Below are 57671 nucleotides of genomic sequence, written 5' to 3'. Positions count from 1 at the left end.
TCTCAGGTCTGCCCAGGAAATCGTAGACGAACTGCTCGACCCCCATATTCATCACTCGGCATGAAAAGACGAAATGGGCAAGCTGTGACCCCAGATAGTTCTTGCGCAGGAGATAGAACCCGACGATCCCGTAATCGCCGAAATCGTCTCGACACCGGATGCACGCCGCAGAGATGCCGAATTGCGCGAGAAGCCCCAAAAGCTGCAACCGCGCGCCCGAGCCCTCCAGACGAACCTTTGTGAAATTGAGTTGATTGGTTCGCTCAATCAACTCCAGAACACGATCCAGATTGGCCTCGATGTCATGATCGAAGGAGATCCGGATATTGCAGCTGCGCAGGAAATCCTCGTTCCCCGCCTCATGTCCGGCCCGGGCACCAATCTTTTTCTCGATCAGCTTGTAGTGGTTCAGTCGGCTCAGCGAAGTGTCGTCCTTCCCGACCAATCCCGGCAAGTTGAGCAGCCCCGGCAACACCTCCTGCGGAAGCCCGGTCTGCAAGCCTTCGTTAAAGAACTTCGCCTCCGCCAGATTGGCCGGATTATCGTCTATGAAGAGGCAGTTGACGGGCCTCAGCCCGAAATCCGCGATCAGCGCGGCGATGGTCTCGCCCTTCGGAGCCCAAGAAATCCGCGGCATGACGAAGTAGTCCCAAACGCCCAGATCGCGCAGCGCCTTCTCGGCCGTCGCATGGTCGTTCTTGGAGACGATGGTCGAGATGATGCCGCGCTGCGCAAGCGTCTCCACCATTGAAATATTGGCAACAATGGGCGCGATGCCTTCTTCGGACAACGTACCTTGCCAAAAGGTCTCGTCGAGATCCCATATGATCAGCTTCACAGGATCGGTGCTGTCGCTTGCCACTTTCATCCGCAGCTCACATAAGATCTTGATTACGGCATACTAAAAACGCACACCTGGATGCCGCTACGTTTTCCGCGACGTGTAGCTTCTTTCTTATAGCCACACGGATTCGCAATGGAAAGAGCACTCAAGGACGCTCGCGCGTTGGCATGCGCCACCCAGCGGACGGCAAAGCCCGGACGGTTTCCCGCCCGGGCTTCAACGGTTGGCCTGGCTCCCGCCAGAACGTTACGGCTTATTCCATGCCGAGTTCGGCACGCACGTTGTCAGCCGTTGCCTTCATCGTCTCCGCCGGGTCGGCGCCATCGCGCACTTCCACCAGAGCGGCGGCGATCTCGTCGGTCACGGCAACACCGTTCGGGCCCGGATAGGCGTACCAGGGACCTGCATAGTTCGCGATCTGGGTGTGGGCCACGCGCGAATTCGGGTTCTTCTTGTAGAACTCGCCAAGATAGCTGTCATCGCGCACGAGGATGGCATTGGCCGGAGCGTAGCCGGTGTTCTCCACGATGATCTTCTGCCCGACAGGGCCGGTCACGAAGGCGATATAGTCCCACGCGGCCTTCTGCTTGGCTTCGTCCTTGGTCAGCATGACGATGCCGGACCCGCCGGTCGGGAAATAGATGGAGGTCTTGTCCTCGGCCGAAAGCGGGACGCCCTTCACGACGACATTGAAACGATCACCCGCCGCCTTCTCGAAACGCGCCTGCAGGGAGGAGCTCTCCAGCATGATGCCGAGGGTGCCGGCCGGGAAAGCCTGACGGGCATCGTTGGCGCCATAGGGCTTCATGCCCGCTTCCTTGGCAAAGCGCTGGTAGAGACCCGCCGCCGCGATGCCCGCTTCGCTGTCGAAGGTGACGTTGCTTTCGTCTTCGTTCAGCGGACGCCCGCCATGGGAGCCCAACAGCGACTGGTACCGCCAGTCATGCGGCTCGATCCAGATCCCGTCGATGGTGCTGTCCAGCGCGTTGATCTTGGCGGCCAGCTCGATGATCCCGTCGAAATCGGTTGGGAAGTCGTCCATCGATCCCCCGGCCTTCTTCACCAGTTCCGGGTTCACATACATGACCAGCGTGGATGCGGAGGTCGCGAGGCCGTGCTGCTTGCCCTTGTAGGCGCCCAGCGACAGCAGCGCGGGCGTGTAGCCCTTCTCTTCCGGATTGTCACCGATGAAGGCGTCGAGCGGCTGCGTCATGCCGCGATCTTCAAGGATACGCAGGCGGTTCAGGCCAACATAGGCCACGTCCGGCATATCGTTCGCCACGTTCTGACGCAGCAGGCGCTGCACGCCTTCCGCATAGGTGTCGGCCGGACCGTCAAGCTTGATGGTCACGTCCGGATGGGACTTCATGAACTCCTCGGCGAGGATTTCCTGCGTCGCGGTCCAGATATTCGGATTGGCGTAGTCGACCCGGATGGTGGTCTGTGCCATGGCCGCAGTGGACGCCAGCGCAAAGGCTGCGGCAACGAATGCGGTTTTCATGTGAACGGCTCTCCTGTTTGAATCAGCAGGTCTGTGTGCCTGCAATCGAACCAATCGACACGGTTGGTTCCGTGTTCATTGCGCTTATCAGTCCATCAGCCCTTGAGACCGGCGGTCGCCAACCCCTGGGTGAATTTGCGTTGTGCGATCAGGAAGGCGACGACAAGCGGCGCCGTGATGATCACGGTTGCGGCCATCAGCGGTCCGACCTGATTGCCGGCCTCCTGATCGCGGAAGTAGAGAATGCCGCGCGGTGGCGTCGCCAGTTGCGGATCGCTGGTGGCGATCATCGGCCAGAACAGATCGTTCCAGTGCGCGGTGACGGAGAAGATCGCGAAGGCGGTGGCCGCGGGCAGAACCAGCGGAAAGGCGATCCGCCACACGATTTCCGTTTCCGACATCCCGTCCACCCGCGCCGCCGCGAACAGTTCGGACGGCAGTTGAGAAATGGCCTGACGGAAGAGGAACAGCCCGAAGGCCGTCGGCATGAAGGGCAGGATCAAAGACCAGTAGGTGTTGAGAAGCTGCACCTTCGCCAAACCCAGAAAGACCGGGATCGCGGTCACCTGGAACGGCACCAGCAAGCCACCCAGAACCATGGCGAAAAGCACCGGTTTTGCGCGGAAATTCCGCTGCGCCAGCGCATAGGAACACGGCACCGCGAAAGCGATCTGGAAGAACAGGATCCCGCCCACCACGATCAGCCCGTTGAGCAGGTAGCGCGGAACGTCCGTCTGCGTCATCGCGACAACGTAGTTCGACCACTCCGGCGTTGACGGCAACAGGTGGATGACGGGCGAGAAGATCTCGTCCTCGGGCTTCAACGACAGCGACACCATCCACACGAAGGGCAGGAGAATGAACGCCGCCCCCGCAAGCAACAACACGATCGGGATGGAGCGAAGAATGAGACGACGCAGGCGATACAGCGGCGACTTGGAGGAAAGGTGCTGGCTCATCGGTAGTGCACCTTTCTTTCGACGATCCGGAATTGGGCGAAGGTGAGTATCAGAAGGAAGACGAAGAGCACGACCGTGATCGCGCTGGCATAACCTGCCTTGAAGTAGACGAAGCCTTCCCGGTAGAGCGCGTAGACGAGCGTATCGGAGGCATAGGCCGGACCGCCCTTGGTCAGCGTTGCGACCGTCTCGTAAACCCTGAAGGCATTGGATGCGGTCACCACCATGACAAACAGCGTGGTTGGCCCGAGCATCGGCCAGGTCACCGTCCAGAAGCGGGACCACGCATCCCCCGCCCCATCCACTTCCGCGGCCTCATAAAGGTCGTTGGGAATGGCGACGAGACCGGCCAGGAACAGCACCATGTTGTAGCCGATCGTCTGCCAGATGCCGATCATGGCAAGCGTGTAGAGCACCAGGCCCCGATCACTCAGCCAGTTCTCCGGCGCCCCGCCCAACGCCGCCAGCATGTGGTTGACGATGCCCAGCGAGGGATGCAGCACCATCTGCCAGGCCACCGACATGGCGACCAGCGTCGCCGTGACGGGCAGGAAGTAAACCGTGCGCAACGCACTGGCGAAGCGCGGCGCCCAGTTCACCATGCGATGCAGGCCCATGGCGACGAGCAGACCGAAGCCGACGGAAAACGGAATGACGATCGACACGTAGATCAGCGTGTTGACCATCGCCCGACGCCCGATCCGGGAGCCGAACATCTTTGCGTAGTTGTCGAAGCCGATCCAGTTGAAGGACGAGGCGCCGAATTGATAGTCGGTGAAGGACAGGAACGTCACGACAGCGACCGGCACGAATATGAAGAGCACGAGCACGCCGATCCCGGGCCCTGTCAGCCACGCGGTCGTGAGCGCCTCGCGCCGTTCGATGGACATTCGCGGCAAGAGCGCCATCAGACCGCCCTCCCGGCCATCGGCACAGGCTCTTCGGCCGTTGCTGCGATGCGCTTGCCGCTTGCCGGATCGAAGGCATGGAGACGATGCGGCTCGTAGCCGATGCGGATACGGCTGCCCTGCGCGGGAATGGCGTATTCACCGTCGGCGATGGCACGAACCTCATCGCCATTGTCCAGCCGCAGCATCAGAAGGGTCTCTCCCCCCAGATACTCGACCGCCTCCAGCACACCCTCCATCTGCCCGTCCTCACACGGGTTCAGATGCTCCGGGCGGATGCCGTAAACGGCCTTTTCGGCAGGAAGGCCCGCGGGCAGATTGTCGGCCTCGAAGAAGTTGATGGCGTTGTTGCCGATAAAGGCTGCGACATCCCGCGAGGCGGGCCGCTCGTAAAGCTCACGCGGACTTCCCGCCTGCGCAACATTGCCCGCGATCATCACCACGATCTGGTCCGCCATGGCCATGGCTTCCGACTGGTCGTGCGTCACATAGACGAAGGCCTTACCGGTGCGCGCATGCAGCGCCACCAGCTCGGTGCGCATGCGCACACGCAGACGGGCATCCAGATTGGACAGCGGCTCGTCGAGCAGGAACACCTCCGGATCACGCACGAGCGCCCGCCCCAGCGCGACGCGCTGCTTCTGACCGCCGGAAAGCTGGCCGGGCTTTCGTTGCAGGAGCTCGCCGAGGCCCAGGGTCTCCGCGGTCTCCTTCACCTTGGCGTTGATCTCGCGACGCACGCGACGCACGCCGGGAGACAGAAGCCCGGCAAGCGGCAAGCGTCCCCACACGCTCAGGCGGCGCATGGCCAACGGAAGGGCCATGTTTTCCGCCACCGTCAGATGCGGATAGAGCGCGTAGGACTGAAACACCATCGCGATGTTGCGCTCATGGGCGGTCTGGCCGGAGACCTCTTCGCCGTTGAGGCGAACTTCGCCAGAGGTTGGCCGGTCGAGCCCCGCCATGATCCGCAGACTGGTGGACTTGCCACAGCCCGACGCACCCAGCAGCGCGGTGAAACTGCCCGGGGGCACGTTAATACAGATATCGTCCAGGACCCGATTGGTGCCGAAGCTGCGGCTTACATGGTCGAACGATAGGGCAGGCGTCTGTGTCAAAGTGGGGTCCGAATTGGAGGATTCCATGGAAATTTTCTAACACTCTGGCGAAGTTGAATGTAAGTTTTATGACAACTTGGCGGATTGCAGCATATGCTCCGCAACAAGTTCGACGGCCTCGTCCACGGACGCGGCATGTTGTACGCCGTCTACATTGGCCGCACCTTCGAGCCCGATCACGGGCTTGGAGAAATGCAGCCCGTAGGCGACCTCTGACAGAGTGCCGTAGGAGTTGCCGACGGCAACCAGCACCTGACAGGACTTGGCGATGATCATGTTCCGCGCCTCGCTAAGGCCCGTGGCAATGGGCAGGGCGATGTAGTCATTCGCATCGCGCCAGCTGTGATCGGGCACGAGCCCGATCGTCAGGCCGCCCGCTTTCAGGCATCCCTTGGAAACAGCTTCCATCACGCCGGTTTTTCCTCCACACATCACGGTCAGACCGAGCTCGCCAAGCGCCATTCCCAACGCTTCAGCCGCCTCAAGCTGCGCCGTGGTCGCCTCCCGCGGACCTATAACGCCGACCGGAATCCGGCGCGCCCTGCCACTTTCACCAATGCACTTCAATGCGGTCTTCGCATCGACCTCGCGCACCGATTCCGGCATGGCGACATCCGATTTCCAGCACCAGCCCCAAGGATCCAGCTCTCCCGAAGCACTGAAAATCCGGGCGCCATCAACCCCGTAGAGCCTTGTAGCCATCAGGTAACTCCATTATCGTTGTGTAAATTATCTTCCAACTCAACGGGCGTCTTAACACATCCTTATGACAGTCGTGCCCCTTTCCTCCCGCCAGGAGCAGATACTTGGCCTCACCGAGCGGCAAGGCTTTGTAACAATTGACAATTTGGCGCGTGCCTTTGGCGTTTCTGCCCAGACAATACGTCGCGACATAATCGCCTTGTCGGAAGCTGGACGGCTACAGAGGTTCCACGGCGGAGCCGGTCCCGTCGATGCGCAAGAAACCTTACGACTCGATCACCATCAAAAGACTCACATCTCGGTGGAGGCCAAACGCAGGGTCGCGAAGCAGACGGCAGCCGCCATTCCCGACGGCGCCAGCGTCTTCATCGACGTGGGCACGACGATGGAGTTCACCGCCGAGGCCCTCGATCAACGCTCCGGCCTCAGGGTCTTCACCAACAGCGTGCGCGCGGCCCTCGCCTTCGATCCCGCCCGCCACGACGTGAACGTGCTGGGCGGACGTATGAGCGGGCGCGACGGGTCGCTGACCGGCGAGGAAATCATCACCGCCCTGCACGGACTGCATTTCGATTACGCGCTGATCGCCTGTTCGGGCATTGAGGAAAATGGCCGCGTGATGGATTTCGACATGTCCAAGATCGCGGTGAAAAAGGTGGCCATGGCGGCCGCTCGTCAGCGCTTCCTGCTCGCCACGCCCAGCAAATTTGGCAGAAGCGCGCTGGCGATGATCGCGAAGCTGTCGGAGTTCGACCGCGTCATCGACGGCGAAGAATAAGGCCGCGAAGGCCCGGCCCTGAAAGGCCAGGCCTTTTCGATATCAGTGAACCTTGACCTTGGACGCAATTTCCGCCGCGCGCTTGCGCATGGCGTCCATCGTCTCTTCGCCGCTGCGGTCATAGGCGAGCACCACGCCCATCCGGCGATAAGGCCGCGTCGTCGGCTTGCCGAAGATCTTCACGTCGGACTGCGGATAGGCGCAGGCCTCCTCCAGACCGGAGAAATGCGGCACGCCTTCTTGTGACGCGAGGATCACCGCGCTGACGCCGGGATACCGCTGCTCGATCTCCGGGATCGGCAGGCCCAGAAGCGCGCGGGCGTGAAGCTCGAACTCGTTGAAATTCTGCGTGCCCGCCAGCGTCACCATGCCGGTGTCATGCGGACGCGGGCTGAGTTCGGAGAAATAGACCGCTCCCTCGGCCAGAAAGAACTCGATACCCCAGATACCCGCCCCGCCCAGCGCGGAGGTGACCTTGGCCGCCATGTCCTGACATTCCGCCAGCTGGTTCGGATCGATGGCGCAGGGCTGCCAGCTCTCCTGGTAATCGCCGCGCTCCTGCCTATGGCCGATGGGCGCGCAGAAGAGCGTCTCGCCGGTTTTCTGGGTGACCGTCAGAAGCGTGATCTCGGTGTGAAAGTCGATGAAACCTTCGACGATCATCTCCTTCAGGTCACCGCGCGAGCCTTCCAGCGCGTAGTCGAAGGCGGGACGCATGTCGGCGGGCGTCTTGACCACCGACTGCCCCTTGCCGGAGCTCGACATCAAGGGCTTCACCACGCAAGGCATGCCGACCTTCTCGACCGCCGCCTGAAATTCCTCATAGGTCGTCGCATACTCATAAGGCGCGGTGCGCAGCCCCAGATCCTTGGCCGCCAGATCGCGAATGAGCTTGCGGTTCATCGTGAAATTCGCGGCCTTGGCGCTGGGCGTCACCTGAATGCCCTGCTCCTCATAGGCATAGAAACGATCGGTGCGGATGCTCTCCACCTCCGGCACGATGATATCGGGCGCATGTTTGGCGACAGCCGCATCGAGCGCGTCGCCGTCGAGCATGGAGAACACCTCAAAGCCGTCGGCAACCTGCATGGCGGGTGCGCCTTCATAGGCGTCGCAGGCAATCACGGTGTGGCCAAGCCGCTTCAGCGCGATCACGACTTCTTTTCCCAGTTCGCCGGAGCCGAGCAGCATGATTTTGGTCATTCGTTTCTTCCCGATTTCTGGCCCATGTTCTGGCGCCCATCCCGTATCCCGACGGGATTCACCTCGATTCCCGCGCACAATAGGGCCAATCGGCCGTTTTCCGAATAGTGAAAAGAAGTGCCGTCACAGGATGCCCGCCGCGCGAATGTCCTGCGCCGCGAAGTCGATCAGTGCACGCACCTTGCGCGGCAGGGCGCGGCCTTCCAGATAGACCGCGCTCAGCGGGCTGCCCTCGCCCTCGTAATCTTCCATCAGCCGGACAAGGCCACCGGAAGCCAGCTGCTCCCGTACGGCGAAACGCGGGGCGTTGGCGATGCCAAGCCCGTCGGCTGCAAGACCAGCCGCGGCCCGAGCGGAATTGACGCGCAGCTTGCCGTCCACATTGACCGTGATCTCCTGCCCATCGCGCACAAACGCCCAGCGCCGGGGCACCCGTCGGTTCGTATCGACGATGCAATCGTGCTGCAGAAGCTCGTCAGGCGCGCGCGGAGTCCCGTTGGCTTCCAAATAGGCCGGACTTGCCACCACTACGGTCTGGAATGTGCCGAGCTTGAGGGCTTTGAGCGAGAGCATTTCGCTTGTGCCCAGCCGGAAGGCCACATCGATGCCCTCGCTCGCCAGATCGACATATCGATCGCTCAGCCTCAGATCGAGCTTGAGGTCCGGATTGAGGCGCGCAAAGCGGCCGAGCATTTCGGCCACATGGATCTCCCCGAATGTGAGGGGTGCGGATATGCGGATGACGCCCGAATAGCCTTGCGAGCTTTCGGCCACATCTGACAGAAGCGCGTCCAGATCGTCGAGCAGAACCGGCGCCCGCGCCAGCAGATCCTCCCCCGCAGGCGTCAGGCCAACACGCCGGGTCGTGCGCTGAAACAGCCGAACCCCAAGCCGTGCCTCCAGCCCCGCCACATATTTCGACGTCAGCCGGTTGGAAACCCCAAGCTGTTCCGCCGCCGCGGTGAAAGACCCGGTCTGGGCGGTGGCGACAAAGGCCTTGAGTTCATCGACAAGATCCATGGCGCGCCTATTGTGAACATAATGGAGATAGTCATTCTATACACTCGCCATTTCGTTGAAAAGCCTCAGCCCCTATTTTCTCATCACGACACCGAAGGTCGCCAGGGCGCGGTCTGAACGGGAAGCCTACACAAGCGGGGCCTATGGAAGCCTTGTGAAAGGAGAACGGCGTGAGCACTGCACAAGACCTTAAGACCCTTCATGACCGCCTGTCGCCGAGCGACAGGATGCCGCTTGTCTTTCTCGGTCACGGCAGCCCGATGAACGCTATCGAGGACACCGCCTTCAGCCGCGCCTGGTCGGAGCTAGGCCGCAGCCTCCCCCGTCCCAAGGCGATCCTCGTGGTCTCCGCCCATTGGATGACGCAGGGCACCACCCTTGTCGATGTGTCGGCCATGCCGCGCACCATCCACGATTTTTATGGCTTCCCGCCCGAACTTTACGCCCAAACCTATCCGGCCGCGGGCGATCCCGAGCTCGCGCGCGAAGTGGTGACCCTGCTGGCCAGTCATCACGCGGAGGAAGACGAGACATGGGGCCTCGATCACGGCGCATGGACCATTCTGCAATTCCTTTACCCGGAAGCCGATGTGCCGGTTTTTCAGGTCTCCATCGACATGAGCCGGGGGCTCGACCACCAGCTTGAGGTCGGCAAGACGCTCTCCGCGCTTCGCGATCGCGGCGTCCTCATCCTTGGCTCGGGCAACGTGGTGCACAATCTGCGCACCATGCGTCCGGGCGGAAAACCGCAGGATTTCGCGGTGGAGTTCGATACGCTCTTTACCGAGCGATTGACCGACCGCGACCTCGCCACGCTTTCGGATCCCGGCCAGCTGGGCAGCCTGTTGCACATGGCGCACCCGACGCTCGACCACTATCTCCCCGCCCTCACCATCGCAGGCGCGTCAGATACACGCGACGAGCTGACCTTCATGACCGACGCCATCGATCTGGGCTCGGTCTCCATGCGGTCCTTCGTGTTCCACGCGGCCTGAAAGAGCGGGCCACGCGTTTCGAAGACACGTGGACACAGATCTGGCCGCGAGGATCCGACCGGCGCGGCCAGGCTCAAGGCGAGCCCCGGCCGCCACCGGCACCGTGTCCCCTTGATCTGCCCCCGCGCGTCGCGCGTCCCTCATGGCTCGCGATCTCCGGTCAAGATCGAACCATATTTCAAAATCTGGAACGGCCCTGTCCAATTGTGATCCGACACGCATCTTGCCGGCGGGCATCACGAAAATCTTTTCAAATCCGCAGCCCCATACAAACATCTGATTTTCATAATGTTTGGTGAGATCCTTCGCGGCGAAACCAGCCGCGGACGACCGGCAGCTATTCTCTGTCAGCTTGTCGCACCTATTTAGCAACGTCATACGGTTTTCCGCTCAGCGCAAAAGCCATTGATGAACACGCGATCCTGCTGATCTGTCCATCCGCGAGCGCGCGCGTCGCATGCGCGCCTGCGGCATTTTTCGACAGCAGCAGGACTGACAAACCAAGCCAGCCGGATGAGTGAGCCATGGAACTCGAAATCAACGATCAATCCTATGAAATCCAGTCGGACGGCGAGACGCCGCTGCTTTGGGTCATCCGGGATGAACTGGGACTGACCGGAACGAAATATGGCTGCGGCATCGCCCAGTGCGGCGCTTGTTCCGTTCTGGTCGACGGTGTGGTGACGCGCTCCTGTGTCACCCCCGTTGACAGCGTTGCCGGCAGCCGGATCACCACGATCGAGGCGATCGAGAAAGACGAGGTTGGCAAGAGGGTCGTCGACAAATGGGTCGAGCACCAGGTGCCGCAATGCGGCTATTGCCAGTCCGGACAGGTCATGGCCGCGACCTCGTTGCTGAAGGAAACACCGAACCCGAGCGAAGACGACATCGCGGCGACGATGAGCAACCTGTGCCGCTGCGGGACCTATAACGCGATCAGCGCGGCGATCCACGATCTCGCCGACGAGACGAAGGAGGGTTGAACGCATGCTCGACAAACAGGAACTCGACCGCCGAACGCTTGCCTCTTCGTCCCCGACCAACATTTCCCGCCGGGGCTTCCTCCTCGGCTCCGCCGCGGCCGCCACGGGCGCATTGGTGTTGAGTGTCGGCCTGCCCACCCGGGCAGCCTTCGCCGAAACGGCGCCCCTTCCCGCAGGCACCCGTGTCCCGGCTTTCCTTGAAATCCGGCCCGACAATTCCGTGCGCCTCCTCAGCCCCTTCAACGAGGGTGGCCAGGGTGTTTTCACCGCCATGGCGCAGATCGTGGGTGAGGAACTCGACGCCGACCCGGCCACCTTCGTGGTCGAGAACGCGCCGGCCGGCGATGACTACAAGGTCATGGGCCCGCCCATGGGCCGCATCACCGGCGGCAGCATGTCGGTGCGCTCAAGTTATGACGTGATGCGGCGCCTGGGTGCGCTGGCCCGCCAGATGCTGCTTCTGGCAGCGGCCAATCGCCTTGAGGTTTCCATCGATGACCTGACCACCGAGCCTGGACAGGTTGTTCACGCCACAAGTGGCCGGAAGCTGAGTTACGGCATGCTGGCCGAGGCCGCGATGGATCTGCCCGTCCCCGATCCCGACAGCGTCACCTTGAAGGCCCCGGACACCTTCTCCTGGATCGGCAAGCCGGTGGAGCGGCTGGATGTGCGCGACAAATCGACGGGCAAGGCCGTCTATTCGATCGACGTCCAGGTGGATGGCATGCTGCATGCCGCCGTCCAGCACGCTCCGCGTCTTGGGCTGACCGTTGGCACCCTCGCCAACGAGGATGACGTGAAGGCCATGACCGGCGTCCACTCCATCCACCGGCTCGACGGCGCGGTCGCAGTGGTCGCGGAACGCTGGTGGAACGCCAAGCGCGCGGTTGAGGCGCTGGAAGTGCAATGGAACGACCCGGGCCCGGACGGCACGAACAAGCGTTACATGCCCGCGGATTTTTCGACCAAAGCCTTCCGCAAGCAACTCGCCGGGGAAAAAGCCGAGGGCACGACGGCGGAAGCCGAAGGAGACGCGCCGGCCGTTCTTTCAAAGGCGGACACCGTGATTGAGGCGACCTATTTCGCCCAGTATCTGCATCACGCCCAGCTTGAACCGCCCTCCACGCTCGCCCGTTTCAACGAGGATGGCACCCTCGACATCTGGCTTCCCAATCAGGCGCCGGAAATGTTCCAGGCCGCCATCGCCAAGATTGCCGGACTTGAACCGGCCCAGGTGAACATCCACTCACCAATGCTTGGCGGCTTTTTCGGGCGACATTTCCTCTATGCGGACGCCAATCCCTACCCGCAGGCCATCGCGCTTGCAAAAGCGGTGGGCCGACCGGTCAAACTGATCTGGAGCCGCGAGGAGGAATTTCTGCGCGATCCGCTGCGCCCGATGGTTGCCGTGCGCATGCGCGCAAGCCTCTCTTCCGACAGCATGCCGGAGGCGCTGGAAATCATCAGCGCCTGTGAAGGCCCGATGGAAGCGAATTTCGGACACAATCCGAAGGCTGTGGACCCGACCGCGGTGGAGGGATTGTCCGGCAAGAGCTACGCCATCCCCAATCGCCGGATCGCCCAAGCCTATGTCAGGAGCCCGGCCCCGGTCGCCTTCTGGCGGTCGGTCGGCAACTCCATGAACGATTTCGTCTACGAGTCGTTTCTGGACGAAATGGCCGACAAGGGCAGCCTCGACCCATTCGAGCTGCGCATGCGCCTGCTGAAAGATACCCCGCGTCTCACCACGCTTCTGCAGCATGTGGCGGACTTGTCCGGCGGTTGGAAGCGCGGGCCGTTCCAGGCCGAGGACGGCACCATGCGGGCCCGCGGCATCGCAATGGCGTCCCCCTTCGGCAGCCATACCGCCGCGATTGCCGAAGTGTCCCTGCGCGACGGAGCGGTCGTGGTGCATGACATCTGGGAGACCATCGATCCCGGCACCATCGTGAACCCGGCAATCATCGAAGCGCAGATCCGCTCTGCCGTCGCGCTGGGTGTGTCCCAGGCCCTGGTGGAAGACACGGTCTATGAAAGCGGCGCGCCGCAAGCCCGCAATTTTGACGGCTACCCGATCCTGCGCCCGGACCAGATGCCGCGCGTCCATGTCGGCATCATCGAAAGCGGCGAGAAAATGGGCGGCATCGGTGAGCCGGGCCTGCCCGCCATCCCGCCCGCCATTGCCAATGCGGCGTCCCACCTGAGCGGGAAACGCGTGCGCTCCATGCCGCTGTCCAAGATCACGCTCGACGGCTGAGGGACGCAGCCGAGCCCCTCGATGGATACGACCAGCCGCCCGTTCACAAGCGCGGCTGGTCACCCCCACCCTTTTTCAAAATAACATGCCGCGGTCGATCATCCTGCCGGGCGAGATCATGCGGAAGGCTTTTGATCGTGCGACACTCATTCGCTCGATGCGAAGCGCTAATACTGTTTCTTTTTACAATGCTCAATTCCGATCAAATCTATGTCGCGGCACACAAGAGCAAACGTCCGAGATTGACAATTCTCATGCAGTCGACAAATTTAAATAATCATTTGAATTAGCCCGCCTAATCAATACCGAGAACTTTGCGGACGTCACGGCATACGTATAAATGCCATTATTTCCGCACTCAGCACTTCGCGCTACGTCAACTTCCTGCGCCAGCAAACTACCAAAGGTACTTTTTTAACCGCAACTATATATTTGCTAATTGCTTAACTTGTTAATTTCTTTTTTTACTTGTTTTTGTTTTGACTGTTGTGTCGCATCTTCAAGAAATGATAAACGCTGTAAAGTCCTATTCAATGAATCACAGGTTGAAAGTGACACCGACGTGAAACCAATTATTTCTGCGCAGGAAGCGGTGGACTTCATCCCCGCAAAAACCTCCCTGATGATCGGCGGCTTCATGGCTGTCGGCTCACCGTTGAAAATCATCGCGGCTCTGGAGGAGGCGAACGTCTCCGACCTGGAGATCATCTGCAATGATACGGGGCTCCCCGACAAGGGATGCGGTCGCCTGGTGACAAACCATCAGGTCGCGAAGGTCGTGGCCTCCCATATCGGCCTGAACCCGGAAACCGGCAAGCAGATGAATTCCGGCGAGATCGAGGTGGAACTGGTTCCCCAAGGCACCCTCATCGAGCGCATCCGCTCTGCAGGCGCGGGCCTTGGTGGCGTCCTGACCCCAACCGGCGTTGGCACCATCGTCGAAGAGAACAAGCAGAAGCTCACGATCCAAGGCAAGGAATACCTGCTTGAGGAGCCGCTTCGTGCCCAGGTGGCAATCATCAAGGCGAGCATCGTCGACAAGGCCGGCAACTGCATCTTCAACAAGACCACGAAGAACTTCAATCCGGTCATGGCCACGGCAGCAGATCTGGTGATCGTTGAAGCCGACAAGGTCGTCGAAATCGCCGAAATCGATCCGGACCGCTTCATGCTTCCGGGCACTTTCATCGACTACATCGTGCAGTGAGGGCGGATCATGGACAAGAAACAGCTCAGAGATCGCATTACCTCACGCGTCGCCAAGGAACTGGAACCGGGCAGCCTCGTCAATCTCGGCATCGGCATGCCGACCCTCGTGGCCAGCAAGGTCGAAGCCGACAGCGGGATTCAGTTCCAGTCGGAAAACGGCATGATCGGTGTCGGCACGGTTGAGCCGTGCGACGAGAGCATCGATCACGACATCACGAATGCCGGCGGCATGCCCGTCTCCGCGACGCCGGACGCCACCTATTTCGACAGTGCCATGTCCTTCACGCTGATCCGCGGCGGACATGTCGATGCCTCCGTGCTCGGCGCGCTGGAAGTCGACGCCTCCGGCAGCCTCGCGAACTGGATCATTCCGGGCAAGATGGTTCCCGGCATGGGCGGCGCGATGGACCTCGTGACCGGGGCCCGCAGGGTGATCATCGCGATGGAGCACTGCAGCAAGGACGGCAGCCCGAAGATCCTGAAGGAATGCACCCTGCCGCTCACCGCCGTGGGCGCGGTCGATCTCATCGTGACGGAACGCGCCGTCATCAAGGTGACGGAGAACGGCCTTGTGCTGACGGAGAAGGGCGAGGGCTTTGAGGTGGAGGACATCATCGCCGCAACAGACGCGCCCCTGACTATCGCGGAAGATCTGAAGACCTTCGGCTGAGGCCACAACACATCCGACGGCTGCACGGATCCTCCGCCTGCAGCAACACCAGCCGGTTCGGGGGCAGCCCAGCGCTTCTCCCGAACATCAAGACCGGCGGCACACGCTCCCGGACCACCGGGTCCGCCCGGACCTCTGGAGCATGGTGATCGCAACGCGCGCTGATCACCGACCGCCCGCCGACCGAGCAACGCATAAGCCCCCGGCGATAAAGATGCGCCGGGCAGAACGACAGCGCGGTTTCAGTTTCCCGCATCTATCGGCACCCGCCCCGTAGGGTCGCGTTTTCGCGACGGCACATGGAGCGGGCACGGTGGAGCTGTGTGAACTGGGACGGCCTTTGGGGTGAAGGCAGCTGCCATTCGACCCGCCCGGTTCGCAGATCCCTGACGGAGATCCGGACCGCGCAGGGGAGGAAACAACTGGAGGAAACGCGCCGCAAGGGACAGCGGCTCTTCCAGGGAGGCAATCCTCGCACCGGAATACCGGGCGAGTTGCATGGCGGCGCTTCGCAAATGGGGGGCGGCAACCGAGAGATCGGCCTGCCCGTAGACGAAGACCTTGGAGTCGAAACCATGCAACTACTCGCTGGGTTTTTCACGCGACTTGTCTCGCGTTATCTGCCTGACGCTTATGTCCTTGCGGTGATCCTGACACTGTTGACCTTCGTGTCCGGCATCATCTTCACCTCCTCCACACCGGTCGATATGGTGGGCTACTGGGGCAAGGGTGTCTGGTCGCTTCTGACCTTCACCATGCAGATGTGCCTTGTCATCGTGACAGGCCACGCCCTGGCCTCCACCAAGGCCGTCAAGATCCTGATGCAGAAGATCAGCGCAACGGTGCACCAGCCGGCCATGGCCGCGGCCGTCGTCGCCCTGTTCTCGGCCATCATGTGCTCGATCCAGTGGGGTTTCGGCCTCATCGTCGCCGCGCTGCTCGCGCGCCAGTTCGCCCGCCACGTCAAGGGCGCCGACTACCGCGTGCTCGTGGCCGCCGCCTATATGGGCTTCATGACCTGGCACGCCGGCCTGATGGCGTCGATCCCGCTTGTCGCGGCGACACCCGGCCACCTGCTGGAAGCGCAGACCGGCCTGATCCCGGTCACCGACACGATCTTCTCCTCCTACAATATGATCATTGTGGCAGCGCTCTACATCATCCTGCCGATCGTCGCCTACTCGGTGCACCCGAAGCCGGCAAACGTCGTCACGGCTGACCCGAAGCTGCTGAAGGACGAGGAAGAAGAAGAGACCCCGCTCAAGGCCAACATGACCCCGGCCGAGCGCCTGGAAAACTCGCGCATTCTGGCCTATTTCGTCGGCCTTCTGGGTCTTGCCTATATCGCCTACACCTGGGCGACCCGCGGCTTCGTGCTCGACCTGAACCTCGGCAACCTGATGTTCCTGGCCCTTGGCCTGCTGCTGCACGGCTCGCCGATCGCCTACGCAAAGGCGATCAAGAACGGTGCGATCGCCACCGCGTCGGTGATGCTGCAATTCCCCTTCTACGGCGGCATCCAGTACATGATGGAACATTCCGGCATGGCGCAGTCGATCACCCACTGGTTCGTCGACGCCTCTTCGGCCAAAACCTTCCCAGCCCTGACGTTCTTTGCCTCCGGCGTGATCAACTTCGTGGTCCCCAGCGGCGGTGGCCACTGGATCGTTCAGGGCCCGCTGGTCATCCCCGCGGCCCTCGATCTGGGCGTCGATGTCGGCGTCGCCGCCATGGCTATTGCCTACGGCGACATGTGGAGCAACATGGCCCAGCCGTTCTGGGCTCTTCCCGCCCTTGCCGTGGCGGGCCTGGGCATCCGCGACATCATGGGCTTCACCATCACCGCGATGGTCGTGACCTTGCCGCTCTTCATGGGCGTGCTGTTCTTCCTGGTCTAGGAACGGGCAGCGACACAACGACGGGCGCCGGAGCGATCCGGCGCCCGTTTTCGTTCACGCAGGATGCCGGAACAAAGCGGACCGGCCTCTTGCACGACAGCCGATGGCGGGCCGCCTTGAACAGAAAAGATCCCCTTGCCTTGCAGGGGTCTGACCCATCTTGTGGCAAAACCTGAAATAGCCCTTGCCCAGGGAACCACGGAGATCGCGCCCCGGTCAACACTATCGCTCATCGGAAAAGCTTATCACCTGCTATCGAAAACCAGGTGAGACTATTTCGCACTCAAACAACCAGTCGCATTCAGACTTCCCAATTCACCATTTGACAGCCTCTTGATTTCCCCTAGCGGCTTTTTGCTTATAGATTTCAGGAAAAGACAGCATTCCATGAGGAACCTGTAATTTATATTGCCAATTCCAAATTCTCGCGCGGGAGTAGAAAAACTATCCTTCTCTTGATCGCTCCCTGTAGATCGTTTATTCAGCAACGTCAGAGTTCTTGAGGCTGTTTCCGCCCCTCCCGAATGCGAGACCGCTTTCAGAACTGTCCGGCACCACTTCCCGAAGCACGCATCCCTTGCGGGCAGCTCCCTTCGCGGTGAGCCGGAGCCAATTTCCAGACGGTCGAGGGCTTCCGGCCCGACACCTCGATGACAGAGCGCGACATCAAGGCATCTGCAACCGCGCAGAAGGCCCGGTGCAGCCAGCCTGTCGGACCCGGAATTGGTTATGGCCAACCTTTTCACGTACGGCCCTCATCCGCCGCACGCCACGTACGAGTTCCTGATGGCAGACGAAAACCCGTCGACCAGCTCCGACCCCATGGTCGTGTTTGAAAACATCACGAAGGAATTCCCCGCCTCCTCCAGGGGCGGAGAAGCCTTCAAGGCGCTGGTTGACGTCACCTATACGGTCCCGCGCGGCACGATCACCGGCATTATCGGCCGGTCCGGCGCGGGCAAATCCACGCTCATCCGCCTCGTCAACGGCCTGGAAATGCCGACGAACGGCCGTGTCCTGGTGGACGGCGTCGATGTCACGAAGCTGAAAGGTGCGGCGCTGCGCGACCTTCGCCGCTCCATCGGCATGATCTTTCAGCACTTCAACCTGCTGTCGTCGCGCACCGTTTTCGACAACATCGCCATGCCGCTGGAAATCGCGGGATTGTCCAGCGCGGACATCAAGGCCCGCATCGATCCGCTGATCGACATGGTCGGTCTCGGCGACAAGCTGAACCACTACCCCGCCCAGCTTTCAGGCGGCCAGAAGCAGCGCGTCGGCATTGCGCGCGCGCTGGCCACCCGACCGAAGCTGCTGCTCTCCGACGAGGCGACATCCGCGCTCGATCCGGAAACGACGCAGCAGATCCTCGACCTCTTGAAGCGGATCAATCGGGATCTCGGGCTGACGGTGCTGCTGATCACCCACGAGATGGAAGTGGTCAAGGCAGCCACCTCCCGCGTCGCGGTCATGGACAAGGGCGCGATCGTGGAAAGCGGTTCCACCTTCGATGTCTTCATCGAGCCGCAGCACCCCACAACCCGCACGATGCTCGCCTCCATGCCCGGCTCAAACCTGCCGGAATGGATCACCAGCAAGATCAAGGATGCCCCTTGCGAGGGCGACGATGTGCTGGTGCGCATCACCTTCCGCGGTGTGACGGCAGACGAACCCCACATTGCGCGGCTCACACGGGAACTGGAGACCGAGGTGCGGATCATGTCCGGCACGGTCGACGAGATTGCTGGAGATCCCTTCGGCCACCTGGTCATCGCCTATTCCGCCAAGCCCGAGATCATGGACAAGGCCCGCGCCTTTTTCGAAAGAAACGGGCTGATTTTCGAGGAGGTCGGTTATGGCGCCTGAGATGCTTTTGAACCTGCTCGCCAAGGGCCTGTGGCAGACCATCTACATGGTCGTCGTCTCCGGCATCATCGGCACGGCCATCGGCCTGCCCATCGGCGTCTTCCTGGCGACCAGCGGCAAGGGCGAACTCTTCCCCGCGCCCACCTGGAACCGCATTGTCGGCCTGCTCGTCAACGCGACCCGCTCCACCCCCTTCATCATCCTGGTGGTCGCGATCATTCCCTTCACCCGGATGATCGCAGGCACCTCCATCGGCACCAAGGCGGCCATCGTGCCGCTGACAATTGCAACCATTCCCTTCGTCGCGCGTCTCATCGAGGGCGCGATCCGCGAAGTGGACAAGGGCCTGGTTGAAGCCGCTCGCGCCATGGGCGCAACGCCGCTCCAGATCGTGCGCAAGGTGCTTCTGGCGGAGGCGCTGCCCTCTATCACGCTGGGCATCACGCTCACCATCGTCAGCCTGATCGGCTATTCCGCCATGGTCGGCGCGGTCGGCGGCGGCGGACTGGGCGACCTTGGCATCCGTTACGGCTATCAGCGCTTCATGCCCGAAGTCATGCTGGCGGTGGTCGTCGTTCTCATCGTGCTTGTGCAGGCGGTGCAAAGCGTGGGCGATGCCCTGTCGCGCCGTTTCGACAAGCGCAACCGCAATTCCTGAGCCTCATCAATCAAGGAAGACACACATGAAGAAACTGATCGCAGCAGCCTCCATCGCCGTCGCCCTGTTTGGCGCGGGCTCCGTTCAGGCCGAGACGCTGAAAGTCGGCGTGACCCCCGGCCCCCACGCCCAGATCATGGACAAGGTGAAGGAAGTCGCTGCCAACAAGGGCCTCGACCTGGAAATCATCGAGTTCTCCGACTACGTCATGCCGAACCAGGCCTTGTCGGATGGCGATCTCGACATCAATTCCTTCCAGCACAAGCCCTATCTGGACAACCAGGTCGCCGACCGCGGCTTCGATCTGGTAAGCGTCGCCCAGTCGGTCAACTTCCCCATGGGCGGCTACTCCAAGAAGGTTGGCTCCGTTGAGGAGATCGCCGACGGTGCCTCCATCGCGCTGCCGAACGACCCCAGCAATGGCGCCCGCGCGCTTCTGCTGCTTGAAGACCAGGGCCTGATCAAGCTGACCGAAGGCGTCGGCATCAAGGCGAGCGTCGCCGACGTGATCGAGAACCCGCATGGCTACCAGCTGATCGAGCTTGATGCCGCCCAGCTTCCGCGCTCCCTCGATGACGTGGACGTGTCGGTGATCAACACCAACTACGCGCTGGATGCCGGTCTGAGCCCGATCGACGATTCCATCTTCCGCGAAGGCGAGAAGGCCCCCTACATCAACGTCATCGCCGTTCGCTCCGACAACAAGGACAAGGACTGGGTGAAGACCTTCATCGAATGCTATCACAGCGACGAAGTGAAGGCCTTTATCGAAGACGAGTTCAAGGGCGCGGTCATCGCGGCCTGGTAAGCGTTCGGGGAAGCCGATTTCCCGCACGATCCTGCATTTGTGAAAGCTCCCTGCCCGCCCGGGCAGGGAGCTTTTTTGTTTCCCGCAACCGCTGTGCGGGCCTTGCGCAAAACCCGCGCCTCCACGTCTCACAATCGTCATGAGACCATCACCATACTGTCAACTGGACAGGTTACGAGAGCGCCATCGCAACGAGACCGACTTGGGGGTTTTGAGAATGAGGACTTTCGCCTTTGCACTGGCTCTGCCCTGCGCATTGCTGACAACCGGCTTTTCCACAACCGGCGCGTCGGCCGGAATGAACGACGTCATTGAGGTCGGTGTGCGTCCGCTCTATCTGATCGACCGCATGGAAGATGGCCCGCTCAAGGACAAGCTTGCCGCCTGCGCGGGCCAGCCCGTTCGCCGCACCGCCTTTTCCATCGGCCACCGCGGCGCGCAGATGCAGTTTCCCGAGCACACCGTGGAAGCCAATGTGGCCGCCGCGCGTCAGGGCGCGGGCATTCTGGAATGCGACGTGACCTTTACCAAGGACAAGGAACTTGTCTGCCGTCACGCCCAGAACGACCTGCACACCACCACCAACATTCTCGCCACCCCTCTGGCGGAAACCTGCGTCACCCCCTTCAAGGCCGCCAATGGCGACGAGAAGGCGGAAGCCGAGTGCCGGACATCGGAACTGACGCTTGCCCAGTTCAGGACCCTGACCCCGAAGATGGACGCCAAGAACGCGGGCGCGACCACGGTGGAGGGCTACATGAACGCCACCGCCAACTGGCGCACCGATCTTTATGGCGTTGAGCCCACCACGCTGATGAGCCACGCGGAATCCATCAAGCTCTTCAAGAGCCTCGGCGCGAAGTTCACCCCGGAGCTGAAGAGCCCGTCCGTGGAGATGCCCTTCGACGGCTTCACCCAGGAAGACTACGCCCAGAAGCTGATCGACGAATACAAGGCCGCCGGCATCCCGGCATCCGACGTCTTCGCCCAGTCCTTCAACCTGGCCGACGTCCTCTATTGGCTGAAGGCGGAGCCGGAATACGGTGCGAACGCCGTCTATCTCGTCGAACTGCACGACGGCTTTGACGAACAGGACCCCACCACCTGGAAGGAAGATTTCGCCAGCCTGCAGGAGCAGGGCGTGAACTACCTCGCCCCGTCCATGAACATGCTGGTCACCGCCAAGGATGGCCGCATCGTCGCCAGTGAATACGCCAAGGCCGCCAAGGCCGCCGGCCTGAAGCTGATCACCTGGTCGCTGGAACGCTCCGGCCCGCTGGCCGCCAAGGGTGGCGGCGGCTGGTATTACCAGCCGCTCAACGACATCATTCACACCGATGGTCAGATGTACGAGCTGGTCGACACGCTGGCTCAGGACGTTGGCGTCGTCGGGATCTTCTCCGACTGGCCCGCCACCGTCAGCTACTACGCCTCCTGCATGGGCCTCGACTGATCCCCAAAGAGCAGGTTGATTGCTGCCGGAAAGGAGCGTTCCGCGAAAGGAGCGCTCCTTTTTTGCATTCAGCCCATGCGTGCGCCGAATGATCTGGACACGCTCTCATACTTTCGTTGCAGGTTTCGCAACTACCGATTGAGCCTTCTTTCCCGCAACATTCGATGTGAAGCTGCAACTCAGTGTTAATCCTGAAACGGAATGTCGCATTCAATTGTCGTGGGCAGATACCAGATTTGATCCAGATCCAAACTGAACAAGAGTGAATGCGCTATATGAGGGGCAACAGCCGGTCGGCAGCCACAAGCCCCATTCCGGGGCGAGACGCAACTGACGGGTTCCGTTCGAATGTCAAAAGGCCTCCCGGTCTCCCGCTTCTCACCAAGACGCTGCCACACCAGATGCGTGTGCCACAGGACAGATTGACAACGACAAGGGACGAAGCGGATTGAGGAATTTCATTGACGCAAGCCAGCGCCACGCCAGCCGCGAAACGATGGAATTCGATTATTCAGCCCTGTCGTGTAATGTCCCATTACGCACAACGTCCGGATGTCAGCTGAAAAGCCCGCTACAGCCTCAGACGAATCGCCGATCCCCCGAGATACGAGGATAAAGCCATGAACGTTTATGCAGATCCCTCCAGCCTTTATGCCGATCCGTGGGCAGGGTTCAGCGACGGACATTGGCGTCAGGCAATCGACGTCCGTGGCTTCATCCAGGAAAACTACACGCCTTATGAAGGCGATGACGCCTTTCTGAGCCCGGCGACCGAACGCACCAGGGCGATCTGGGCGAAGCTCGGCGAATTGCTGAAGGAAGAGCGCGAGAAGGGCGTTCTCGACGTTTCCACCGACCGTCCCTCCACGATCACCGCCCATGATGCGGGCTATATCGATCGGGACAACGAGGTGATTGTCGGCCTGCAGACCGATGCCCCGCTCAAACGCTCGATCATGCCGAATGGCGGCCTGCGCATGGTGGAAGGCGGCCTGGCCGCCTATGGCTACGAGCTTGCCCCGGAAGTGAAGGAAATCTGGAGCAAGTACCGCAAGAGCCACAACCAGGGTGTCTTCGACGTCTACAGCCCGGAAATCCTTGCGGCGCGCAAATACGGGGTCATCACCGGCCTGCCGGATGCCTATGGCCGCGGCCGCATCATCGGCGACTATCGCCGCGTGGCGCTTTACGGCACCGATTTCCTGCGCGCCCAGAAACAGGCCGACTTCCACGCCCTCGACGACACCGTTTTCGACGAGAAGACGATGCGTCTGCGCGAGGAAATGTCGGAGCAGTTCCGTGCGCTCGACGAGCTGCGCGAAATGGCGGCGAAATACGGCTGCGATATCTCGCGCCCGGCCGCCAATGCCCTTGAGGCCATCCAGTGGACCTATTTCGGCTATCTGGGCGCGGTGAAGGAGCAGAACGGCGCGGCCATGTCGCTCGGCCGCATCTCCACCTTCCTCGACATCTACATCCAGCGCGATCTTGAGGCCGGGTTCCTCACCGAAGAAGCCGCGCAGGAAATGATCGACGACATGGTCATCAAGCTGCGCATTGTCCGCTTCCTGCGCACGCCCGACTATGACGCCCTCTTCTCCGGCGATCCGACCTGGGTGACGGAAGTGCTTGGCGGCATGGGCGAGGATGGCCGCACACTCGTCTCCAAATCGAGCTTCCGCTTCCTCAACACCCTCTACAATCTCGGCCCCGCCCCCGAACCGAACCTGACGGTTCTGTGGAGCACGAGGCTCCCCAAGGGCTTCAAGAATTTCTGCGCCAAGGTCTCTGCCGACACCTCCGCCATCCAGTATGAAAACGATGACCTGATGCGCCCGCACTGGGGCGACGACTATGGCATCGCCTGCTGCGTCTCGGCCATGCGCATCGGCAAGCAGATGCAGTTCTTCGGCGCGCGCGCCAATCTGGCCAAGGCGCTGCTCTATGCCATCAATGGCGGCGTCGACGAGAAGTCGCAAAAGCTCGTCGCACCGGGGTTCGAGCCCATCACCGCCGACGTGCTGGACTATGACGAGGTGATGGCCAAGTTCGACAAGACCATGGACTGGCTGGCCAAGACCTACGTCAAGGCGCTCAACATCATCCACTACATGCACGACAAATACGCCTATGAGCGGATCGAGATGGCGCTGCATGACCGTGATGTGCTGCGCACCATGGCTTGCGGCATTGCCGGGCTTTCGATTGCCGCCGACAGCCTCTCGGCGATCAAATACGCCAAGGTGCATGTCATTCGCGACGAAAACGGCCTGGCGGTGGATTACAGGATCGAGGGCGACTACCCGGCCTTCGGCAACAATGACGACCGCGTCGACGACATCGCCGTCTGGCTGACCGAGACCTTCATGGACAAGATCAAGGCCCAGCCCTCCTTCTATCGCGACGCCATGCCGACACAGTCGATCCTGACGATCACGTCGAACGTGGTCTATGGCAAGAAGACCGGCAACACGCCGGACGGACGGCGCGCGGGCGAGCCCTTCGCACCGGGCGCGAACCCGATGAACGGACGCGACAAGAAGGGCTTTGTGGCCGCGGGCGCATCGATCGCCAAGCTACCCTACGAAGCCGCGCTCGACGGCATCAGCTGGACGGCCTCGGCCACGCCCGGTTCCATGGGCAACACCGAGGAAGAGCGGATCGAGAACCTGTCCAACTGCCTCGACGGCTTCGCCGCCGCCAATGGCTTCCACGTCAACGTCAACCTGTTGAAGCGCGAGACGCTGCTCGACGCCATGGAGCACCCGGAAAACTATCCCCAGCTCACCATCCGTGTCTCCGGCTATGCGGTGAACTTCATCAAGCTCACCCGCGAACAGCAGCTCGACGTCATAAACCGCACATTCCACGCATCCATGTAGCGCCTTGCGCGTGCGCAGGACTTGAACGGGCCGGAGTTTCCGGCCCGCCGCACGGGCGTCCTTGCACGTGTCGACGGGATCCAGATGCGAACCATCCGCACCCCGACTGCGGACGGTTCGCTGTCCTCGGCCTGCAACCTCATACGCGCGGGGCCGGCAGACACTTCGAAAGAGACAGCATGACGGCCACGTTCGACCACATCGCCCCCATACCCGGTTGTCACAACGAGCCGGATTTCGGCTTCCTGCATTCGGTTGAAAGCGGCGGCGCGGTGGATGGGCCGGGCATGCGCTTCGTCTTCTTCATGGCGGGCTGCCTGTTTCGCTGCCTCTATTGCCACAACCCCGATACCTGGAAGCTGCATAACGGCCGCCGCGTCGATGTCGACGCGATGCTGGCCGAGGTGAAGCCTTATGCGAAATTTCTGAAATTCGCCGGTGGCGTGACCTTCACCGGCGGCGAGCCGCTCATGCAGGCTCCGTTCGTCGGCCACGTGATGGAGCGGATCAAGGCCGATCTCGGCCTTCACATCGCGCTGGACACGCAAGGCTTCCTGAGCGCCCGCCTGCCGGACAAATGGTTCGACCCGGTCGATATCGTGCTGCTCGACATCAAGCATATCGACCCGGATAAATACCACGCCCTGACCGCGCAGCAGCTTCAGCCGACGCTCGATTTCGCCGAACGGCTCGCGCAGATGAACAAGCCAAGCTGGATCCGCTACGTGCTGGTTCCCGGCTGGACCGATGCCCCGGACGACGTGGCGAAACTCGCCGATTACGTGGCCGCTCTCGGCCCGAGCGTGGAGCGTGTCGAGGTGCTGCCCTTCCACCAGATGGGCGCGTCCAAATGGGCAGAGTTGAACATGACTTATCAGCTTGCCGACACAAAGGCGCCCACGCAAGACGAGGCCGAAGCCGCCCGCGAGATCTTTCGCTCCCGCGGCCTCAAGGTCGCGTGAGGCCAAAGACACACGCGCCACGCCTCACCAATCGTTGGTGAGATCCCCTTTTCCCGACCGTGCTCGCGCCATCCAATGGAAGGGGGCGAAATCCCCGCCCCCCACAGGATCAGGCAAGGCCCGTCTCATTCATCAGGTCCTGCATGGTGGTGCGGAACCGGGCGGCGATATCCGGACGCGCCACATGACGTCCGTCTTCCACCACCTGACGCCCGCGCGCCCACACCGCATCGGGACGGAACGCTCCGCCAAAGATCCAGCCATCGATGAGCCGGTCCTGCGTGAGCCAGGGAGCATCTTCATTCTTGAAGACGATAAAGCTCGCAAGCCCGCCCGCAACCAGGTCGGTTGAGCGGCCCAATGCGGCCCCGCCGCCTGCACGCGCCGCCTCGAAGAGCTCGCGCCCGGTGGACGCACCCTGCCCGGCCAGCACCGCGCGATTGCCATGCGCCAGACGCTGCGAATACTCAAGCTGGCGAAGCTCCTGTCCGACATCGATCAAGACATTGGAATCGGTGCCGATGCCGAAGGCGCCCCCCTGCTCGAACAGCCCCTTGCAGCGTGAAATGCCGTCGCCGAGATTGCCCTCCGTCACCGGGCAAAGCCCGACGGTGGCCTTGGAGAGCACGATGGCGTCGAGCTCTTCCGGCGTCAGATGCGTGGCGTGGATCAGGCACCAGCGGTCATTGACCGGCGCATTGTCAAGAAGCCATTGAACGGGCCGCTTGCCGGACCATTGAAGGCAATCCTCGACCTCCTTCACCTGCTCCGCCACGTGAATATGGATCGGGGCATCGCCAGCCATGTCCACCACCGCCGACAACTCGTCGGGGGTAACGGCGCGCAGGCTGTGCGGGGCAACGCCCACCGAGACGCCCGGCATTGTGCGCGCAAGCTCCCGGCATCGCTCCACGATGCGCGCAAAGCCGTCCACATCGTTGATGAAGCGGCGCTGTCCTTCGACGGGAGCCGCGCCAGCGAAGGTGGAATGGGCATAGAAGGAGGGAAGCAGCGTCACGTCCATGCCAGTGGCGCCCGCAGCGGCTGCGATACGGTCGCAAAGCTCGCCGATATTGGCATAAGGGCTGCCGTCGCGGTCATGGTGGAGATAATGGAACTCGCCCACATGACAGAAACCCGCCTCCATCATCTCCATGTAGAGATGGGTGGCAACCGCCTCCATCTGGTCCGGATCCATGGACAGCGCGAAGCGATACATCACGTCCCGCCATGTCCAGAAAGTGTCGGTGCCGGAGCCGCGGGTCTCCGCAAGGCCCGCCATGGCGCGCTGGAAGGCATGGCTGTGATGATTGCCCATGCCGGGCAGAAGATGGTCGACGCGATGGTCTTCTGCCTCCGGCTTCACGCCGGGAGTGATGGCGGCGATCGTCTCGCCCTCAAGGACGAACCGCACGTCCTGCGCCCAGCCACCGGGCAGAAGCGCGTTTCGCGCGTGAATAGTCGTTGCAGACATGATCTGTTTGTTCTCGTTGTCTTTCGCCGGAAGGCCCGGAACCGCCGCTGCGTGCAGTCGGGCCGGCTTGCCTTCACAAATCGCGAGCTACGCGGGCCGCAATCAGGCCCTGGTCGAAACGCTGAGCGCGTAAGCCTCGATCCGGCCCAACATGTCGGCGAGCGTCTTGCGCAGCTTCTCCGCCTTTGCCGGATCGTAGTCGAAGGGCAGCGCCTCGCTCGCCAGATGCGTGGACTGGGCAAGCTCCAGCTGGATCGCATGAATGCCCTCTTCGGGACGCCCGTAATGACGGGTCGTCCAGCCCCCCTTGAAGCGACCGTTGAGAACGCTCGTGTAATCGGAGGCTTTGGCCGCAGCGAGCGCAGCCGCCTCGATTTCCGGTGCACAGGACGTCCCGCCATTCGTGCCCAGATTGAGGTCCGGCAAGGTGCCTTCGAACAGAAACGGGATATTTGAGCGGATGGAATGGCAATCGAAGAGCACCGCGATGCCGTGGATGTCCTTCACCCGCTTGAGTTCGGCGGCAACGGCGGCGTGATAGGGCTGATGGAATGCGGCGAGACGCTCCGCGATGTCCTGCGCGCCCGGTTCCTGACCTTCCACCCAGATCGGGTTGTTGTCGAAATCGATTGTCGGCACCAGCGTGGTGGTGTTTTGGCCCGGATAGAGGCTCACACCTTCAGGGTCGCGGTTGGCGTCGATAACGTAGCGGCTGAACAGGGCCCGCACCTTGGTCGCGTTCGGCAGCAGCCCGTCATAGAGGCGGTGAATATGCCAGTCGGTGTCGCTGACGGTCTGACCGAGTTCATTCAGCCGGGCCATGATGGCGGGCGGCACATGGGTGCCGGTGTGCGGCATTGCCAGGACGACGGGAGACGTGCCGGGGCTGACTTCGTAGACCGCATCGGCCGGCGATTGATCGCTCATTTTTCGTATCCTTTGGGGCGGTATCAAGAAGGGCGGCGGCCACCGCCTGACCGCCCCGCAAGCAGACCTTCAGCTCAATTGCTCAGGATCGAGCGAAGGAAATTCTGCGTGCGTTCATGCTTGGGATTGGCGAAGACCTCATCCGGCTTGCCGTGCTCGATGACCGTGCCATCCATCACCAGCACCTCGTCGGCCACCTCGCGGGCAAAGCCCATCTCGTGGGTCACCACGATCATGGTCATGCCTTCCTTGGCGAGTTGCTTCATCACCTGAAGCACTTCACCCACAAGCTCCGGGTCGAGGGCGGAGGTCGGCTCGTCGAAGAGCATCACCTTCGGTTCCATGGCAAGCGCCCGCGCAATGGCGACGCGCTGCTTCTGACCGCCGGAAAGCTGGGCGGGATAGGCATTCGCTCGATCCTTCAGGCCGACCTTGGCCAGAAGATTGAGCGCGATCTCCTCCGACGCCTTCTGGCTCAGGCCCCTGAGTTTGCGCGGGCCGACGGCCACATTGTCGAGGACGGAAAGATGCGGGAACAGGTTGAAGCCCTGGAACACCATGCCAACCTGCATGCGCAGCGCGTTCAGCTCGCGCTCAGGCAGCATCACGCCATCGACCACCAGATCCTTGTCGCAGATGCGGATGGACCCGCGCTGCGGCACTTCAAGGCAGTTGCAGCAACGCAAAAGCGTGCTCTTGCCCGATCCGGACGGTCCGATCACCACCACCACCTGCGAGGGCATCACATCGAGCGAGATGTCACGCAGCACGTTGATTTCGCCGAAATCCTTGCCCAGATCGCGGATTTCCAGAATGGGTTTCACGGTCTCGGTCACTGAACCATCCCTCCAAGGCGCATACGCCGTTCAAGAAGCCGCAAGGTCATGCCCGCCGCGCTCGTGAGGACCAGATAGATCAGCGCCACGACGAGATAGACCTCCAGCGAACGGTAGGAAACGGAAATGATCTTCTGACCTTCATGCATGAGGTCGGAGATCGTGAGCAGCGAGACGAGCGCGGAATTCTTGATCAGCGCGATGAACTCGTTACCCAACGGCGGCACCATGCGCAGGATCGCCTGCGGCAGGATGATGATCCGCATGGCCTGGCCATAGGACATGCCCATGGAGCGCGCCGCCTCCATCTGTCCGCGATCGATGGACTGGATCGCGCCGCGCACGATTTCCGACACGTAGGAGCCGGAATAGAGCCCCAGCCCGATCACGCCGCAAAAGAAGGCGGGCAGCATGATGTCGAATTGCGGCAGGCCGAAAAACAGCAGGAACAATTGGACGAGCAGGGGAGTTCCGCGAAAGAACAGGACGTAGGTCGAAGCCACGCCATAGACGATCCGCCGAGCCGGATTGAGCCGTGCCATGCCGATCAGCAGACCGACGATGATGCTCAGCACAAGCGAGGCAACCGTCACCTCCACAGTGACCAATGCACCGTGAAGAAGATCCGGAAACCCTTCCCATACCGGCGAGAAATCGAATTCCATCTTAGAACTCCCCGAAGATACTCTTGTCAGAAACGGCTTACTTCACGCCGCCGAACCACTTGTCGACCAGCGCATCGTAAGTGCCATCGGCCTTGATCTCCGCGAGCGCCTTGTTGAAGGCCTTGGTCACGTCCGGCAGATCCTTGCGCACGGCGATGCCGTATTCCTCGGTGGTCACCTGATCGGGGATCACGCGGATGGAAGGGTTCTTGCTGGCAAAGAGAAGCGCCGCCGGCTTGCCGGTGACAGCCGCTTCCGCGCGCCCGATGAGCACGAGGTTGAACATCTCCTCGTTCTTCTCCACCTCGACGAGCTTCGCTTCCGGATAATGTTCGTTCAGATAGGCCACCGACTTGGTACCGACCTGAACGGAGACCTTCTTGCCGGCCAGATCCGCCGGGCTCTTGATGGTCTCGTTGTCGGCCTTGGTCAGCACGACCAGACCGCCCGGATAATAGGTGTCGGAGAAGTCGACGACCTTCTTGCGCGCGTCCGTGATGTAGATCGCGGAGACCGCCACATCGAAGCGCTTGGCGACGAGACCCGGAACCAGACCCTTGAAGTCGATCTGGGTCCACTTGATCTCGCGGCCCATCTTTTCGCCGAGCGCATTGATCATGTCGATGTCGAAGCCGGTCATCTTGCCGTCTTCGTAATATTCAAACGGGGGGAAGGTCGCGTCGGTGGCGACGTTCAGAACCTTGGCGTCCTGTGCGTGGGCAACACCTGCCAGTGAAAGTGCACATGCGGCGCCGAGCGCCATCTTTTTCCAGAGTTTCATTGTCATTTCCCTCTTTATTGATCGCTGCTTCCTGCCAGAAGCAGACTGATATCTGCCGCGGCCTTGACGGTGGCCGAGACAAATTCGTTGAGCCGGTCGCCCACCCGGATGACCGGAACCATCAGTGTGAGACCGCAGACAAGTCGCCGCCCCGGCCCGAGGACCGGCGCGCTCACGCCCCAGACACCGAAATCAACCTCGCTCTCGCTGACGGCGTAACCTTTGGACCGGATCGTCGCGAGCTCCGTCTCCAGCGCCGCAAACTCCACACCGCGCGGAAGCCCTTGAAGCGCAAGGCGCCGTGTGTTTTCGGACATGTAGGCAAGAAGAAGCTTGGCAGAAGCACCCTTGTTCAGCGGCTGCGCCCGTCCCTTGGCGAAGGAGCAGCGCAGCGACAGCGAGCTTTCGATCATGTCCGCGCAAAAGACCTCGGCGGCGACCGCCTGCATCAATCCCACGCTTTCCTGCGTCACGCGTGAGAGTTCGAGCATGACAGGCCGCGCGAGCGAGGCGACCATCTCCATGTTGTCCATCGCCTGACCGAGCCGCCAGCAGGCAGGCCCCGGCACAAGTCCCGCGTCGCGCCCCAGATCGACAATCAGATCGTATTTCTTCAGCAACGCGATGTGGCGATAGGCCGACGACAGAGGCACGTCGAGCGTTTCCGCCAATTGCGCAGCGGTCATGGGCCGCGGAGCGCCGGCGACGGCAATCAGTGCATCCAGAACACGCTCGGAAGCAGACATTGTCACTTTCTCATTAATTGAGAATTGAAAAGCTATTAAATAAGAATTGTCTAGAAAATAGACCGTGTCAACAAACTATGCACCTGCGCGCCGCGTCGGCACGGGAGCCACCGGCTTCGCGTGGCCGTCGAACAAGGCATCACCGACACCCACAACCCCCTGTTTCGGAAGGATTTCGGGCATCTGTGCCTGTGTCTGTGTCTGTGCCTGGAAAGATCCGCGCCTACGCCGTGGACAACCTGTTGCCCGGCGTGCCCGGCACAGGCTTTCCCGGGGCGCACACGGACTGCGCCCGGCATTTCGAGACAGGGATTGGATGCGGGATTCGACATTTCGGCCCGGACGGGCCCATGGCTTTGCGAAGCGTTGTCGAAGACGCCTAGGAGATGGCGGAGGTCACGCGCACGACCAGGGCGGTCGTGTTGTCCTGGCGCGGCCTGCCCCGCTTGATGACGCAGGACACGAGCCCGCGGGCGATATCCTCTGCCCGCCAGCCGGAATACCTTTCAAGACACGCATGAAGCTCTGCCCTGTCCAGCGTGTCGAGCCCGTCGCTTGCCAGTACGACGAGATCGCCCGCCCCGACATCACGCCCGCGAAAATTGTAATCGGTGAGCCCGATCTGCTCGCCCGTCAGGGCAGAGAGAAGCATGTTGCGCGAGGGATCGGCATTTGCCTGTTCCACGCTGATCTCCCCCGTAGCAACGAGCGCGTCCAACCGGCCTGCCATGGAATGATCGGCATTGAGACGACTGAGATCGCCCCCGCGATAAAGGTAGAGCCGGGAATCGCCGACGCTGAGCCAGCGCAGGCGGCCGTCGCGCAGTTCGACCGCCACCAGCGTGCACCCCATTCCCTGCCGGGCCGGCTCCTCGCGCACCCCCGCAGCAATCGCCTTGTTCGCTTCGTTGAGCGCGAAAAGGAAATGGTCCGCCCACGGAAAGCCAACCTCAAGACACGTCGTCAGAAAGGTATCGACCGCAAGCCGGGCCGCCACATCGCCGGCCGCATGCCCGCCCATGCCATCGGCCAGAATGCAGAGGGCTCCGTCGCTCTCCACATGAAAGCGACTGTAGTCCTCCTGGCCCTTCCGCTCTCCGATGACCTGGATGTCGGCGCAGTCCCAATACAGGGTCATTCGCCTTGCGTATCCGACCAGTTGAAGCTCTCGGAACACAGCGGCACGAAGAGCAGCTTTGTCGCCCCGATTTCCAGAATATCGCCGTGCTTCAGCTCCGCAGGCGCCAGCACAGGTTTGCCGTTGAGACGCACGAGATTGGCCTTGCCGCCATGCTGGACGTAGAAGTCATGCTGCATCTCGTCATAGACGATGAAGGCATGTGCCTCGCGCGAGATGCTCTCATCCCCGAAATCGAGAGGAATGCGCTGGTCGGGGCTCCGCCCGACGCTGTTCATGCCGAAAAAGATCTCCCTTGAGGCCCCGCGCCCCGGACCGGCGATCACGACCAGCCAACCGGCGGTAAGCTCATAGACACCGCCGCCTTCGTGGGCCTGCGTCTGGTCAACCCCCCTCAGGACGTGGGTTTCCGGCTCGCCCGGCATACGTCCGGGCCGTCCCGAACCTATCACACGGGTCACCTCGCCACCGCCCGCAGCGTCCCCCGGTGCCGATGGCGTACCTGTCCTGATGACACGGGTCGGTTGATCATCACTCATCGCATTCGCCTTCCTTCAAAGCCACCCGCCTCCGGCCTGTCGGCCCGATGGGTTACCCCCCTTCGACAAAGCGGAACTGCGCTTCGCCCAGCGCAACAACGTCACCGGATTTCAACTCCGCCTTCGAAACCCGCTCGCCGTTGACCGTGACACCATTGACCGTATCCAGATCCGTGATCACCGGATGACCATCGGGCGAGATGTGGAACACCGCGTGGTGGCGATGCACCGTCTCGTCGTCGAGCTGGAAGTCGTTTTCCGAATGCCGCCCGATCGTGACATTCTGCTCACGGATTTCGAAACGCGGCCCGCCGTCAAGCGGCTCGAACGCGCCGATCATCATCCCTGCATTCACGCTGCCATTGGCCAGAACCGTGGTGCGCAGGTCATCGCCGGACAGAACCTCCGTGATCGGGGTTTCCGGCTCCGGCTCAGCGTTTTGCAAGTCCGCCGCCGGTTCCCCCGCCTCCTCGCGACTGCGTTTCAGCAACACCAGCACGATCATCGCGAGCAGCACGAAAGGAGCCACCAGCAACAGCCAGGCCACTGCCTGATTGGCGAGAGCCCACTGCGAAGCCTCCGTCCAGATACCTTCAAAACTCTGATAGATCTTCGCGATCAGGGGAAGCGGTGCCGGCTCGGGCTCAGGCTCGGGTTCCGGCGCGGGCTCGACCACGTCCACGACAGGCTCCGGCCTCTTGATATAGAGATTGAACGCGTCGCTCTGTTGAGAAGTCCCGTCTTCATAAGCAATATCGAGCCGGGTCGAGAGCTCGCCCACAAGCTCGCCCGCAGGCGCGCTGACCGAGCCGCCATTGGTCAGATAGCGCGTGAAGTTCGCAAGAAAATTCCGGGGAAGCGGCGCATCGCCCACGGCGCTGACGAACGGGCCGCCCGTTTCCGAGGCCAGACGCTCCACCTGCTGGAGGTCCACAGTCTCCGAGGCCCTCTCCGCAAAACCGATGCCATAGATCACGACACCGGCCGCGCGTGCCTTGTCCACCACATCCCCATGGCCATAGGCGGTGTCTTCCGCCTTGCCGTCGGAAATGATGACCAGCGCGCGCCGCTGCGCATCCACGCTTTCCAGTACCTCGATGGCCTGTATCGCGGAAAGATAGAACGCCGTTGCCGCGCCGTCGGCAGTCACCCCCGCCAGCCGTTGGGCGACGTCCGCATATGGGTCGCCGGGAGAGATATGCATCTGCATGTCGCCCGCGAAAGTGGCCACCGCCATGATGTTGCGGGCATTGGCCTGCGCATAGAGATCGCTGACGAGTTCGACGCTTCTCTTGACGGTCGCGGCCCGGCGCGGATTGGAACGGTCGATCAGGAACAACCAGGCCGCCTTGCCATCGCCGTCCAGAAAGGAAGAGAAGCTCGCGCCCGATACCGGCTGTCCGTTCACCGACAACTCAGCCCGTTTCACCACCTTCGGCTCGCGAGAGCGAAACGCGCATTCGAAAAGCTGCGCGCCATCCGGACCGACAATATTGCAATCGGAATAAAGCTTCCCGCCTGCAGCCGACGCGTTGAATGTCGCCCCGAAGACAATCATCGCAAATAGAAATATGAAACGCATGCGCCCCCAGCACGTATAACAACTCTACATCCACTTCCATGATTCTTAAGCGCACTGCACTACGCTGTAAACCACGGAAACCGAAATTCCGACTTTCGGTAATTTCCTCAATTCCCCTCGGTCAACTTCCGAACCCACATGACCTGACGACCAGCGCCCTCCGGCTTGAAACTCCCCGCAACGACAATGGACCGGCCATCGACCTGCGCGACGCCACGCGCCTCCAGCACCCCTTCCCCCGACAGCAGCCATTCGCTCTTGATTTCACGCAGGTCCGGCGAATAGCGCATCACAAGCGCCGACATGCCCTTGCTGCGGTCGGAATCCGAACGCCCCACCACAAGAACGTCCCCAGCCTCGGTGGTTATGACGCTGGTCAGAACGTCCTCGCCCGGTTTCAGATAGGGCTTGGGCGGCATCTTGTTGTCCGCCGTGACCCTGACCAGAAAGCCGTCATCCGTCTGGGTGCCGAAGCTGCGGGTTTCGCCGACCATGATGAATGTGCCATCGGCCCCGGCTGCCATCGCATTGATCCGGTCGCTGTCGCGGCCTCCGAAGGACCGGTTGAACAAGATGCTGCCGTCGGAGGAGAGCTTCACCGCCCAGAACTGCGATGTCACAGCATCACGGATGCCGGAAGAGCCCGCCAGCAACAGCCCCCCGCCGGGAGCCGCAGCCACTGCATTGAACACACCGCCTTCCGCGGTCGCGAATGTGCGTTCGCTGATCAGTTCGCCACTGGGCGAGAGCGTCAGAAGCCAGCCCTCCATCCGGCTGCCCGCGATGCGCGAAGAACCGCCCGCAGCCACCAGATTGCCGTTTGAAAGCCGAACCAGCGTCTGAAGACCATCGAGCCCCGGCCCGCCGAAGCGGCGCGACCACAGACGCGCCCCGGATGAGGAAAACCGCGCCACAATGCCTTGAGATTGCTGCGCTCCGGACTGCGAAATTCCGGCACAAACGAAGCCGCCATCCGGCATGGCCACAACCGCACGAAAGCTGTCATCGCCGTTGTCCCCGAAGACCGAGGTCCAGCGCAGCTTTCCCGAAAGCGAGAGATTGTGAAGCACACCCTGCCGCCCGACATCGCCGCCCCCGTCGATCTCCCCTGCGACCGCAATGCCGGCCGCATGCGCCGCGACCGCATGCGCCCTGCCGTAAGTCTCATCCGAAAGCGTCACCTGCCAGGGTGCATCGAGCGCATCAAGCGCGGCCGCGACCTCGCCTTGCCGCTCGCTCTGCGGATATCGCGCGAGAAAGCCCTCATAGGCCGCGCGCGTGTCCAGCTTGGCTGCAGCCGCCCAGTCATCCGCCTGCGCTGCCGCGGCCGCGGCTGTGGCCGTCCTCTCCGCCGCCAGCCTGTCGGCCTCCGCTTTCGCGGCATCGCGCCCGGCCTGGACCGCCAATTCCTGCTGTCGGCCTTCGTACCATTGGACCGCAAAGCCGCCTCCGGCAAGACCGGCAATCAGCAAGGCGACCGCCGCCCAGCGCAGCCCCCGCCCCCCGGCACGACCTTTGCCCGCAACCGCGCGCGCCGGTTTCCCGCTTGCAGGCCCCTCCGTTTCACGCCTTGAGAAAACACCGGCGCCGGAAGACGGCGGCACAGTCTCCTTGCCCGCCCCCTCGCTGCCCGAATGCCCCAAGAGCGCAAGATGCCAGCTCCCGACCGTTTGCGGGCGCGCGCGCGCCTGCGGCGAAAGCCCCGCCGAAATGGCCGCCAGAAACTCCGGCGTGAACCCATTCAGCCCCAGGCTTTCCAGCGGCGGCAACGGATCGGCATTGCCATTATGGATTGCGTCGAGCCGCGCCATGGCATCGACGGGTTTCTGCCCGCTCAGGCAACGATAGAGCGTTGCGGCAAAGGCGTAGATATCGGTCCAGGGGCCCTGCCGCCCCTCTGCGTAATATTGCTCCGGTGCGGAATAGCCGTCCTTGACGACCTGATGCATGGTCCGGCTCTGCTGGCCCGCCGTCAGCTTCGCCGCGCCGAAATCGAGCAGCACGGCCTCGCCCGTCTTGCGGATGAAGATGTTGTCGGGCGCGATATCGCGATGGGTGAAATTCGCGCGGTGCACCGCCTCCAACGCATCGAGCATCGGCGCGATCACCGCTTCGAGCTGGGCCTGCGAGGGCGTGGACGGCAGAGACTTCAGCCACTGGTCGAGCGATTGCCCCTCGACATATTCCAGCACCATGTAGGCGCTGTTGTTTTCACCCTTGAGGATCTGCAGAACCTGCACGATGCCCGGATGGCGGAATTTTGCCAGCGTGGTCGCTTCGGCAATGAATTTCTCCACCGCCCAGTCGAAATCGACCTTGGTGTCGGAGCCCGTGGGAAGAACTGTTGTCCCGTCGCGAGAGACGAAATCGCGCGGATAGCACTCCTTGATGGCAACGTTGCGGTGCAGCTCGGTGTCATAGGCAAGATAGGTGATCCCGAAACCGCCCTGGCCGATCACCTTTTCCAGTCTGTACTGACGCAGCATCGTGCCGGGTGCGAGCGTATTTTTTCCGTTCATCAAAATCGCGCTGCCCCCAACTACGATCGATTTTCAGACCAGACGTTTGAACCAGTCGATTTGAACGCAAAAACACGAGGTCCGCGCTTGACCGAACAACCAATATGTCCAAGGCTACCGTTACGGGATTTGCCCGATTTTCACAACACTTCCACGCATCGGACGCCCAAATTGAATTTGAATTATCTGATTTCCAAACCGTTCCACGCATTGATCGCGGCGATCGTGCTCGCGACTGCGGCGGTCTACCTTCTTGTTGCCGGCGCCAGCGCGGACGACGTGGAGAGCGGCGTCTACCGGATCATCAACAAGAGCGCGCGCGGAAGCCTGTCGATGGGAACCGGGTTCAAGGTCGCCCAGCCGGGCGTTCTGGTCACCAACTACCATGTCGTGCGCAACGCGGATGCGCTCTTCGCCCTCTACCGCCAGGGCGATGAACTGGAAAAGGTGCGCCTGCGCATCATGTGGCATGACAGGCAGCAGGATCTGGCGATCCTGCGCGGCCTGACGCCGATCCCCGGCGCGGTTCTCACGCTGGCGGACATCGCAGAAGACGACCTCAAAAAGCGCGACGTCGTGGAGGCAATCGGCTATCCCGGTGCTGCGGACAATCTGGCGACCATCTCCGCCAAGGGCCAGATCAACGTGGCGCAGGCCACGGCCATTCTCACCGACGCCACCGTCTCCACCGGCACCGTCCAGCGACAGGTCCCCGGTTCGAGCCGTCTGACGATCCAGCACAGCGCAAATGTAAATTCCGGCAACAGCGGCGGCCCGCTGCTCGACAGCTGCCATCGCGTCATCGGTGTCAACACGCTCAGCCAGACCGCCCAGATCCGTTTCAACGACATCGCCAATGCGGCAAAAGGGAACGGCGTGGTGGAGTTCCAGACGCCGGGCGCGCTGGAATCGTCGGTGCATGTGCGCGAGGTGCTGGCGGCGCTGCAGGAAGAAAACGTCGCCGCGAACCTTTCGTCCGGGCGCTGCCGGTCTGGCAAGACGCCGGGTCGGCTATGGGCGCTGGGAACCTTGTCGACGCTGTCCTTCGCCCTTTTCTCGCTAACGAGCCTCGCCGTGATGATGCGCCAGCGCAATATGGCGCCTTACGGCAGCGCGGCCTCGCATTCCGCTGCGTTTTCCGGCGCCGACGGCGTTGCAATCGATGACGTTGCGACAGACAATGTGGGCCGTACCGTCATCGCCAACCCGACACCCGATCCGGTCGCAACGGTGCAGCTGATCGGGAAGGATGGCACATCCCACGACCTGACCGCCCTTCTGAAGCGAAACGGTCCGGCTGGCGTCCTTCTTGGCCGCGACATCCGCGATGCAGACATTGCCATCGACGACGCGTCCGTGTCGCGTCGTCATGCGAGGATTGAATGCCATGCGTCAGGCGACGTGATGATCCGGGATCTGGGCTCCACCAATGGCATCCGCATGGACGGTTGCCATCTGCCAACCGATCAGAGCGTGCTCTTGCACGACGGCGCGCAAGTCACCCTCGGCACCTGTGCGTTCACCGTTTCCATCGGCAGGCAGGCGCCACGTCCGAATACGGCCAGCACATGGATACTCTCCGGGTTCGACGCCGAAGGACGGGTCTTTCAGCACCCCGTGACAAGCACAGGCCAGTCGGTTGCGCCCGGCGCGCTTGCGGAAGTCGCCAGCATCGGCCGGGCCCCGGACAATGACTGCCCGATCGACCACCCGTCCGTCTCCCGTCATCACGCAGCTCTGGTGATTGATGCGGCCGGGCGGCTCTGCGTGGTCGACCGGAACTCTTCCAATGGCACCTTCGTCGATGGACGGCGGGTCGCAGACGACCCGCTGCCGGTTGAGAACGTGCGGGAATTGCGCTTCGGGGACGTGAAGACGTCCCTGTCGCACACCCATTGAAATCGGATCACCGAACAGAACGAGGCATCCCGATGATCAACACCCCGATATTGAAGACAGGTCTTGTCATCGCTCTGGCCGGCGGCCTGACCCTCGCGCCCATGGCCGCCCCTGCTCCGCTTGCGCGCTACGTTTCCAGCGAAGCCCAGGCGGACGCGATCGGCAATTTCTTCAAGAAGGCGAACAAGCCCAAGAGAAAGGGCAAGACCAACGATCCGAGACTGGGCCTCAAGGTGCTTCAGGGGATTGGCGTGGGCCTTGCGGTCGTGGGCATTGCGCGCGGCAATGCGGGTGCCATCATCGTCGGCACGGCGCTGGCGGCCGCCCCCATCGTTTTCCGCAAGGAACTTGAGCGCAAATACGGCCCGGACCAGGGCTGGGCCGGCTGCCTGACCTGCAACAAGAAGCGCGTCATCGTGCAGCCTGGACGCACCCTCTCCAAGAACGATCAGAGGGATATTCTCGCGCAGGTCAAAGAGGATGTGATGGACATCCAGCGCGCGCTCAAGACACTCGGCTATTACAGAAAAGGCATCGACGGCGATTACGGGCCCGGCAGCCGCAGGGCCGCGGCGGAGTTCCAGCGATCGCTCGGCAACGCGCCAACCGGTCGCCTCAGCGCGCGCGAACGCGCTGAACTGTTCCGCCAGGCCAGTGCCGAGGGCTTCACCCCGCAATCCGCCATCGGCGCCACCGCGCTGATGGGCGTCAAGCCGGTCCCGTTCGTCTCACCGGACGATGGCGAGACCATCAACGTCTTCGCGCCACAGGGCGGTGCCACCGCGATGCCTGCGGTTGCCTCCACCCCGGCGGTCACACCGACAATCGCCGAATACCGATTGGCGCAATCTCAGCTTGAGAAGTTCACGAAGGAGGTCCTCCAGAAAGGCGACCTGAGCGACGTCGAGAACGCGATGCTTCTGCCCGATGGCCTTCTGGAGATCTCGGTCCGCGATCCGGCTGCGCCGCGCAAGATCGTCGGCGGGGTCGAGACGATCGAGATCGCCCCGCACGATCTCTCCGACGAGTGGCTGCGCATTTCCATGCCCGACCCGGCCACCGGCAGCGACGTCGCGCTCAACACCATCGACAGCTTCACCTCCAAATCCGAGGCCAATGACTGGCGCGCACAGGCGGAAAAGATGATCGCCCTGCTGATCAAGCTGACCGAGCGCGACGCGAAGCATGAGCCCCCGATGGTCGTGGCCAAGGCCGAGCCTGAAAGCGCGCCCGCCCCAGCAACGCCTGCCGTCGCGCCCGCGGCCAAGACCACCCCTGAAGCCACACCGGCGGCAACCGACCCGGCGGCTCTGGTCGAAAAGGCGGAAGTCGCCCCGACACCTGTCGCGCTCAAGGGCGACGCGGCCGCCGCCCCGGCCAAAGCCATTCCGGCCAGCGCATCCCCCGCCAAACCCGCGCAGTGCGGCGAAAGCCTCTATGTGTCGTTCAACTTCCCGGAGGCCAATGACAAGGTCAATCACTTCAATATCTCCACCCCGGAGAGTGCGGTCATGACGGATAATGGCGACGGCACGATCTATCTCACCGGCCCCTGCGTGCAGGGCGAATACCAATACAAATACGTCGTCGTCGATCAGGACAAGAAGAACAAGAAGTGGTCCTCCTCCCTCAAGGAAGGTTCTTTCGTGATCGCCAGCCTTGCCGGTCAGTGCGAGATTGATCTGAACGACCCGTCCAGGTCGGCAACGCTGCATTGCTACTGAGCGACAGGTCACCGACGATGGCACCCAGCAGACGGCGCGGCCCGATCAATCCCAAGCAGACCGAGCCGCGCCGACATCCCGCGCATTCAGGCATGGGGTGGGCGTTGCAAATCCCGCTGGACATGTTCCGTGGGCTGCGCAACGACCTGGCGCATTACTGGAAACTCATCCAGAACGCGCCGTTGCAGACGCTCGCCGCGCTCGTGTCCTTCATCTTTTCCTCCGACACGCTTGCAGGTCTGCTGTTCGGCGGATCGTCTTCCGGCGGAAACCGCGCGGGCTTCGGGCTTGTCGAAAGCCTCCTGCGGCTGCCCGCCGGGCGGTTGCTGGTCTTTTCCATCGCCACCTGTTCCATCGGCTGGCTGCTGGCGCTGGTCACCGCACCGCTGTCCAGAACCCGCGACGACGGACTGCGCGTCATCGGGGTGGGGGTGACCGCGCTTTGCGGCCTGTTCCTGACCATGGTCGGTCAGCAGATCCTGCCTGCTCCAAAGGAACAGCCCGACGCCAAGGCCTTCGCGCTGACCGTGATCGGGATCGCTGCGGCGACATTGATCATCCAGGTTTATTTCGCTCTGAGGCGCGACATGGATCCCCTCACCATCGAACGACGCGCGACATTGATCCTCACCTTCTCCGGCGTGGCCCTTGTGTCGGCGCTCGTCACCTTCGGCCTGTAGCGAAAGGCCCGGCATGACCACCGATCACCGCGAACGCGCTCTTGCGAGGCTCTCTCTCTCCGCCTTTCTCATCGACGCAGCACTGCTTCTGGCCGTTTGGAAGCTGGGCGGCGATCTGTTGCCGAAACGGGGCTTTCCCTTCGCGCTCGTCCATCAGTGGTACTGGGTGGGCGTACCGTTGGGCTTGATTGCCTATCTGTTCCTGGCGGAAATCGTCTTCAGCGGCTGGTCGCCGGGCCGCTTTTGCTGCGGCCTGCATGTCGGCCACCGCAACCCGGCCGCCTCAACGCTGGGCTGGCGGCTGAAACGGTTCTCATCGCTCTTGCTGGGCTGCGGTTACGCCGTGCACCCGAACCGCCTGCCCGCCTGCAATTGCAGCGCAGAAGTCCTTTTCCGGTCGGATATCACTGGCGAGGCCCCCATCCGCGCCCCGGCGCGCTCCAGCGGAAACTCCCGCCCCCAATCCCCCGCGCCCGCCTCGCCATCTCGCCCCGCGTCCGCACCGCGCACGCCCGAATTACCCCAACGGGTGGAGATCGTTGCAGGCCCCCACAAGGGACAGTCGGCCTTGCTGGCGTCAGGGCGCGCTTTCGCGAAGTCGGGGGAATTCAGGATCGGCCGCGATCCGAACTGGGCGGATCTGCTGCTGACCGGCGACACGCAGGTCTCCAGCCGGCATTGCATCGTGTGGCGACGGGGCGACCGGCTCGAAATCATCGATGGCGCGGGCACCGGCAAGGGCTCCACGAACGGCACAAAAATCGGGACCGTCACGGTATCGGCGACAGCCCCGCAAACCCTGCCTGCAAATGCCACCGTCACCCTCGGCATCAGCACGCTCCTGTTCCGCTGACCCGCGCGCGCATGAGGGGGGCTTGGGAAGGCGAGACCTTACGCAGGTCTCGCCCACGCCTTTCCTGGTGGCGACTTCTAGTAGCCGCGCGTCCGGTCGACCTCATTGACGACCGCCTCGCCCGCAAAAGCGCGCCGGATGTTTTCCGCCATCTGCGTGGCAATCACATTCGGGTCGGCCATGGAGGCGATATGCGGGGTTACGAACACACGGGGATGGACCCACAGGGGGCTGTCCTCGGGCAGCGGCTCCTGTTCGAAAACATCCAGAACCGCGCCGCGCAAGTGCCCGGCATCGAGCGAGGCGAGAAGGTCCGGCTCGTTCAAGAGCTCCCCGCGCCCGATATTCACCAGCGCGGCCCCCTTGGGCATCTGGGCAAAGAGGTCGGCATTGAGAATGTCATTCGTCTCCGCCGTCAGCGGCAGAAGCGCAATCAGAATGTTCGTCTCTTCAAGGAAGGCCGCGCGCTGTTCGTCGCCCGCAAAGACCGCGATGCCGTCCGCCTCATGGGCGCTGCGCGCCCAGGCGCGCACATTGTAGCCGAGGTCCTTCAGCGCCCCGCCCACGGCCCTGCCGAGATTGCCCCACCCCATGATGCCGACCGTGATCTTGTCAGCCCGGTGCTGGCGCGGCTGAACCCAGGCGCGCTTGAGCCGGTTGCGCTGGAACACGTCGAAACCGCGATGGAAGAACAAGGTCGCCCATGTCGCATATTCGACGATGCCGCGCGCATGGTTCGGATCAACGACGCGACAGACGGGCACCTCGGGCAAATCCGGGACGCTGAGGATGTTGTCGACACCGGCGGCGATGCCATGAACCAGGCGCAGGCGCTTCATGTCGCCCAGAACGCCGTGCGGGGGACGCCAGCACAAGGCGACATCGGCCTGCGAGATATCCTCGTTCGGCCAGAGGCGAACATCCGCCTCCGGCATCGCCTTGGCGATCGGCCCGCGCATGAAGCTCATGTCCACATGAGCGCTGATCAACGCAACAATCGGGCGTTCGTTATCGTGCCCAGAGGCCTTTGACGTAGTGGGTGCAGTGGTCTTTTTGGTCATTTCGTTGGCATTCGCTCTGATGTGTTCTGTGCAAGGTGAATTAATTTTAGGCGTACGGAGAGTGAAGGCAATTTCCGCTTCGTCCCATGCTTGACGTCTTTGTGGGGGGTGCGTCAAGCTGTCCGCGATATATCGATATATCGCAAGCTGTCGTCAAGAACAGCTGCCTTCTCAGAACCAAATCTTCCGAAGGGAAAAGCCAATGCGACGACTGCTATCAATCCCCCTTGCACTCACCCTATCGCTTTCCGCATCCGCCGTACTCGCAGAACCGGTAAGCGGCGGCAAGCTCGATCTCATCGTCCAGCCCGAACCGCCCAGCGTCATGCTCGGTGTGGTCACCAACGGCCCGGCGATCCTTGTTGGCGGCAACATTTATGAAGGTCTGCTGCGCTACGACGAGAAGCTCAGCCCGATGCCGTCTCTGGCCTCGTCCTGGACCGTCTCCGAAGACGGCCTCACCTACACCTTCAAGCTGGTGGAGGGCGTGAAATGGCACGATGGCAAGCCGATGACGGCCGCTGACGTTCTGTTCTCCGCCAACGACTACCTTCTCAAGATGCAGCCGCGTCATCGCAACCTGATGAGCCACGTGGAAAGCGTCACCGCGCCCGACGACTACACCGTCGTGTTCAAGCTGAAAGAGCCCTTCGAGGCCTTCATCCGCGGCCTTGCCTTCTACACGATGCCGATCATCCCCAAGCACATCTATGAAGGCACGGACTACGCAACCAATCCGGCCAACGAGAAGCCGATCGGCACCGGCCCCTACAAGCTGGCGGAGTGGAAGCGCGGCAGCTACATCAAGCTGGTCAAGAACGAGGACTACTACCTCGAAGGCAAGCCCTATATCGACGAGCTCTACTACCACGTCATTCCCGACGGCGCTTCGCGCGCGGTCGCCTTCGAGACCGGCAATGTCGCCGTTCTGCCGGGTGGCTCGGTTGAGAATTTCGACATTCCGCGCCTGGCCGAACTGCCCAATTCCTGCGTCACCGAAAAGGGCTGGGAGTATTTCGCGCCGCTGTCCTGGATGTGGCTCAACAACCGGACGGCCCCGCTGGACAATCCGAAATTCCGTCAGGCGATCATGTACGCGATGGATCGCGAATTCGCCAAGGATGTGATCTGGAACGGCTACGGCAAGGTCTCCACCGGCCCGATCTCTTCCAAGATCCCGTTCTACTCCGACACAGGCCCCAGCTACCCCTATGATCCGGCAAAGGCCAAGGCCCTGCTGGAAGAGATCGGCTATGACGGCAAGCCGCTGCGCCTGCTGCCGCTGCCCTATGGCGAAACCTGGCAGCGCTGGGCGGAAGCCGTGAAGCAGAACCTCGCGCAGGTCGGCATCCCGGTCGAGATCGAATCCACCGATGTCGCCGGCTGGAACCAGAAGACCTCGCAGTGGGACTACGACATCGCCTTCACCTATCTCTACCAGAACGGTGATCCGGCCATTGGCGTCGACCGGAACTACAAGACCTCCCAGATTGCCAAGGGCAACCCCTTCAACAATGTGGAAGGCTATTCCAACCCGGAAGTCGACAAGATCTTCGACGAAGCCGCCGTCGCCTTCCCGGCCTCCAAGCGCCAGGAGCTCTACACCGAGGTGCAGGCCAAGCTGCGTCAGGACGTGCCCGTCGCATGGCTGCTCGAACTGAGCTTCCCCACGATCTACAATTGCAAAGTCGAGAACCTCGTGTCGACCGCATCCGGTCTGCCGAACTCGATCCGTGATGCCTGGATCAAGCCCTGAGAGAGCGAAGGGCGGGCTCTGCCCGCTCTTCCACTTCCCGTGTGACCCTTTGGTCCGGAGACCGAGATGACCCGTTTCATCGCCGGCAGGCTTGTGCGCGCCGCCCTCATCCTGCTCGTCATCACTATCGCGAATTTCTGCCTCATCCATGCGGCTCCGGGCGACCCGGCCGCTGTCATGGCGGGCGAAGCGGGCGACGCTGATCCCCAGTTTCTGGAACAGCTGCGCGAACGCTTCGGCCTCGACAAACCCTTCCACGTCCAGCTGTGGGTCTACGTCTCCCACGTCGCCCAGCTCGACCTTGGCTTCTCCTACCGCCAGCAGCTCCCCGTCCTCGACCTGATCCTCGACCGCCTGCCCGCCACGTTGCTGTTGTCGATGTCCGCCTTTGCCGTTTCCCTCGCCCTCGGTGTTCTGGCAGGCGCCCTCGCCGCCGCCCGGCAGGGACGGCTCTCCGACACGCTGATTTCGCTCTTCGCGCTGATCTTCTATGCGACGCCGCTCTTCTGGCTGGCCCTGATGGCGGTGCTGCTGTTCTCCATCCAGCTCGGCTGGTTGCCCGGCTTCGGCTACGAGACCGTGGGCGCCGGCTATACCGGATTTTCGCGCGCGCTCGACATCGCGCACCACCTCGTGCTGCCCGCCATGACGCTCGGCCTCTTCTTCATGGCCGTCTATGTGCGCATGACCCGCGCCTCCATGCTGGAGGTCTCGCAGATGGATTTCGTCAAGACCGCCAAGGCCAAGGGCCTCAGGCCCGGCGTGATCCAGCGCCGCCACGTGCTGCGCAATGCGCTTCTTCCCGTCGTCACGCTCGCAGGCCTCCAGGCCGGCCAGCTCGTCGGTGGTGCGGTCCTCATCGAAACCGTGTTCGCCTGGCCCGGCATCGGGCGGCTGATGTTCGAGGCGCTCTCCCAGCGCGACTACAATCTGCTGCTCGGCGTCTTCGTCGTCTCCGCCGCCATGGTGCTCCTCTTCAACTTGATCACGGACGTGCTCTACCGCTTCGTCGATCCTCGGATTCGGGTGACGTCATGACCGATTTCTGGAAACGCTTCTCAAAGCACCGCGGCGCGGTCGCCGGGCTGCTGATCCTCTTTGCGATCATCGTGCTCGCGGTGCTGGCGCCCGTCCTCTTCCCCACCTCGCCCTGGGCCATGGTCCAACGTCCCTTCATGCCGCCCTTCCAGAACGGGGAGTTCTTCCTCGGAACCGACACGATGGGCCGCAACCTCGCCTCCGGCGTCGCCCACGGGGCCTATATCTCGCTGCTCGTCGGCCTCGTCTCCACTGTCGTATCGCTGATGATCGGCATCCCCATCGGGGCGATTGCAGGCTATTTCGGCGGCGTCATCGATGACGTGCTGATGCGCTTCACCGAGCTTTTTCAGTCCGTCCCGAGCTTTGCGCTCGCCGTGGTGCTGGTGGCCATCTTCCAGCCCTCCATCACCTCCATCGTCATCGCCATCGCCATCGTTTCCTGGCCGCCCGTCGCCCGCCTTCTGCGCGGCGAGGTCATGTCGCTGAAATCGCGCGATTTCGTCGATGCCGCGATCCTGTCGGGCCAGAAGCCGGCGACCGTCATCTGGCGCCAGATCCTGCCCAACACCCTGTCGCCGATCATCGTGCTCGCCTCCATGATGGTGGCCGCCGCCATCCTGGTTGAAAGCGCGCTCTCCTTCATGGGGCTGGGCGATGCCAATGTCATGTCATGGGGCTACATCATCGGCGCGGGCCGCACCGTGATCCGTCAGGCATGGTGGGTGAGCTTCTTCCCCGGCGTCCTGATCCTCTTGACCGTGCTGGCCCTCAACCTCGTCGGGGAAGGCCTGAACGACGCCCTCAACCCGCGCCTCAGCCGGAAGGGAAAATGACCATGAGCGTTGAACCCCGCGAAAAGGCCTTCTTCCACCCCGGCGCGAAGAACCGGCCAGAAGGCGCCCCGATCGTCCAGATCCAGAAGCTGAGCATCGCCCTTCCCGAAGGCGCGGATCGCGTCTTCGCCGTCGACCGCGTCAGCTTCGACATCTATCCCGGCGAGATCGTCTGCGTGGTGGGCGAGAGCGGCTCGGGCAAGTCCATGTCAGCCAACGCGCTGATGGGACTGCTGCCGGACATGGTCCGCGTCGCGGCCGGTCGCATCCTGCTGGGCGGTGAAGACCTGCTGGAAATGCCCCCCAACGCCTTCTACGACATTCGCGGCCGCCGCGTTGCGATGATCTTCCAGGAACCGATGACCGCCCTCAATCCGCTGATGAAGGTGTCGGCGCAGATCGAGGAAGTCTTCGAGGCCCATAACGTCCTCACCCCGTCTGAGCGCAAGGCCCGCGCGCTGGAGCTGCTCACCGAGGTTGGCCTGCCCGACCCGCAGCGCGCGGCCCAGTCCTATCCCTTCCAGCTCTCCGGCGGCCAGCGCCAGCGTGTCATGATCGCCATGGCGCTGGCGCTTGAGCCGGAAGTGCTGATTGCGGACGAACCGACCACCGCGCTCGACGTGACCACGCAGGCCCAGATCCTTGAGTTGATCCGCAATCTGCAGCGCACACACAAGATGGCCGTGATGTTCATCACCCACGATTTCGGCGTGGTGGCGGAGATCGCCGATCAGGTGACCGTGATGCAGCATGGCCGGATCGTGGAACAGGGCACTGCGGACGAGGTCCTGCTTTCGCCGCAGCACTCCTATACGCGCAAGCTGATCGACGCCATTCCCACCGGCACCGCGGAAGAGACAGACAATGCAGCGGGCGAACAGGCCCCGCTTCTGGAGGTCGACAAGCTGTCCAAGATCTATCGCATGGGCGGCGGTCTCTTTTCCAAACAGCGCGAGGTTCATGCGGTCAAGGACGTCTCCTTCACGCTGGCGCGCGGCGAAACGCTCGGCATCGTGGGCGAAAGCGGCTCGGGAAAATCCTCCGTCGGGCGCTGTCTCGTGCGCCTTCAGGACCCTGACGGCGGGCGCGTCATGCTGGATGGGAAGGACATCGCCCATCTGAAGGGCGAGGCGCTGCGCACAATGCGCAAGCGCATCCAGATGATCTTCCAGGACCCCTATTCCTCGCTCAACCCGCGCGAGAAGGTCGGTCGCATCATCGCCTCCGGCCCCATCGCCTTTGGCGAGGACCCGGCATCCGCGTTCAAGGAGGCCGCCCGGCTTCTGGAACTGGTCGGCCTGGACGCATCCGCCGCCGAACGCTTTCCGCATGAGTTTTCAGGCGGGCAGCGCCAGCGCATCGGCATTGCCCGCGCGCTTGCCCTGAAACCGGAAATCATCGTGGCCGACGAGGCGGTTTCCGCGCTCGACGTCTCCATTCAGGCTCAGGTTCTGGAACTGCTGGAAGAGCTCAAACAGACCTTCAACCTGTCACTCGTCTTCATCACCCACGATCTGCGCGTTGCCGCCAGGATCTGCGACCGGGTGCTGGTCATGCAGACCGGCGAGGCCGTGGAAATGGGCAGCGCAAAGACCATTTTCGAAAACCCGCAGCATCCCTATACGCGCAACCTCATCGAAGCCATTCCGGGCCGGGAGAAGGAAGCTCGCATGGCGGAACTGGCATCAGCCTGAACCGCGATTACCCATTACCGGCCCTTGAGCCGCGTACATAACGGAGCAATTTTCATGACCATCATTCCCAACTCTGCCGAAGCCCGTGATGTCGCCTACCAGATGCATCAGAACGTGAACCTGCGCAAATACGAGCGCGATGGCGGTCTGGTGATCGAATCCGGAGAAGGCATCTATGTCACCGACAACAACGGCAAGCGCTACATCGAAGCGCTGGCGGGTCTCTGGTCGGTCGCACTCGGCTTCGGCGAGAAGAGCCTGGCCGAGGTTGCCAAACAGCAGATGGAGAAGCTGCCCTACTACCACACCTTCGCCTACAAGACCCACGGCCCGTCCATCGATCTGGCCGAACTGCTGATCAAGATCGCCCCGGTGCCCATGTCGAAGGTGCACTTCACCTCTTCCGGGTCTGAAGCCAATGATCTGGCTTGCAAGATGGTGTGGTATCGCTCCAACGCGCTGGGCAAGAAGGACAAGAAGAAGATCATCGGGCGCGAAAAGGGCTATCACGGCGTGACGATTGCCGCGGGCTCGATCACCGGTATCACCCGCAACCACGAGAGCTTCGACCTGCCGCTCGACCGCATGGTCCACACGTCCTGCCCCTCCTATGTCCATTATGGAAAGGACGGCGAGACGGAGGAGCAGTTCACCGCACGCTTGCTGAAGGATCTTGAGGACCTGATCGAGCGCGAGGGCGCCGACACCATCGCCGCCTTCTGGGGCGAACCGGTAATGGGCGCGGGCGGTGTGCTGGTTCCGCCCGCCGGTTACTGGGAAGGCGTGCAGAAGATCCTCAAGAAGAACGACATCCTGCTGGTCGCCGACGAGGTGATCTGCGGCTTTGGGCGCATCGGCACCATGTTCGCCTGCGAACGCCTGAACATCGAGCCGGACGTGCTGGTTCTCTCCAAGCAGCTCTCCTCGTCTTACCTGCCGCTTTCGGCGATCCTGATGAACGACAAGTTCTATCAGCCGATCGCCGATGAATCGGATCGCATCGGCTCGTTCGGCCACGGCTTCACCGCGTCCGGCCACCCGGTCGCCACCGCCGTCGGCCTGGCCAACGTCAAGCTCATCATCGAGCGCGAGCTCGTCGCCAATGCCGCATCCCTGGAAGAGAAGTTCCTCTCCGGCCTCGCCAAACTCGCAGAGCATCCGCTGGCCCATTCCTCGCGCGGCATCGGCCTGATCGGCGCGCTGGAAATGAAGCCGCTGGCCGATGGCAAGCCCGGCGATGCCGCCATGGCTCTCCAACTCGCCTGCGAGGCGGAAGGCGTCATCACCCGCAACATCGGCGAAGCCATCTGCTTCTGCCCGCCGCTGATCATCACCGCAGAGCAGGTCGACGAGATGTTTGCAGCCGTTGGCCGCGCGCTCGACAACCTGGCCGCAGGCTGAGCGTGAGGAGACAGCGTAGATGAGTGCTGCAACACCCACCAAGACCGATCTCGGCGAGATGACGGCGGCGGAGCTTTCCGACGTCTTTGCCTCCGGTGAGGCCTCCCCCGTGGAGGCCGTCAAGGCCTCCCTTGAGCGCATCGATCGTTTCAACCCGGTCGTCAACGCCTTCGCCTATGTGGTCGCCGAAGAGGCGCTGGCGGAGGCCAAGGCCTCGGAAGCCCGCTGGCAAAAGGGCAAACCTCTCAGCCCCATTGACGGCGCGCCGACGACAATCAAGGAACTGACCGCCGTCAAGGGTATCCCGCTGCGCCGTGGCTCCGTTCTGGGCGATACAGAACCCTGCAATCGCGATCTGGAAATCATCCAGCGCCTACGCGGGGCCGGGGCGACCATCCTTGGCACCACCACCTCGCCGGAATTTGGCTGGAAGGGCCTGACCCACGGGCCCCACTTCGGCAACACGGTCAACCCCTGGCACACGGACCGCGCTTCCGGCGGGTCCTCCGGCGGCGCAGCCGTTTGCGCCGCGCTCAACATGGGCGTCCTCCATGAAGGCTCGGACGGTGCGGGCTCCATCCGCATCCCGGCCTCCTTCTGCGGTGTCTTCGGCATCAAGCCGACCTTCGGCTGGATCCCGGCGGATGCGCCGTCCGCGCTGTTCGAGCTTGCCCATCGCGGCCCGCTCACCCGCACCGTGGAAGACGCGGCGCTGTTCTTGAACGCCACCACCGGCTGGTCGCCCCACGCTCTTTACGGACGCTGCCCGAGCCCGGTTCCGGACTGGCGCAAGGTCGTGAAGCAAGCCGGCACGCTGAAGGGCTTCACGCTCGCCTATAGCCGCGATCTGGGCTATGCGAAGGTGGACGCGGAGGTCGCGGCAGCGGTGGACAAGGCGGTCACCCGCCTCGGCGAACTGGGCGCGACCATTGAGGAAGTGGATCCCGGCTTCGCCTGTCCGCAGGAAACCCTGCTGACGCTCTGGTATGCCGCACAAGCCAAGGCAATCGGCGCCTTCGCGCCAACCGACGAGCAGAAGAAGAACATGGACCCCGGCCTTTTGAAGATCGTCGAGGAAGGCCAGACCTATTCCGCGCTGGATTACATCGCCGCCCGTCAGGCCCGTGCGGACCTGACCGTCCACATGGAACTGTTCTTCCAGAAATATGATGCGCTGGTGCTGCCGACCATGCCGCTTACCGCCTTTGAGGCGGGCATGGATTTCCCCGGCAACGGCACGGGCCGCGACTGGTCGGACTGGTCGCCCTTCACCTATCCGTTCAACCTCACAGGCCAACCGGCGACCACCGTGCCGTGCGGCTTCGATGCGGACGGGCTGCCCATCGGCCTGCAATTTGTCGGACCGAGCTTCCGCGATGACGTGGTGCTTGGCATGGCGGCCGCCTATCAGGCAGCCTTCCCCGAAGAACGGCTCAGCGAACCGCGCAAGGGCTGAGGCCCACCACGAACCGTGCGGGCGGAAGGCTTGAAAGGCCCCGCCGCCCGCACCAAAACCAGACATGACCGACGAGGCGCTCCACGCGATGACTGCTGCAACTGCCCCCACTTCCGGATTGGGCGCCGAACTCCAAACGGCCTCCACCCTTCTGTCCGACCGGCAGGTGGAAGATCTGGTCAGGACCCATTACGGGCTGAGCGGCAAGGCGGAATGGCTTTGGGGGGAAAAGGATTCCAACCATCGCCTGACGCTTGAGGATGGCTCGACCTGCCTCGTCAAGGTTCTCAATGCCGGTGAGAAACCGGAAACGACCAGCCTGCATTCCAGCGCCTTGCTGCATGTCGCCCATGTGGATCCGGGCATTCCCGTGCAGCGCATCGTGCCCGCGCTGAACGGCGCGCCCGACATTCGCATCCCGACCGAGGATGGAGACACCCGCGCAGTGCGCCTCGTCACCTTCCTGCATGGCCAGGCGCTTTCAAGCGTCAAGCACACGGCCCGTCAGCGCGCCAATGTCGGCATCATGATGGCCCGCATGCAAAAGGCGTTCGAGAGCTTCGAACATGCCTGCGCCAACCACAAGATCACATGGGACATGACCCATGCGCCCGATCTCGCCGCCGGTCTCGATTGCCTGACCGACGAGGCGGAACGTGACCGGCTGGCCGCCTGCCTCACCCGGTTCAAGGCGGACGTTCTGTCCCGCCTCCACGATCTGCCGACACAGGTGATCCACAACGACTTCAACTGCGAGAACATCCTCGTCGATCCCGACAAACCCGACGAGGTGAGCGGGATCATCGATTTCGGGGACATGGTCCGCGCGCCCCGTGTCTTCGATGTGGCCGTGGGCGCGAGCTACATGCTGGACGAGGAGAGTGAACCGGTCGACTGCGTCTTCGACATGTTGGCGGGCTACGCGACCCTTCAGACACTGAACGACGCCGAAATCGCGGCGCTCTACCCCGCCATGATGGTGCGGACCCTGATGCGGATCGTGATCCCGCACTGGCGCGCCAGCATGTTCCCCGAACACGCCGCGCGCATTCTCTGCCGCACGGATTTGTCGCGGCGCATCTTCGCCCGCCTGAGTGCCTATTGCGAAGACGAATTCGCCGCCCGTTGCCACACCATCTTCATGCGAGCCCCCAAATGACCGCCCCCCGCACCTCCATGATCAACGGTTTCGATGTCTCACGCCTTGCCTCCATGCCCGAGCATGAGCGCAAGCTCATCGAACGCCGTCAGGCCCTGTTGGGGCCCTCCTACCGGCTCTTCTACGAGGAACCGCTCCATCTGGTGCGCGGCGAAGGCGTCTGGCTCTACGATCATGCGGGCAAGGCCTATCTCGATGCCTATAACAACGTGCCCTGCATCGGCCACTGCCATCCGCGCGTGGTGGAAGCCATCGCCGAACAGGCCGCGGTCCTGAACACCCACACCCGTTATCTCGACGAAGCCCTGCTCGACTATTCCGAACGCCTGCTGGCGACCTTCCCGGATGAGCTTTCCCGGGTCATGTATACCTGCACGGGCAGCGAGGCGGTGGATCTGGCGCTGCGCATCGCCTGTTTCGTCACCGGCGGCACCGGCATCATCATCACCGAAAACGCCTATCACGGCGTCACGCGCGCGGCCGCGGAAATCTCGCCGTCGCTGGGCGAGAACATGCCGGTCGGCCAGCATGTCCTGACCATCCCCGCCCCCGACAGCTACCGTGGCGATGGAGAAGACGTCGGGGCCGCCATGGCGCGTGACGTGCGCGCGGCCATCGCCTTCTTCCGCCGCCGCAACATCAGGCCCGCTGCCTTCATCGCCGACAGCATCTTCTCAACCGACGGCATCTTCGCCGAGCCCGCTGGCTTCCTGAAGGAGACGCTGGATGCCGTGCACGAGGCCGGTGCGGTCTATATCGCCGATGAAGTGCAGCCCGGCTTTGGTCGCCTTGGCGACGGCATGTGGGGTTTTGCCCGCCACGGGATCGTTCCCGATATCGCCGTCATGGGCAAACCCATGGGCAACGGCATGCCCATCGCGGCCGCCGTCATGAAGCCTGAGCTTCAGGAGGAATTCGGCCAGAAAATCCGTTACTTCAACACCTTCGGCGCAAACCACGTCTCCATCGCCGCCGCGTCCGCGGTTCTGTCGGTGATCGAGGAGGACCGCCTCATCGCGAACGCAAAGCTTTCCGGCGATGCGTTGATGACCGGCATGCGCACCATGCAGGAAAACGACGAGCGCATCGGCGATGTGCGCGGCGCCGGGCTCTTCGTGGCGCTGGAATTCGTGTCAGACGGCGAGACCAGGACGCCCGATGCGGCGCTGGCCACGAATGTCGTCAACGAGATGCGTCGCCGGGGCGTTCTCATCAGCGCCTCCGGCCCCCATGCCAACGTGCTGAAGATCCGCCCACCGCTTCCCTTCTCCCGCGATGACGCGGGCCATTTCCTCGATGTTCTTTCAGGCGTTCTCGCCGATATCCCTTTTCGGAGCCCCTCGTGAAACAACCTGGACAATATTCCCCTCCCGACGAGACGGACCGCGGCAAACCGAAGGCTGAACAGGCCTATGATTACCTGCGCGATGCGGTGATCAGCATGCGGCTTGAGCCCAATTCCATCATTGCGGAAAAGGAACTGTGCGCCGAACTGGGCATCTCCCGCACCCCCTTGCGCGAAGCCGTGCTGCGCCTTGCCCAGGAAGGACTTGTCACGGTGGTGCCCGGTGACGGCACCTTCGTGAGCCGGATTTCCCTGCGCGGCGTCCTTCAGGGCTATCTGGTTCGCTCCAGCATCGAATTGCGCATGGTGCGCCTTGCCGCGCGCAATTACAGCGAGACCTTCGATCGCGATTTCAACATCCTGCAGTTCCTTCAGCAGGACGCGAACAAGCGCTTGGATTATGGATTGGCCCTGCGGCTCGACACGGAGTTCCATCAGCTGATCTGTCGGGTGGCGGGATTTCCCGATATCTGGAGCGCCGTTCACAATGCGACCGGCCAGCTCGACCGGCTGCGCTACCGCGCCTTCGACAAGCAGGGCATGCGCAAGGAAATCGAGGACGAACACAGCGCCATCCACAAGGCGCTTCAGGCCAAGGACGGCGATCTCGCCCATGCGCTGTTGCGCAAGCATCTCAACGACATTTCCGACGTCATCGACTTCGTGAAGCGCGACAGCCCAGACATCCTCTTCATGGAAGAGGATCTCGATCTGGCAACGCTTTTGAACACCTGACACGGCCAAGCAGCCCGCTTCCCATCCAAGGACCGCTCCCATGACCGCCTCCCTGCCTCCCATTGATGCCGAACGCCTGTGGTCGGACCTGATGACGATGGGAGCCATCGGGGAGACGGCGGGCGGCGGATCGTTTCGTCCCGCGCTTAGCGATGCCGATCGCGAGGCGCGCGCCCTTTTCCGTTTCTGGGCGCGACAGGCGGGCCTCACCGTCACCACCGACGCCATCGGCAACATCTTCGCCCGCCGCGAGGGCACCGACCCGAACCTGCCGCCGGTGGTCATCGGCAGCCATCTCGACACCCAGATGCCCGGCGGCAAATTCGACGGCGTGCTCGGCGTTCTGGCCGGTCTGGCCGTCGTCCGCGCGCTCAATGAAGGTGACATCCGCACCCGCCACGCAATCGAGATCGTGGACTGGACCAACGAGGAAGGCGCGCGCTTTCAGCCCGGTGTGATGGGCTCCGCCGTCTTTGCCGGGAAGCTGCCGCTTGAAGAAGCCCTCTCACGCGTCGATCCTGAGGGAAAGGTTCTGGGCCAGGAACTGGACCGCACCGGGCAGGCGGGTGCGATGCCCGTCGGTGGCCGCGCGCTTCATCGCTATCTGGAACTGCATATCGAGCAAGGCCCGGAGCTTGAAAGCAGCGGCACAGACATCGCCGCGGTCAGCCGAACCTCCTTCATGTGCTCCGGCTATGTCACGGTGAACGGTGAGAACGGTCACACCCAGACAACCCCGATGTCGGCACGGCGCAACGCGCTCACCGCCGCCGCCCGGCTGATCCTCGCCATTGACGAGATCGGCGCGGCGGAAGAGCCGCTGGGCATGGTTTCCGCCTCCACCATCACCAACTGGCCGAACAACCGCGTGAACATCCCCCATCGAACGGAGCTTTCCTATGCGGTGGTGCATATGGAGGAGGACGGACGCCGCCGGATCATGGACAGGATCGAGGCGGCGGTCCGACAGATTGCGCAAGAGACGGGCCTTGAGATCGACCTCCAGCACCGCCATTTCCGCGATGCCTTCGATTTCTCGCCGGAACTGCGCAGCGCGGTTCGCGAGACCGCGGACGGGCTCGGACTGTCATCGTGCGAATTGCCGACGCTCACCGCGCACGATGCGCTGTCCATGCAGGAGCTCTGCCCCACCGCACTGATCTTCGTTCCCTGCCGCGATGGCGTTTCGCATAGCGAGCGCGAATGGGCGGAGCCCGAACATGTTGCAAAGGGAGCAGAGGTTCTGCTCTACACGGCCGCGCGCGAGGCCGGGCTCGCCTGAGACGCCCGCGAAGAGCTCAAGCCGCACGGCTACGCGCGACGGCTCCCCCCCTGAGGAGGCGACTAAACGCAGGAATCGGAGCGTCTGGAACTGCGAAATGTATCATTTGGCAGACTGTCGCCCGTCTCCTGAAGCGCCTTGATGAAATGTTCGGCCACCGGCGAGAGGCTCCCTGTCGCCTTGCGGACGAAACCGATACGCCGGTTGAGCCAGGGCGCGTCGATGGGCCTGTATTCGAGCCCAAACGCATTTCCGGCATCGATTGCCGACATGGGCAGGATCGCAACGCCCAGCCCGGCACGCACCATACCGAGCGCGGTCGACATGTAATTCGCCTCGCCAGCGATCTCCACATCAACCCCTTCACGCGCCATGGACCGTTCGAACAGCACGCGCACGCTGCTGTTCTGATTTGTGAGGATCAGCGGATAGCGCACGCAATCGGACAGTTTCAGGACCTCTCCCACTTTCCCGAGCGGATGGCCCTCCTGATAGAAGGCGCAGATATGGTCGGTCAGAAAGCCCTCCACCTTGATCTCACGATCCGGTGTCAGGCGCGCACCGATCCCGAAATCCACGGCGTTCAGTTTCACCATCTGGACGATATCCTCGCCCATCACATCGCGCACATGGACACGGATGTTGGGATGTGTGTGTCGGAACTTCTCCATGGCGATGGGCACGATGCGCGCGGCGACCGAAGGCAGACAGGCAATGCGAACCACCCCCCGGCGCGCATAGTGAATATCGCTGGAGGCGGCCATCACTTGGTCCATATCCCCCGCGATCCGCTCAAACAGGGGCAGCATATCCTGCCCGGCCGCAGTGAGTGAGACCTGGCGCTTCGTTCTGTTGAACAGCTTGATCGAAAGCGCCGACTCCAGCTGGTTGATCTGCACCGTCAGAGCGGGCTGGGATATATGGAGCTCCTCGGCAGCCTTCACGAACTTCAGATGCGTGGCGACGGCGAGAAAGGCCTGAATCTGACGAAATGTCGGAGCCATGCTGCGACAACCTCCTCTGGCGAACCGCCATTCGACGCCCGCCAATTGGCATAAAGTTGGGCAGTTCGAGGGCGATTCTTGGTCAACTTTTAGGGTGCGACAATCGGACGGCCCGAAGCCCCATGAGTTCGGTCAAGTTGGCACATTTTTTAACACATTGATATTTTTACCTGTTTCACCATTCTTATAAGATATCATTATAAATCATATTTATAAATTTCATTTTATTAAACGATCGGCATGCCCGACACTATGAGCGTTGGGAAAGACAAAACTCCTGACAGCAGCATGAGAGGCGAGACGAAAGACTAACCAAAAAGACCGGGCATAGGACCATCTGCCGTTTCTCATTCTGCATTGTAGATCAACAAGACAGACACCACACCAGCATTCGACATGCAGAGACATGATCGTCGCGGGTGGTATTCATAGTTGAGGTCTAAAAATGCTGGCTCTTCTCGGACTGGGGACGATAGTACTTCTGCTCGTCTCCATCATGACCAATAAACTCTCTCCGTTGGTCGCGCTCATTACGATTCCTCTGATCGCCGCGCTTATCGGCGGTTTTGGGTTTGAGAGCGCGGGCTTCATGATCGCAGGCCTTAAGAAAATTGCGCCTGTGGCCGTCATGTTCGTGTTCGCCATCGTCTTCTTCGGAATCCTTTCCGATGCAGGCATGATGGATCCGATCATCGATCGCATCCTCAAGGTTGTCGGGATGCGCCCGTCGCGCATCACGGTCGGCACCGCGCTTCTCGCCACCGTCGTTCACCTCGATGGCTCTGGCGCCGTTACCTTCCTCGTCACGATCCCGGCCATGCTGCCGCTTTATGACCGGCTGAAAATGCGCCGCGTCGTTCTGGCCGC

At 62.3% G+C, this 57671-nt stretch carries 48 protein-coding genes (2 of these 48 running past the window's edge); 28 read left to right on the top strand and 20 right to left on the bottom strand.

Translation table 11 applies throughout. The features are described 5' to 3' along the window. The 6 genes from ABGM93_RS18285 to ABGM93_RS18260 all read right to left on the bottom strand — a co-directional run. Positions 1–868, bottom strand: the beginning of a protein-coding gene (locus ABGM93_RS18285) for an HAD-IIIC family phosphatase (RefSeq protein WP_321501902.1). It extends 935 nt beyond the left edge of the window; 868 of the gene's 1803 nt are visible here — the first part of the coding sequence; it begins with the start codon at positions 866–868; its stop codon lies off the left edge, out of view. Positions 869–1097: 229 nt separating this feature from the next. Beyond that, positions 1098–2345, bottom strand: coding sequence for an ABC transporter substrate-binding protein (locus ABGM93_RS18280; protein ID WP_321333307.1), 1248 nt, complete (start codon positions 2343–2345; stop codon positions 1098–1100). Between the two features lie 95 nt (positions 2346–2440). Beyond that, positions 2441–3304 carry a carbohydrate ABC transporter permease gene (locus ABGM93_RS18275; RefSeq protein ID WP_321333309.1) on the bottom strand — a complete coding sequence of 288 codons (864 nt, stop codon included), beginning with the start codon at positions 3302–3304 and terminating at the stop codon, positions 2441–2443. Continuing rightward, positions 3301–4212, bottom strand: a complete 912-nt coding sequence (locus ABGM93_RS18270) for a sugar ABC transporter permease (protein WP_321333311.1) — start codon at positions 4210–4212, stop codon at positions 3301–3303. Before ABGM93_RS18270 ends, ABGM93_RS18275 begins: the two co-directional genes overlap by 4 nt. Continuing rightward, on the bottom strand, positions 4212–5330 hold the full coding sequence (locus tag ABGM93_RS18265; RefSeq protein ID WP_321501899.1) for an ABC transporter ATP-binding protein: 1119 nt from the start codon (positions 5328–5330) through the stop codon (positions 4212–4214). Before ABGM93_RS18265 ends, ABGM93_RS18270 begins: the two co-directional genes overlap by 1 nt. Before the next feature lie 66 nt (positions 5331–5396). Beyond that, entirely contained in the window at positions 5397–6032 is a 636-nt protein-coding gene (locus ABGM93_RS18260; protein ID WP_321501897.1) for a TIGR00725 family protein, read from the bottom strand. A gap of 301 nt (positions 6033–6333) precedes the next feature. Between ABGM93_RS18260 and ABGM93_RS18255 the strand changes: the two genes are divergently transcribed. Next, positions 6334–6810, top strand: coding sequence for a hypothetical protein (locus tag ABGM93_RS18255; RefSeq protein WP_321333318.1), 477 nt, complete (start codon positions 6334–6336; stop codon positions 6808–6810). 42 nt (positions 6811–6852) lie between these two features. On the opposite strand, the gene purT is transcribed toward ABGM93_RS18255, so the two are convergent. Together purT and ABGM93_RS18245 are read right to left on the bottom strand one after the other, a co-directional pair. Beyond that, a complete protein-coding gene (gene purT / locus ABGM93_RS18250) occupies positions 6853–8013 on the bottom strand; it encodes a formate-dependent phosphoribosylglycinamide formyltransferase (RefSeq protein WP_321501895.1) in 1161 nt (386 codons plus the stop codon). Between the two features lie 123 nt (positions 8014–8136). Continuing rightward, complete coding sequence (locus tag ABGM93_RS18245) at positions 8137–9033, bottom strand: LysR family transcriptional regulator (RefSeq protein ID WP_321501893.1); 897 nt, start codon at positions 9031–9033, stop codon at positions 8137–8139. A 170-nt stretch (positions 9034–9203) separates the two neighbouring features. On the opposite strand from ABGM93_RS18245, the gene ygiD reads away from it, so the two are divergent. From ygiD to pflA, 12 genes are all read left to right on the top strand, one after another. Continuing rightward, positions 9204–10028 carry a 4,5-DOPA dioxygenase extradiol gene (gene ygiD, locus ABGM93_RS18240; protein ID WP_321501892.1) on the top strand — a complete coding sequence of 275 codons (825 nt, stop codon included), beginning with the start codon at positions 9204–9206 and terminating at the stop codon, positions 10026–10028. 524 nt (positions 10029–10552) lie between these two features. After that, positions 10553–11011 carry a (2Fe-2S)-binding protein gene (locus ABGM93_RS18235; protein WP_319775297.1) on the top strand — a complete coding sequence of 153 codons (459 nt, stop codon included), beginning with the start codon at positions 10553–10555 and terminating at the stop codon, positions 11009–11011. 4 nt (positions 11012–11015) lie between these two features. Next, entirely contained in the window at positions 11016–13268 is a 2253-nt protein-coding gene (locus ABGM93_RS18230; RefSeq protein WP_321501890.1) for a molybdopterin cofactor-binding domain-containing protein, read from the top strand. Between the two features lie 562 nt (positions 13269–13830). Next, on the top strand, positions 13831–14475 hold the full coding sequence (locus ABGM93_RS18225; RefSeq protein WP_321501887.1) for a 3-oxoacid CoA-transferase subunit A: 645 nt from the start codon (positions 13831–13833) through the stop codon (positions 14473–14475). A 9-nt stretch (positions 14476–14484) separates the two neighbouring features. Then, positions 14485–15147 carry a 3-oxoacid CoA-transferase subunit B gene (locus tag ABGM93_RS18220; RefSeq protein ID WP_321501885.1) on the top strand — a complete coding sequence of 221 codons (663 nt, stop codon included), beginning with the start codon at positions 14485–14487 and terminating at the stop codon, positions 15145–15147. Between the two features lie 575 nt (positions 15148–15722). Continuing rightward, positions 15723–17045 (top strand): TIGR00366 family protein, encoded by a 1323-nt coding sequence (locus ABGM93_RS18215; RefSeq protein WP_321501883.1) that lies wholly within the window; start codon positions 15723–15725, stop codon positions 17043–17045. 786 nt (positions 17046–17831) lie between these two features. Next, positions 17832–18911, top strand: coding sequence for a methionine ABC transporter ATP-binding protein (locus ABGM93_RS18210; RefSeq protein WP_321501881.1), 1080 nt, complete (start codon positions 17832–17834; stop codon positions 18909–18911). Beyond that, the gene (locus ABGM93_RS18205) at positions 18901–19569 is read left to right on the top strand and encodes a methionine ABC transporter permease (protein ID WP_321501880.1); all 669 of its coding nucleotides are present in this window, start codon (positions 18901–18903) and stop codon (positions 19567–19569) included. The genes ABGM93_RS18210 and ABGM93_RS18205 overlap by 11 nt, the downstream gene beginning before the upstream one ends. 25 nt (positions 19570–19594) lie before the next feature. Further along, positions 19595–20377: a MetQ/NlpA family ABC transporter substrate-binding protein gene (locus tag ABGM93_RS18200; protein ID WP_321501878.1), complete on the top strand. Its 783-nt coding sequence runs from the start codon at positions 19595–19597 to the stop codon at positions 20375–20377. 298 nt (positions 20378–20675) lie between these two features. Continuing rightward, positions 20676–21830: a glycerophosphodiester phosphodiesterase family protein gene (locus tag ABGM93_RS18195; RefSeq protein WP_321505999.1), complete on the top strand. Its 1155-nt coding sequence runs from the start codon at positions 20676–20678 to the stop codon at positions 21828–21830. A 620-nt stretch (positions 21831–22450) separates the two neighbouring features. Then, positions 22451–24712, top strand: a complete 2262-nt coding sequence (gene pflB / locus ABGM93_RS18190) for a formate C-acetyltransferase (protein WP_321501875.1) — start codon at positions 22451–22453, stop codon at positions 24710–24712. Between the two features lie 179 nt (positions 24713–24891). After that, complete coding sequence (pflA, locus tag ABGM93_RS18185; RefSeq protein WP_321501873.1) at positions 24892–25674, top strand: pyruvate formate-lyase-activating protein; 783 nt, start codon at positions 24892–24894, stop codon at positions 25672–25674. 109 nt (positions 25675–25783) lie between these two features. On the opposite strand, the gene ABGM93_RS18180 is transcribed toward pflA, so the two are convergent. From ABGM93_RS18180 to ABGM93_RS18135, 10 genes are all read right to left on the bottom strand, one after another. Next, positions 25784–27148 (bottom strand): formimidoylglutamate deiminase, encoded by a 1365-nt coding sequence (locus ABGM93_RS18180; RefSeq protein ID WP_321501871.1) that lies wholly within the window; start codon positions 27146–27148, stop codon positions 25784–25786. Between the two features lie 102 nt (positions 27149–27250). Then, positions 27251–28075 (bottom strand): N-formylglutamate deformylase, encoded by an 825-nt coding sequence (gene hutG / locus ABGM93_RS18175; RefSeq protein ID WP_321501870.1) that lies wholly within the window; start codon positions 28073–28075, stop codon positions 27251–27253. A 74-nt stretch (positions 28076–28149) separates the two neighbouring features. Next, positions 28150–28911, bottom strand: coding sequence for an amino acid ABC transporter ATP-binding protein (locus ABGM93_RS18170; protein ID WP_321501869.1), 762 nt, complete (start codon positions 28909–28911; stop codon positions 28150–28152). After that, on the bottom strand, positions 28908–29576 hold the full coding sequence (locus tag ABGM93_RS18165; protein ID WP_321333348.1) for an amino acid ABC transporter permease: 669 nt from the start codon (positions 29574–29576) through the stop codon (positions 28908–28910). The genes ABGM93_RS18170 and ABGM93_RS18165 overlap by 4 nt, the downstream gene beginning before the upstream one ends. Positions 29577–29613: 37 nt before the next feature. Beyond that, complete coding sequence (locus tag ABGM93_RS18160) at positions 29614–30357, bottom strand: transporter substrate-binding domain-containing protein (protein WP_321501867.1); 744 nt, start codon at positions 30355–30357, stop codon at positions 29614–29616. 14 nt (positions 30358–30371) lie between these two features. After that, complete coding sequence (locus ABGM93_RS18155) at positions 30372–31103, bottom strand: IclR family transcriptional regulator (protein WP_321501865.1); 732 nt, start codon at positions 31101–31103, stop codon at positions 30372–30374. A 379-nt stretch (positions 31104–31482) separates the two neighbouring features. Next, positions 31483–32241, bottom strand: coding sequence for a protein phosphatase 2C domain-containing protein (locus ABGM93_RS18150; RefSeq protein WP_321501862.1), 759 nt, complete (start codon positions 32239–32241; stop codon positions 31483–31485). Continuing rightward, positions 32238–32780, bottom strand: a complete 543-nt coding sequence (locus tag ABGM93_RS18145) for an FHA domain-containing protein (protein ID WP_321501860.1) — start codon at positions 32778–32780, stop codon at positions 32238–32240. Before ABGM93_RS18145 ends, ABGM93_RS18150 begins: the two co-directional genes overlap by 4 nt. 52 nt (positions 32781–32832) lie before the next feature. Continuing rightward, on the bottom strand, positions 32833–34362 hold the full coding sequence (locus tag ABGM93_RS18140) for an FHA domain-containing protein (RefSeq protein WP_321501857.1): 1530 nt from the start codon (positions 34360–34362) through the stop codon (positions 32833–32835). Positions 34363–34469: 107 nt separating this feature from the next. Beyond that, positions 34470–36881 (bottom strand): serine/threonine-protein kinase, encoded by a 2412-nt coding sequence (locus ABGM93_RS18135; protein WP_321501854.1) that lies wholly within the window; start codon positions 36879–36881, stop codon positions 34470–34472. A gap of 171 nt (positions 36882–37052) precedes the next feature. Between ABGM93_RS18135 and ABGM93_RS18130 the strand changes: the two genes are divergently transcribed. The 4 genes from ABGM93_RS18130 to ABGM93_RS18115 are packed head-to-tail and all read left to right on the top strand — an operon-like array spanning position 37053 to position 42037. Beyond that, positions 37053–38780: an FHA domain-containing protein gene (locus ABGM93_RS18130; protein ID WP_321501852.1), complete on the top strand. Its 1728-nt coding sequence runs from the start codon at positions 37053–37055 to the stop codon at positions 38778–38780. Positions 38781–38812: 32 nt separating this feature from the next. Continuing rightward, a complete protein-coding gene (locus tag ABGM93_RS18125; RefSeq protein ID WP_321501850.1) occupies positions 38813–40504 on the top strand; it encodes a peptidoglycan-binding domain-containing protein in 1692 nt (563 codons plus the stop codon). A gap of 17 nt (positions 40505–40521) precedes the next feature. Then, positions 40522–41184, top strand: a complete 663-nt coding sequence (locus ABGM93_RS18120) for a hypothetical protein (RefSeq protein ID WP_321501848.1) — start codon at positions 40522–40524, stop codon at positions 41182–41184. Positions 41185–41197: 13 nt separating this feature from the next. Next, positions 41198–42037 (top strand): FHA domain-containing protein, encoded by an 840-nt coding sequence (locus ABGM93_RS18115; protein ID WP_321501846.1) that lies wholly within the window; start codon positions 41198–41200, stop codon positions 42035–42037. A gap of 77 nt (positions 42038–42114) precedes the next feature. Here the strand turns inward: ABGM93_RS18115 and ABGM93_RS18110 are convergent, their stop codons facing one another. Beyond that, the gene (locus ABGM93_RS18110) at positions 42115–43026 is read right to left on the bottom strand and encodes a glyoxylate/hydroxypyruvate reductase A (protein ID WP_321501844.1); all 912 of its coding nucleotides are present in this window, start codon (positions 43024–43026) and stop codon (positions 42115–42117) included. Between the two features lie 274 nt (positions 43027–43300). On the opposite strand from ABGM93_RS18110, the gene ABGM93_RS18105 reads away from it, so the two are divergent. The 10 genes from ABGM93_RS18105 (at position 43301) to ABGM93_RS18060 (ending at position 55800) form a co-directional block, all read left to right on the top strand. Next, on the top strand, positions 43301–44854 hold the full coding sequence (locus tag ABGM93_RS18105; protein WP_321501842.1) for an ABC transporter substrate-binding protein: 1554 nt from the start codon (positions 43301–43303) through the stop codon (positions 44852–44854). Positions 44855–44920: 66 nt separating this feature from the next. Then, complete coding sequence (locus tag ABGM93_RS18100; RefSeq protein WP_321333375.1) at positions 44921–45892, top strand: ABC transporter permease; 972 nt, start codon at positions 44921–44923, stop codon at positions 45890–45892. Further along, the gene (locus ABGM93_RS18095) at positions 45889–46728 is read left to right on the top strand and encodes an ABC transporter permease (protein WP_319775269.1); all 840 of its coding nucleotides are present in this window, start codon (positions 45889–45891) and stop codon (positions 46726–46728) included. Before ABGM93_RS18100 ends, ABGM93_RS18095 begins: the two co-directional genes overlap by 4 nt. A 2-nt stretch (positions 46729–46730) precedes the next feature. Further along, positions 46731–48422, top strand: a complete 1692-nt coding sequence (locus ABGM93_RS18090) for an ABC transporter ATP-binding protein (RefSeq protein WP_321501840.1) — start codon at positions 46731–46733, stop codon at positions 48420–48422. 54 nt (positions 48423–48476) lie between these two features. Continuing rightward, a complete protein-coding gene (locus ABGM93_RS18085; RefSeq protein WP_321501838.1) occupies positions 48477–49823 on the top strand; it encodes an aspartate aminotransferase family protein in 1347 nt (448 codons plus the stop codon). Between the two features lie 19 nt (positions 49824–49842). Continuing rightward, positions 49843–51279, top strand: coding sequence for an amidase (locus ABGM93_RS18080; protein WP_321501836.1), 1437 nt, complete (start codon positions 49843–49845; stop codon positions 51277–51279). Between the two features lie 88 nt (positions 51280–51367). Further along, positions 51368–52438: a phosphotransferase gene (locus ABGM93_RS18075; RefSeq protein ID WP_321501834.1), complete on the top strand. Its 1071-nt coding sequence runs from the start codon at positions 51368–51370 to the stop codon at positions 52436–52438. Continuing rightward, entirely contained in the window at positions 52435–53784 is a 1350-nt protein-coding gene (locus ABGM93_RS18070; protein ID WP_321501832.1) for an aminotransferase class III-fold pyridoxal phosphate-dependent enzyme, read from the top strand. The genes ABGM93_RS18075 and ABGM93_RS18070 overlap by 4 nt, the downstream gene beginning before the upstream one ends. Continuing rightward, positions 53781–54518 (top strand): GntR family transcriptional regulator, encoded by a 738-nt coding sequence (locus tag ABGM93_RS18065; protein WP_321501829.1) that lies wholly within the window; start codon positions 53781–53783, stop codon positions 54516–54518. Before ABGM93_RS18070 ends, ABGM93_RS18065 begins: the two co-directional genes overlap by 4 nt. A 40-nt stretch (positions 54519–54558) precedes the next feature. Next, positions 54559–55800, top strand: coding sequence for a hydantoinase/carbamoylase family amidase (locus ABGM93_RS18060; protein WP_321501827.1), 1242 nt, complete (start codon positions 54559–54561; stop codon positions 55798–55800). Between the two features lie 62 nt (positions 55801–55862). Here ABGM93_RS18060 and ABGM93_RS18055 read toward each other — a convergent pair whose 3' ends face one another. Further along, positions 55863–56804, bottom strand: a complete 942-nt coding sequence (locus tag ABGM93_RS18055) for a LysR family transcriptional regulator (RefSeq protein ID WP_321501825.1) — start codon at positions 56802–56804, stop codon at positions 55863–55865. A 445-nt stretch (positions 56805–57249) separates the two neighbouring features. Here ABGM93_RS18055 and ABGM93_RS18050 point away from each other — a divergent pair, with 445 nt between their 5' ends. Then, positions 57250–57671, top strand: partial view of a citrate:proton symporter gene (locus ABGM93_RS18050; protein ID WP_321501823.1) — the beginning only. Its footprint extends 889 nt past the window's final position; only the first 422 of its 1311 coding nucleotides appear in the window; it begins with the start codon at positions 57250–57252; its stop codon lies beyond the right edge, outside the window.

The organism is Breoghania sp. (genome assembly GCF_963674635.1).
Classification (GTDB): Bacteria; Pseudomonadota; Alphaproteobacteria; order Rhizobiales; family Stappiaceae; genus Breoghania.
The sequence above is the reverse complement of the archived record's forward strand: the minus strand, read 5'-3'. Positions and strand labels throughout refer to the sequence as shown.

Excerpts from the sequence above, each read along its gene's own strand:
- ABGM93_RS18280 (WP_321333307.1), bottom strand. The coding sequence starts at position 2,345 with ATGAAAACCGCATTCGTTGCCGCAGCCTTTGCGCTGGCGTCCACTGCG.
- ABGM93_RS18275 (WP_321333309.1), bottom strand. The coding sequence starts at position 3,304 with ATGAGCCAGCACCTTTCCTCCAAGTCGCCGCTGTATCGCCTGCGTCGT.
- ABGM93_RS18270 (WP_321333311.1), bottom strand. The coding sequence starts at position 4,212 with ATGGCGCTCTTGCCGCGAATGTCCATCGAACGGCGCGAGGCGCTCACG.
- ABGM93_RS18260 (WP_321501897.1), bottom strand. The coding sequence starts at position 6,032 with ATGGCTACAAGGCTCTACGGGGTTGATGGCGCCCGGATTTTCAGTGCT.
- purT (WP_321501895.1), bottom strand. The coding sequence starts at position 8,013 with ATGACCAAAATCATGCTGCTCGGCTCCGGCGAACTGGGAAAAGAAGTC.
- ABGM93_RS18245 (WP_321501893.1), bottom strand. The coding sequence starts at position 9,033 with ATGGATCTTGTCGATGAACTCAAGGCCTTTGTCGCCACCGCCCAGACC.
- ABGM93_RS18235 (WP_319775297.1), top strand. The coding sequence starts at position 10,553 with ATGGAACTCGAAATCAACGATCAATCCTATGAAATCCAGTCGGACGGC.
- ABGM93_RS18230 (WP_321501890.1), top strand. The coding sequence starts at position 11,016 with ATGCTCGACAAACAGGAACTCGACCGCCGAACGCTTGCCTCTTCGTCC.
- ABGM93_RS18220 (WP_321501885.1), top strand. The coding sequence starts at position 14,485 with ATGGACAAGAAACAGCTCAGAGATCGCATTACCTCACGCGTCGCCAAG.
- ABGM93_RS18215 (WP_321501883.1), top strand. The coding sequence starts at position 15,723 with ATGCAACTACTCGCTGGGTTTTTCACGCGACTTGTCTCGCGTTATCTG.
- ABGM93_RS18210 (WP_321501881.1), top strand. The coding sequence starts at position 17,832 with ATGGCAGACGAAAACCCGTCGACCAGCTCCGACCCCATGGTCGTGTTT.
- ABGM93_RS18205 (WP_321501880.1), top strand. The coding sequence starts at position 18,901 with ATGGCGCCTGAGATGCTTTTGAACCTGCTCGCCAAGGGCCTGTGGCAG.
- ABGM93_RS18200 (WP_321501878.1), top strand. The coding sequence starts at position 19,595 with ATGAAGAAACTGATCGCAGCAGCCTCCATCGCCGTCGCCCTGTTTGGC.
- ABGM93_RS18195 (WP_321505999.1), top strand. The coding sequence starts at position 20,676 with ATGAACGACGTCATTGAGGTCGGTGTGCGTCCGCTCTATCTGATCGAC.
- pflB (WP_321501875.1), top strand. The coding sequence starts at position 22,451 with ATGAACGTTTATGCAGATCCCTCCAGCCTTTATGCCGATCCGTGGGCA.
- pflA (WP_321501873.1), top strand. The coding sequence starts at position 24,892 with ATGACGGCCACGTTCGACCACATCGCCCCCATACCCGGTTGTCACAAC.
- ABGM93_RS18180 (WP_321501871.1), bottom strand. The coding sequence starts at position 27,148 with ATGTCTGCAACGACTATTCACGCGCGAAACGCGCTTCTGCCCGGTGGC.
- hutG (WP_321501870.1), bottom strand. The coding sequence starts at position 28,075 with ATGAGCGATCAATCGCCGGCCGATGCGGTCTACGAAGTCAGCCCCGGC.
- ABGM93_RS18165 (WP_321333348.1), bottom strand. The coding sequence starts at position 29,576 with ATGGAATTCGATTTCTCGCCGGTATGGGAAGGGTTTCCGGATCTTCTT.
- ABGM93_RS18160 (WP_321501867.1), bottom strand. The coding sequence starts at position 30,357 with ATGAAACTCTGGAAAAAGATGGCGCTCGGCGCCGCATGTGCACTTTCA.
- ABGM93_RS18155 (WP_321501865.1), bottom strand. The coding sequence starts at position 31,103 with ATGTCTGCTTCCGAGCGTGTTCTGGATGCACTGATTGCCGTCGCCGGC.
- ABGM93_RS18150 (WP_321501862.1), bottom strand. The coding sequence starts at position 32,241 with ATGACCCTGTATTGGGACTGCGCCGACATCCAGGTCATCGGAGAGCGG.
- ABGM93_RS18145 (WP_321501860.1), bottom strand. The coding sequence starts at position 32,780 with ATGAGTGATGATCAACCGACCCGTGTCATCAGGACAGGTACGCCATCG.
- ABGM93_RS18140 (WP_321501857.1), bottom strand. The coding sequence starts at position 34,362 with ATGCGTTTCATATTTCTATTTGCGATGATTGTCTTCGGGGCGACATTC.
- ABGM93_RS18135 (WP_321501854.1), bottom strand. The coding sequence starts at position 36,881 with ATGAACGGAAAAAATACGCTCGCACCCGGCACGATGCTGCGTCAGTAC.
- ABGM93_RS18125 (WP_321501850.1), top strand. The coding sequence starts at position 38,813 with ATGATCAACACCCCGATATTGAAGACAGGTCTTGTCATCGCTCTGGCC.
- ABGM93_RS18120 (WP_321501848.1), top strand. The coding sequence starts at position 40,522 with ATGGCACCCAGCAGACGGCGCGGCCCGATCAATCCCAAGCAGACCGAG.
- ABGM93_RS18115 (WP_321501846.1), top strand. The coding sequence starts at position 41,198 with ATGACCACCGATCACCGCGAACGCGCTCTTGCGAGGCTCTCTCTCTCC.
- ABGM93_RS18105 (WP_321501842.1), top strand. The coding sequence starts at position 43,301 with ATGCGACGACTGCTATCAATCCCCCTTGCACTCACCCTATCGCTTTCC.
- ABGM93_RS18100 (WP_321333375.1), top strand. The coding sequence starts at position 44,921 with ATGACCCGTTTCATCGCCGGCAGGCTTGTGCGCGCCGCCCTCATCCTG.
- ABGM93_RS18095 (WP_319775269.1), top strand. The coding sequence starts at position 45,889 with ATGACCGATTTCTGGAAACGCTTCTCAAAGCACCGCGGCGCGGTCGCC.
- ABGM93_RS18090 (WP_321501840.1), top strand. The coding sequence starts at position 46,731 with ATGAGCGTTGAACCCCGCGAAAAGGCCTTCTTCCACCCCGGCGCGAAG.
- ABGM93_RS18085 (WP_321501838.1), top strand. The coding sequence starts at position 48,477 with ATGACCATCATTCCCAACTCTGCCGAAGCCCGTGATGTCGCCTACCAG.
- ABGM93_RS18080 (WP_321501836.1), top strand. The coding sequence starts at position 49,843 with ATGAGTGCTGCAACACCCACCAAGACCGATCTCGGCGAGATGACGGCG.
- ABGM93_RS18075 (WP_321501834.1), top strand. The coding sequence starts at position 51,368 with ATGACTGCTGCAACTGCCCCCACTTCCGGATTGGGCGCCGAACTCCAA.
- ABGM93_RS18070 (WP_321501832.1), top strand. The coding sequence starts at position 52,435 with ATGACCGCCCCCCGCACCTCCATGATCAACGGTTTCGATGTCTCACGC.
- ABGM93_RS18060 (WP_321501827.1), top strand. The coding sequence starts at position 54,559 with ATGACCGCCTCCCTGCCTCCCATTGATGCCGAACGCCTGTGGTCGGAC.
- ABGM93_RS18055 (WP_321501825.1), bottom strand. The coding sequence starts at position 56,804 with ATGGCTCCGACATTTCGTCAGATTCAGGCCTTTCTCGCCGTCGCCACG.